Source organism: Caballeronia mineralivorans PML1(12), from assembly GCF_001028175.1.
In the GTDB taxonomy this organism is placed as follows: Bacteria; Pseudomonadota; Gammaproteobacteria; order Burkholderiales; family Burkholderiaceae; genus Caballeronia; species Caballeronia mineralivorans.
Map to the genome: position 1 here is coordinate 1 of NZ_AEJF01000024.1, position 57,153 is coordinate 57,153.

At 61.0% G+C, this 57,153-nt stretch carries 55 protein-coding genes and 1 tRNA gene; 24 read left to right on the forward strand and 32 right to left on the reverse strand.

Translation table 11 applies throughout. The features are described 5' to 3' along the window. The first annotated feature begins 197 nt into the window (after positions 1-197). The gene (gene ffh, locus EOS_RS03705) at positions 198-1,565 is read left to right on the forward strand and encodes a signal recognition particle protein (RefSeq protein WP_047845266.1); all 1,368 of its coding nucleotides are present in this window, start codon (positions 198-200) and stop codon (positions 1,563-1,565) included. Between the two features lie 131 nt (positions 1,566-1,696). Next, on the forward strand, positions 1,697-2,248 hold the full coding sequence (locus EOS_RS03710) for a hypoxanthine-guanine phosphoribosyltransferase (protein WP_047845267.1): 552 nt from the start codon (positions 1,697-1,699) through the stop codon (positions 2,246-2,248). A gap of 214 nt (positions 2,249-2,462) precedes the next feature. On the opposite strand, the gene EOS_RS03715 is transcribed toward EOS_RS03710, so the two are convergent. Together EOS_RS03715 and EOS_RS03720 are read right to left on the reverse strand one after the other, a co-directional pair. After that, positions 2,463-3,074, reverse strand: a complete 612-nt coding sequence (locus EOS_RS03715; RefSeq protein ID WP_047845268.1) for a MarC family protein — start codon at positions 3,072-3,074, stop codon at positions 2,463-2,465. 1 nt (position 3,075) lies between these two features. After that, positions 3,076-4,824 (reverse strand): proline--tRNA ligase, encoded by a 1,749-nt coding sequence (locus EOS_RS03720; protein WP_047845269.1) that lies wholly within the window; start codon positions 4,822-4,824, stop codon positions 3,076-3,078. A 231-nt stretch (positions 4,825-5,055) separates the two neighbouring features. Here EOS_RS03720 and EOS_RS03725 point away from each other — a divergent pair, with 231 nt between their 5' ends. The 3 genes from EOS_RS03725 to EOS_RS03735 all read left to right on the forward strand — a co-directional run bounded on the left by EOS_RS03725 (position 5,056) and on the right by EOS_RS03735 (position 6,837). Further along, a complete protein-coding gene (locus EOS_RS03725) occupies positions 5,056-5,706 on the forward strand; it encodes an RNA pyrophosphohydrolase (protein WP_047845270.1) in 651 nt (216 codons plus the stop codon). A 179-nt stretch (positions 5,707-5,885) separates the two neighbouring features. Continuing rightward, positions 5,886-6,440 carry a CNP1-like family protein gene (locus tag EOS_RS03730; RefSeq protein WP_047845316.1) on the forward strand — a complete coding sequence of 185 codons (555 nt, stop codon included), beginning with the start codon at positions 5,886-5,888 and terminating at the stop codon, positions 6,438-6,440. Positions 6,441-6,630: 190 nt separating this feature from the next. After that, positions 6,631-6,837 (forward strand): hypothetical protein, encoded by a 207-nt coding sequence (locus EOS_RS03735; protein WP_047845271.1) that lies wholly within the window; start codon positions 6,631-6,633, stop codon positions 6,835-6,837. A 52-nt stretch (positions 6,838-6,889) separates the two neighbouring features. Here the strand turns inward: EOS_RS03735 and proB are convergent, their stop codons facing one another. The 4 genes from proB to rplU all read right to left on the reverse strand — a co-directional run bounded on the left by proB (position 6,890) and on the right by rplU (position 10,103). Continuing rightward, positions 6,890-8,008, reverse strand: coding sequence for a glutamate 5-kinase (gene proB / locus EOS_RS03740; protein ID WP_047845317.1), 1,119 nt, complete (start codon positions 8,006-8,008; stop codon positions 6,890-6,892). A gap of 48 nt (positions 8,009-8,056) precedes the next feature. Beyond that, positions 8,057-9,181 carry a GTPase ObgE gene (gene obgE, locus EOS_RS03745; RefSeq protein ID WP_047845272.1) on the reverse strand — a complete coding sequence of 375 codons (1,125 nt, stop codon included), beginning with the start codon at positions 9,179-9,181 and terminating at the stop codon, positions 8,057-8,059. 306 nt (positions 9,182-9,487) lie between these two features. Beyond that, on the reverse strand, positions 9,488-9,748 hold the full coding sequence (rpmA, locus tag EOS_RS03750; RefSeq protein WP_031360734.1) for a 50S ribosomal protein L27: 261 nt from the start codon (positions 9,746-9,748) through the stop codon (positions 9,488-9,490). A 40-nt stretch (positions 9,749-9,788) separates the two neighbouring features. Further along, positions 9,789-10,103, reverse strand: coding sequence for a 50S ribosomal protein L21 (rplU, locus tag EOS_RS03755; RefSeq protein WP_031360733.1), 315 nt, complete (start codon positions 10,101-10,103; stop codon positions 9,789-9,791). Between the two features lie 280 nt (positions 10,104-10,383). Between rplU and EOS_RS03760 the strand changes: the two genes are divergently transcribed. The 3 genes from EOS_RS03760 to EOS_RS03770 all read left to right on the forward strand — a co-directional run bounded on the left by EOS_RS03760 (position 10,384) and on the right by EOS_RS03770 (position 12,260). Then, complete coding sequence (locus EOS_RS03760) at positions 10,384-11,376, forward strand: polyprenyl synthetase family protein (protein WP_047845273.1); 993 nt, start codon at positions 10,384-10,386, stop codon at positions 11,374-11,376. Positions 11,377-11,408: 32 nt separating this feature from the next. Next, positions 11,409-11,485: transfer RNA gene (locus EOS_RS03765), tRNA-Pro, on the forward strand. Positions 11,486-11,756: 271 nt separating this feature from the next. After that, on the forward strand, positions 11,757-12,260 hold the full coding sequence (locus EOS_RS03770; protein WP_047845274.1) for a M48 metallopeptidase family protein: 504 nt from the start codon (positions 11,757-11,759) through the stop codon (positions 12,258-12,260). A 1-nt stretch (position 12,261) separates the two neighbouring features. Here EOS_RS03770 and EOS_RS03775 read toward each other — a convergent pair whose 3' ends face one another. After that, a complete protein-coding gene (locus EOS_RS03775) occupies positions 12,262-13,806 on the reverse strand; it encodes a DHA2 family efflux MFS transporter permease subunit (protein ID WP_047845275.1) in 1,545 nt (514 codons plus the stop codon). Between the two features lie 153 nt (positions 13,807-13,959). On the opposite strand from EOS_RS03775, the gene EOS_RS03780 reads away from it, so the two are divergent. Next, complete coding sequence (locus EOS_RS03780) at positions 13,960-14,403, forward strand: MarR family winged helix-turn-helix transcriptional regulator (protein ID WP_047845318.1); 444 nt, start codon at positions 13,960-13,962, stop codon at positions 14,401-14,403. A gap of 198 nt (positions 14,404-14,601) precedes the next feature. Here EOS_RS03780 and EOS_RS03785 read toward each other — a convergent pair whose 3' ends face one another. Beyond that, positions 14,602-15,900, reverse strand: coding sequence for a CaiB/BaiF CoA transferase family protein (locus EOS_RS03785; protein ID WP_047845276.1), 1,299 nt, complete (start codon positions 15,898-15,900; stop codon positions 14,602-14,604). 304 nt (positions 15,901-16,204) lie between these two features. Here EOS_RS03785 and EOS_RS03790 point away from each other — a divergent pair, with 304 nt between their 5' ends. The 4 genes from EOS_RS03790 (at position 16,205) to EOS_RS03805 (ending at position 18,673) form a co-directional block, all read left to right on the forward strand. Further along, positions 16,205-16,567, forward strand: coding sequence for a COG4315 family predicted lipoprotein (locus EOS_RS03790; RefSeq protein WP_047845319.1), 363 nt, complete (start codon positions 16,205-16,207; stop codon positions 16,565-16,567). 150 nt (positions 16,568-16,717) lie between these two features. Then, on the forward strand, positions 16,718-17,236 hold the full coding sequence (locus tag EOS_RS03795) for a sigma-70 family RNA polymerase sigma factor (RefSeq protein WP_031360721.1): 519 nt from the start codon (positions 16,718-16,720) through the stop codon (positions 17,234-17,236). Then, on the forward strand, positions 17,233-18,027 hold the full coding sequence (locus EOS_RS03800) for an anti-sigma factor family protein (protein WP_047845277.1): 795 nt from the start codon (positions 17,233-17,235) through the stop codon (positions 18,025-18,027). Before EOS_RS03795 ends, EOS_RS03800 begins: the two co-directional genes overlap by 4 nt. Positions 18,028-18,112: 85 nt before the next feature. Beyond that, complete coding sequence (locus EOS_RS03805; protein ID WP_053063744.1) at positions 18,113-18,673, forward strand: YbhB/YbcL family Raf kinase inhibitor-like protein; 561 nt, start codon at positions 18,113-18,115, stop codon at positions 18,671-18,673. A gap of 16 nt (positions 18,674-18,689) precedes the next feature. Here EOS_RS03805 and EOS_RS03810 read toward each other — a convergent pair whose 3' ends face one another. The 3 genes from EOS_RS03810 to EOS_RS03820 form a co-directional block, all read right to left on the reverse strand. Continuing rightward, positions 18,690-20,141: a glycosyltransferase family 2 protein gene (locus tag EOS_RS03810; RefSeq protein ID WP_047845321.1), complete on the reverse strand. Its 1,452-nt coding sequence runs from the start codon at positions 20,139-20,141 to the stop codon at positions 18,690-18,692. A gap of 74 nt (positions 20,142-20,215) precedes the next feature. After that, complete coding sequence (locus EOS_RS03815; RefSeq protein WP_047845278.1) at positions 20,216-20,818, reverse strand: cytochrome b; 603 nt, start codon at positions 20,816-20,818, stop codon at positions 20,216-20,218. A 176-nt stretch (positions 20,819-20,994) separates the two neighbouring features. After that, on the reverse strand, positions 20,995-21,981 hold the full coding sequence (locus EOS_RS03820; protein WP_047845279.1) for a LysR substrate-binding domain-containing protein: 987 nt from the start codon (positions 21,979-21,981) through the stop codon (positions 20,995-20,997). Between the two features lie 119 nt (positions 21,982-22,100). On the opposite strand from EOS_RS03820, the gene EOS_RS03825 reads away from it, so the two are divergent. From EOS_RS03825 to yacG, 10 genes are all read left to right on the forward strand, one after another. Continuing rightward, positions 22,101-23,453: an MFS transporter gene (locus EOS_RS03825; protein WP_047845280.1), complete on the forward strand. Its 1,353-nt coding sequence runs from the start codon at positions 22,101-22,103 to the stop codon at positions 23,451-23,453. Position 23,454: 1 nt separating this feature from the next. Then, the gene (locus tag EOS_RS03830; protein WP_047845281.1) at positions 23,455-24,483 is read left to right on the forward strand and encodes a hypothetical protein; all 1,029 of its coding nucleotides are present in this window, start codon (positions 23,455-23,457) and stop codon (positions 24,481-24,483) included. Positions 24,484-24,682: 199 nt separating this feature from the next. After that, positions 24,683-26,344: a tannase/feruloyl esterase family alpha/beta hydrolase gene (locus EOS_RS03840; protein WP_047845283.1), complete on the forward strand. Its 1,662-nt coding sequence runs from the start codon at positions 24,683-24,685 to the stop codon at positions 26,342-26,344. A gap of 115 nt (positions 26,345-26,459) precedes the next feature. After that, complete coding sequence (locus tag EOS_RS03845; protein WP_047845284.1) at positions 26,460-27,749, forward strand: HlyC/CorC family transporter; 1,290 nt, start codon at positions 26,460-26,462, stop codon at positions 27,747-27,749. A 212-nt stretch (positions 27,750-27,961) separates the two neighbouring features. Beyond that, entirely contained in the window at positions 27,962-28,219 is a 258-nt protein-coding gene (locus tag EOS_RS03850) for a hypothetical protein (RefSeq protein ID WP_047845285.1), read from the forward strand. Next, positions 28,201-28,410 carry a type II secretion system F family protein gene (locus EOS_RS03855; protein ID WP_407639104.1) on the forward strand — a complete coding sequence of 70 codons (210 nt, stop codon included), beginning with the start codon at positions 28,201-28,203 and terminating at the stop codon, positions 28,408-28,410. The genes EOS_RS03850 and EOS_RS03855 overlap by 19 nt, the downstream gene beginning before the upstream one ends. A gap of 39 nt (positions 28,411-28,449) precedes the next feature. Continuing rightward, positions 28,450-29,358, forward strand: a complete 909-nt coding sequence (locus EOS_RS03860; protein WP_047845287.1) for a prepilin peptidase — start codon at positions 28,450-28,452, stop codon at positions 29,356-29,358. A 15-nt stretch (positions 29,359-29,373) separates the two neighbouring features. Further along, on the forward strand, positions 29,374-29,997 hold the full coding sequence (gene coaE, locus EOS_RS03865; RefSeq protein WP_047845288.1) for a dephospho-CoA kinase: 624 nt from the start codon (positions 29,374-29,376) through the stop codon (positions 29,995-29,997). 156 nt (positions 29,998-30,153) lie between these two features. Next, positions 30,154-30,909, forward strand: coding sequence for a cell division protein ZapD (zapD, locus tag EOS_RS03870; protein WP_047845289.1), 756 nt, complete (start codon positions 30,154-30,156; stop codon positions 30,907-30,909). 57 nt (positions 30,910-30,966) lie between these two features. Next, positions 30,967-31,158, forward strand: coding sequence for a DNA gyrase inhibitor YacG (gene yacG / locus EOS_RS44150; RefSeq protein ID WP_075645280.1), 192 nt, complete (start codon positions 30,967-30,969; stop codon positions 31,156-31,158). Between the two features lie 2 nt (positions 31,159-31,160). Here yacG and EOS_RS03875 read toward each other — a convergent pair whose 3' ends face one another. The 4 genes from EOS_RS03875 to secA form a co-directional block, all read right to left on the reverse strand. Further along, positions 31,161-31,613, reverse strand: a complete 453-nt coding sequence (locus tag EOS_RS03875; RefSeq protein WP_047845290.1) for an NUDIX domain-containing protein — start codon at positions 31,611-31,613, stop codon at positions 31,161-31,163. Beyond that, positions 31,610-32,473 carry an ATP-binding protein gene (locus EOS_RS03880; RefSeq protein ID WP_047845291.1) on the reverse strand — a complete coding sequence of 288 codons (864 nt, stop codon included), beginning with the start codon at positions 32,471-32,473 and terminating at the stop codon, positions 31,610-31,612. The genes EOS_RS03875 and EOS_RS03880 overlap by 4 nt, the downstream gene beginning before the upstream one ends. 14 nt (positions 32,474-32,487) lie before the next feature. Next, the gene (argJ, locus tag EOS_RS03885; protein ID WP_047845322.1) at positions 32,488-33,729 is read right to left on the reverse strand and encodes a bifunctional glutamate N-acetyltransferase/amino-acid acetyltransferase ArgJ; all 1,242 of its coding nucleotides are present in this window, start codon (positions 33,727-33,729) and stop codon (positions 32,488-32,490) included. Between the two features lie 198 nt (positions 33,730-33,927). Beyond that, positions 33,928-36,738: a preprotein translocase subunit SecA gene (secA, locus tag EOS_RS03890; RefSeq protein ID WP_047845292.1), complete on the reverse strand. Its 2,811-nt coding sequence runs from the start codon at positions 36,736-36,738 to the stop codon at positions 33,928-33,930. Positions 36,739-36,999: 261 nt separating this feature from the next. On the opposite strand from secA, the gene EOS_RS03895 reads away from it, so the two are divergent. After that, complete coding sequence (locus EOS_RS03895) at positions 37,000-37,491, forward strand: DciA family protein (RefSeq protein WP_047845293.1); 492 nt, start codon at positions 37,000-37,002, stop codon at positions 37,489-37,491. A gap of 49 nt (positions 37,492-37,540) precedes the next feature. Here the strand turns inward: EOS_RS03895 and lpxC are convergent, their stop codons facing one another. From lpxC to mraZ, 17 genes are all read right to left on the reverse strand, one after another. Continuing rightward, the gene (gene lpxC, locus EOS_RS03900) at positions 37,541-38,458 is read right to left on the reverse strand and encodes a UDP-3-O-acyl-N-acetylglucosamine deacetylase (RefSeq protein ID WP_047845294.1); all 918 of its coding nucleotides are present in this window, start codon (positions 38,456-38,458) and stop codon (positions 37,541-37,543) included. A 366-nt stretch (positions 38,459-38,824) separates the two neighbouring features. Beyond that, positions 38,825-39,328, reverse strand: a complete 504-nt coding sequence (locus EOS_RS03905; protein WP_047845295.1) for a peroxiredoxin — start codon at positions 39,326-39,328, stop codon at positions 38,825-38,827. A 264-nt stretch (positions 39,329-39,592) separates the two neighbouring features. Further along, the gene (gene ftsZ / locus EOS_RS03910; RefSeq protein WP_047845296.1) at positions 39,593-40,786 is read right to left on the reverse strand and encodes a cell division protein FtsZ; all 1,194 of its coding nucleotides are present in this window, start codon (positions 40,784-40,786) and stop codon (positions 39,593-39,595) included. A 97-nt stretch (positions 40,787-40,883) separates the two neighbouring features. Continuing rightward, positions 40,884-42,116, reverse strand: a complete 1,233-nt coding sequence (gene ftsA, locus EOS_RS03915) for a cell division protein FtsA (RefSeq protein ID WP_031360698.1) — start codon at positions 42,114-42,116, stop codon at positions 40,884-40,886. 27 nt (positions 42,117-42,143) lie between these two features. Then, entirely contained in the window at positions 42,144-42,896 is a 753-nt protein-coding gene (locus EOS_RS03920; protein WP_047845297.1) for a cell division protein FtsQ/DivIB, read from the reverse strand. A gap of 22 nt (positions 42,897-42,918) precedes the next feature. Beyond that, the gene (locus EOS_RS03925) at positions 42,919-43,878 is read right to left on the reverse strand and encodes a D-alanine--D-alanine ligase (protein ID WP_047845298.1); all 960 of its coding nucleotides are present in this window, start codon (positions 43,876-43,878) and stop codon (positions 42,919-42,921) included. Further along, positions 43,875-45,287, reverse strand: a complete 1,413-nt coding sequence (murC, locus tag EOS_RS03930; RefSeq protein WP_047845299.1) for a UDP-N-acetylmuramate--L-alanine ligase — start codon at positions 45,285-45,287, stop codon at positions 43,875-43,877. The genes EOS_RS03925 and murC overlap by 4 nt, the downstream gene beginning before the upstream one ends. Positions 45,288-45,289: 2 nt before the next feature. Next, positions 45,290-46,429: an undecaprenyldiphospho-muramoylpentapeptide beta-N-acetylglucosaminyltransferase gene (gene murG / locus EOS_RS03935; RefSeq protein WP_047845300.1), complete on the reverse strand. Its 1,140-nt coding sequence runs from the start codon at positions 46,427-46,429 to the stop codon at positions 45,290-45,292. Next, positions 46,426-47,754 carry a putative lipid II flippase FtsW gene (ftsW, locus tag EOS_RS03940; RefSeq protein WP_047845301.1) on the reverse strand — a complete coding sequence of 443 codons (1,329 nt, stop codon included), beginning with the start codon at positions 47,752-47,754 and terminating at the stop codon, positions 46,426-46,428. The genes murG and ftsW overlap by 4 nt, the downstream gene beginning before the upstream one ends. Further along, positions 47,751-49,262, reverse strand: coding sequence for a UDP-N-acetylmuramoyl-L-alanine--D-glutamate ligase (murD, locus tag EOS_RS03945; RefSeq protein WP_047845302.1), 1,512 nt, complete (start codon positions 49,260-49,262; stop codon positions 47,751-47,753). Before murD ends, ftsW begins: the two co-directional genes overlap by 4 nt. A gap of 30 nt (positions 49,263-49,292) precedes the next feature. After that, positions 49,293-50,462, reverse strand: coding sequence for a phospho-N-acetylmuramoyl-pentapeptide-transferase (mraY, locus tag EOS_RS03950; protein ID WP_047845303.1), 1,170 nt, complete (start codon positions 50,460-50,462; stop codon positions 49,293-49,295). Positions 50,463-50,477: 15 nt separating this feature from the next. Beyond that, a complete protein-coding gene (locus tag EOS_RS03955) occupies positions 50,478-51,887 on the reverse strand; it encodes a UDP-N-acetylmuramoyl-tripeptide--D-alanyl-D-alanine ligase (protein ID WP_047845304.1) in 1,410 nt (469 codons plus the stop codon). Beyond that, on the reverse strand, positions 51,884-53,428 hold the full coding sequence (locus EOS_RS03960; protein ID WP_047845305.1) for a UDP-N-acetylmuramoyl-L-alanyl-D-glutamate--2,6-diaminopimelate ligase: 1,545 nt from the start codon (positions 53,426-53,428) through the stop codon (positions 51,884-51,886). The genes EOS_RS03955 and EOS_RS03960 overlap by 4 nt, the downstream gene beginning before the upstream one ends. After that, the gene (locus EOS_RS03965; RefSeq protein ID WP_047845306.1) at positions 53,425-55,290 is read right to left on the reverse strand and encodes a peptidoglycan D,D-transpeptidase FtsI family protein; all 1,866 of its coding nucleotides are present in this window, start codon (positions 55,288-55,290) and stop codon (positions 53,425-53,427) included. The genes EOS_RS03960 and EOS_RS03965 overlap by 4 nt, the downstream gene beginning before the upstream one ends. After that, positions 55,287-55,631, reverse strand: a complete 345-nt coding sequence (gene ftsL / locus EOS_RS03970; protein ID WP_047845307.1) for a cell division protein FtsL — start codon at positions 55,629-55,631, stop codon at positions 55,287-55,289. Before ftsL ends, EOS_RS03965 begins: the two co-directional genes overlap by 4 nt. After that, positions 55,628-56,593, reverse strand: a complete 966-nt coding sequence (gene rsmH, locus EOS_RS03975) for a 16S rRNA (cytosine(1402)-N(4))-methyltransferase RsmH (protein ID WP_047845308.1) — start codon at positions 56,591-56,593, stop codon at positions 55,628-55,630. The genes ftsL and rsmH overlap by 4 nt, the downstream gene beginning before the upstream one ends. A gap of 15 nt (positions 56,594-56,608) precedes the next feature. Beyond that, on the reverse strand, positions 56,609-57,037 hold the full coding sequence (gene mraZ / locus EOS_RS03980) for a division/cell wall cluster transcriptional repressor MraZ (RefSeq protein ID WP_047845309.1): 429 nt from the start codon (positions 57,035-57,037) through the stop codon (positions 56,609-56,611). Positions 57,038-57,153: the final 116 nt, after the last annotated feature.

Below are 57,153 nucleotides of genomic sequence, written 5' to 3' on the forward strand. Positions count from 1 at the left end.
GGCCGTGTGGCGATGCGCGCGCCAGCCCGCTACGGCAAGTCCGCCGTAGAGAAGCGCAGTGAGGGCATACAGTACAATATCCATGTTCGAAGTTTACACCAGGCCCTGAGGCCACGACGTCTTCCCCTCTTGCCAGTACGACTTGAAGCAAGAGCAGTCGGGACGCCGCAACCCGGCCGCACTCTCCACACGCTCCCATGCTCGACACACTCACTACACGGATGGCGCGCGTCGTCAAGACGCTGCGCGGCGAAGCCCGGCTCACCGAGGCTAACACGCAGGAAATGCTGCGCGAAGTGCGCCTGGCGCTGCTCGAGGCCGACGTCGCGTTGCCGGTCGTGCGCGAATTTATCGCGAAGGTGAAGGAAAAAGCGCTCGGCGAGGAAGTGATTTCCAGCTTGTCGCCGGGTCAGGCGCTCGTCGGGGTCGTGCAACGCGAGCTGACTGCCATTATTGGCGGGGATTACGAGGGTAAGGCCGTCGAGCTGAATCTCGCGGTCACGCCGCCAGCAATCATCCTGATGGCCGGCCTGCAAGGCGCGGGTAAAACCACCACGTCGGGCAAGCTCGCCAAGCTGCTGCGCGAGAAGCACAAGAAAAAAGTACTGACGGTGTCCGTCGACGTATATCGTCCGGCCGCTATTCAACAGTTGAAAACGGTGACCGAACAGGTTGGCGCAGACTTTTTCCCGTCGGAGCCAAATCAGAAGCCGGCGGACATCGCGCGCGCGGCCGTGGACTGGGCGAAACGCCATTACCACGACGTGCTGATCGTCGATACGGCCGGCCGGCTCGGTATTGACGAAGCGATGATGAAGGAAATCGCTGAACTCCACGAAATCCTGAAGCCGGCGGAAACGCTGTTCGTCGTCGACGCCATGCTCGGTCAGGACGCCGTGAACACCGCCAAGGCGTTCAGCGACGCACTGCCGCTGACCGGCGTGGTGCTGACCAAGCTGGACGGCGACTCGCGCGGTGGCGCCGCGCTTTCGGTGCGCCACGTGACCGGCAAGCCGATCAAGTTCGTCGGTGTTGCAGAAAAACTGGACGGACTGGAAGTTTTCCACCCGGACCGGATGGCGAACCGGATTCTCGGCATGGGTGACATTCTCGCTTTGGTCGAGGAAGCGCAGAAAGGCGTGGACGGCGCGGCCGCGCAAAAACTCGCCGATAAAGTCAAGAAAGGCGGTGATTTCGACCTGAACGACTTCCGCGCGCAACTTTCGCAGATGAAGAAGATGGGTGGTTTGTCCTCGCTGATGGACAAGCTGCCGGCGCAATTCCAGCAGGCTGCTGCGGGCGCGGACATGGGCGTCGCGGAAAAACAGATGCGCCGGATGGAAGGCATCATCAATTCCATGACGTTGCAGGAACGCGCTAAACCCGATCTGATCAAGGCGCAGCGTAAGCGGCGAATTGCCGCGGGCGCGGGCGTGCAGGTGCAGGAAGTCAACCGCATGCTGAATCAATACGAGCAAATGCGCGGCATGATGAAAAAGCTCAAGGGCGGCAATCTGCAGAAAATGATGCGCGGCATGAAAGGCATGATGCCGGGCATGCGTTGAGTTTTTTGATCGGGTATTGATCGAGTTTGATTTCCACGGCCCGCGTTTCGCTGAGGAACGCGGGTTTATCATGTGGCGCTTAGCGCCTCGTTTCCCCTATTTTTAGCTCTACACCCTCGCCGCCTGCCCTTATGAATCGCGAAGAAGCACTCCATATTTTCAGCCACTCCGAAGAAATCGTTTCGGCGCAAGACGTGACCGCGTCGATCGAAAGCATGGCGAAAGCCATCGGTGCAAGCGCTGGCGAAGAATTCCCGCTCGTGCTGTCCGTCATGGGCGGCGCGGCCGTATTCACCGGCATGTTGCTGCCGCACCTCGACTTCCCGCTCGAGTTCGACTACATCCACTTGACGCGGTATCGGAACACGACCAAGGGCGGCGACAAGATGGAATGGCGCGTGGCGCCAGCGGAATCGGTGAAGGATCGCGTGGTGCTCGTGCTCGACGATATCCTCGATGAAGGCGAAACCATGGCCGCCATCCGCGACCGCATCATGGCAATGGGCGCGAAGAAGTTTCTCTCGGCAGTGCTATGCGAGAAGATCATCGATAAATCGAAACCCTTGCGGCCGGACTTTTGCGGCTTCGAAGTGCCGGACCGGTATGTGTTCGGCTGCGGCATGGATGCGAAGGGATATTGGCGCAATCTGCCGACTATCCGGGCGCTGACGGAAGGGGCGTGATTCGTCTTGAGTGTTTGGGGCGAGCGTAAAGGACGCGCAATCCGCTGCGATGCCGTTCGGCCAAGTTAAAAAAAGGCCGTTTCAACTTACGTTGAAACGGCCTTTGTACGTACGCTTACTGCTTCTAACGTTCGGCTGAAAGAGCGCTGGCGTTTTTGGGAAGCTGAAATTCGACGGCGTCAGAGTCGGTGCCTTCCCCGCAGGCGTGAACGCGTCAGCCGTTCACGGCCAATTGATGCACGAAGGTCCGTATCCCGGTCAGTATCATTTCCACCGATATCGCGACCAGTACCAAGCCCATCAATCGCTCGAACGCCGTGACCGCGCGCTCGCCCAGCCAATGCTGGATCTTCTCCGCCAGCACCAACACCACCGCGCAGACCATCATGGTCACGGTCAACGCGCCGACCCATTCCCACATCTGCCCCGGCGCCTGCGATGTCAGCAGCATCACCGTCGCAAGCGCCGACGGACCGGCCAGCGCAGGAATGGCCAGCGGCACGATCAGCGGTTCGCCACCGCGTGAATCGCCGCCCATCGGCCCGTCGGGATGAGGAAAGATCATCCGCAACGCGATCAGGAACAACACGATCCCGCCACCCAGCCGCAACGACAAATCCGTCAGGCTCATCGCGCGTAGAAAGCGGTCGCCGACGAGCATGAACACCAGCAAGATCCCAAAGGCGATAGCGACCTCACGCAGGATCACGACCCGCCGGCGCTCCTTCGCCACACCACGCAACGCGTTGATGAAGATCGGGATATTGCCAAGCGGATCGGTGATCAGAATGAGCAGCACCGTCGCCGAGAGGAAGTTGTACTGCACGTTACCGGGTCACCGCGGGGGCCAGTGCGGCGCGCACCTTTTCGATTACGACGTTCGCCGCGTCTTCCACCGGCAGCAACGTGGCTTCGGCGTCGCGTCGTGCCTGATATTCAAGCTTGCCTTCCTTGAGCCCACGATCGCCAATCACCAGCCGATGCGGCACACCGATCAGCTCCCAATCCGCGAACATCACGCCCGGACGCTCGCCGCGATCGTCCAGAACCACATCGATACCCGCCGCTTGCAGCGCCGCGTACAACTTGTCGGCCTGCTCGCGAACGGCGTCGCTGCGGTCGTAACCCATCGGGCACAGCACGACTTCGAACGGTGCAATCGATTCCGGCCAGATGATGCCCTTTGCATCGAAATTCTGTTCGATCGCCGCGCCCAGGATCCGTGTGATGCCGATCCCGTAGCAGCCCATCTGCATGGGTGCAGGCTTGCCGCTTTCATCGAGGAACGACGCGCCCATGGCATCCGAATACTTCGTGCCGAGCTGAAACACGTGGCCCACTTCAATGCCGCGGCAGATTTCCAGCGTGCCCTTGCCGTCCGGCGACGGATCGCCTGCCAGCACGTTGCGGATGTCCGCTACGACCGGTTCCGGCAGATCGCGGCCCCAGTTCACGCCGGTGGTGTGATAGTCGACCTCATTCGAGCCGACCACGAAGTCGCTCATGTTCGCGACTGTGCGGTCCGCGATCACCTTGATCGGCTTCTTCGTGTTGATCGGGCCGAGATAACCCGGCGGCGTGCCGAACGTATCGATAATTTCGGCTTCCGTCGCAAAGCGATAACCCGCCAGACCCGGCTGCTTGTTCGCCTTGATGTCGTTGAGCGAATGGTCGCCGCGCAGCATCAACAGCCAGATGGTCGGCTCGGCGCCTTCATTTTCGGTCGCGAGGATGATCGACTTGATCGTCCGTTGCAGCGGAATGTTCAGCAACTCCGCGACTGCCTCGCACTTCGCCTTGCCCGGCGTCGCGGTCTTCTTCATCTCTTCCGCGGGCGCGGGACGCGTGGCGTTAAGCGGCAAGGCATCTGCCGCTTCCACGTTCGCTGCGTAATCCGAGGTCGGGCAATAGGCGATTGCGTCCTCGCCGGTGTCGGCGATCACATGGAATTCATGCGAACCGCTGCCGCCGATCGAACCGTTATCCGCCGCTACCGCACGGAATTCCAAGCCGATGCGGGTGAACACACGCACGTAGGCATCGAACATTTTCTTGTACGACTCGGCGAGGCCTGCCTGATCGCGGTCGAACGAATACGCGTCCTTCATGATGAATTCGCGCCCGCGCATCACGCCGAAACGCGGCCGGATTTCATCGCGGAACTTCGTCTGGATCTGATAGAAGTTGACCGGCAGTTGCCGATAACTCTTGATCTCGCGCCGCGCGATATCCGTCACCACCTCTTCGTGCGTGGGTCCGATCACGAAATCGCGCTCGTGACGGTCCTTGATGCGCAGCAGTTCGGGACCGTACTGCTCCCAGCGTCCCGATTCCTGCCAGAGTTCGGCCGGCTGCACCGCGGGCATCAACAATTCGAGCGCGCCGGCCCGGTTCATTTCTTCACGCACGATGGCTTCCACCTTGCGGATGGAGCGCAGGCCGATCGGGAGATAACTATAGATACCGCCCGCCACGCGGCGAATCATGCCCGCACGCATCATGAGTTGGTGGCTGACGATTTCCGCGTCGGTGGGAGCTTCCTTCAGGGTGCCAATAAAGAAACGGGATGCTTTCATTCAAAAATTTTCCAAAGCGGGAGCGCGTCGATTGAATGGGTTTTCGACCCAAACCTGCGGAACATGCAGAACGTGCGGAACGAGTGAACGACGGGACAGCGATGCGGTAAGGCGTTGGCCGACCGCCCCGACACCCAAGCGAAACGAACCCCGATTCGGGTTCGTGCCGGTGCGCCAGGCCCGTTATCTGTTTATAATCAAAGCAATTTTAAAGGATTCGAAGGTGGTTGTATGCTGGATCGTGAAGGCTTTCGCCCGAACGTCGGCATCATCCTCTTGAACGCGCACAACGAAGTGTTTTGGGGCAAGCGGCTGCGTGAACATTCCTGGCAGTTTCCGCAAGGGGGCATCAAGTACGGTGAGACCCCTGTGCAAGCGATGTATCGGGAGTTACACGAAGAAACCGGCTTGCTTCCGGAGCACGTCAAGGTCGTGGGTCGAACCCGCGACTGGCTGCGTTATGAGGTGCCGGACAAGTTCATCAAGCGCGAGGTGCGCGGACATTATCGCGGACAGAAACAGATCTGGTTTTTGTTACGCATGGTAGGCCGCGACTGTGACATTTGTTTGCGTGCGACTGATCATCCGGAATTCGATGCCTGGCGGTGGAATGAGTATTGGGTCCCGCTTGACGCGGTGATCGAGTTCAAGCGGGATGTATATCAGCTTGCGCTCACGGAACTTTCTCGCTTTCTGAGGCGCGCGGTCGTGCGGGCAGAGCGCGCGGAACGTATGGCGCATCACGCCAATCGTTATCCACGCGTGATCCAGAGCATGACGATTGAAGACGCGTCCGTTTCTGCTAACGGCAGTGTCGTTCAGGCAGAATGTTCGGTGACCGAAGAGCTGCACATCTACGCACAACGTCCCTCGCGGGATTAGGACGTGTGTCATTCGAAGCGGCGGTGCGGCAACGCGCGCCGCTTTTTTTCGTGCAGCGTCAAAGGCTGGGCTCGTGTGTTTGGCATGCCGGCGTGTTCCTTGGCGGGGACAATCGCGGCGCAGACACGCAGCACGATCGATTTGCAGTCGCTTCTGCATCAACCTCGGGAACTCAAGAATTGAAAGCCATTGCATTGTTCGCGGCATCCGCGGCAGCCCTTGCCGTGCTCGCCGGTTGCGGCAGCTCCAAGCCGTCAAACAAGGACGACAGCGCGTTCGTCTATCTCATGGACCGCACGCCGACCTGGACCGAAAACAAGGTCGACACCTTGCCCCCACTGCCGCAGGAGGCAAATCTGCTGCCGTTCACGGTGTCGGAAAACACGCCGCTGACTTTTTTCGTCGATAAAAACTCGCTCAGCGTGGGCACGGACGGCGTCGTCCGTTACACGGTCGTCGTGAAAAGCCCGGCGGGCGCGCGCAACGTCAATTACGAAGGCATTCGCTGCGACAACTACAACTGGCGCCTGTACGCGAGCATTAATGAGGACCAGAACGGCTGGGACCGCACGGTCGAAAACGATTTTCAACGCATCGAAAACGGGAATTTGAACGCCTATCGCGCAGCGCTGTATCAGGATTATTTCTGCGCAAACAAGCTGCCGATGGGCTCGGCCAAGCAGATTTTGTCGAACATCCAGATGAAGCGGACCGCAGTTTCGAACTATCACTAGATCGCCAGGAAGGTGCAAAAGCCCGCTGCGCGTCTCGGTCAGCGGGCTTTTTTTCGTCTGCGGCCGCGTTGCACTCCACGATCTCGTCACGTAGCAACGGTATGTTGTTCACGACCATTGGCGTATTTTAATCGTTCACATACAATCGACGGGATAGTTTCGGTAAGAAGTACTTACGAGGAGAAATATAGTGACCCTGCTCGACTCAAAGCTGTTGTCCGAATACGCCTGCCAGCGTACAGCGGGCGCAGCTGCGCGCGTGGTGTCGCGTGAGCTCGCGCAACGGGATGCGGCGATCATCGAGCAACCATCGGGAATTCAAGAGAAAGATTTGATAGATAAAAGCGCCGAAATGAGTGCACTCGACCAAAATATCCGCGCTCACGACTCAAAGTAGATAAAAAAGCCGCCAAATTGGCGGCTTTTTTATCTACAACGAACTCGTCTACTTACGCCAGCACCAGATTGTCCCGATGAATCAACTCGGGTTCCAGCATGTATCCGAGTACCATTTCGATCTCCCCGCTCGGCCGGCGCTGAATCAACCGCGCCTCGGAACTGCTGTAATTCGTGATGCCGCGCGCCACTTCCTGCCCACCCGGACTCATGCACGCGATCACTTCGCCACGCGCAAACGCGCCGTGAACATCGATCACGCCGATCGGCAGCAAGCTCTTACCGCCTGCGGTGAGCTTCTCGACCGCACCGTTGTCGATTACCACGTGGCCACGCACCTGCAAATGATCCGCCATCCATTGCTTGCGGGCCGCGATACGCGCCGTGCGCGCGATCAGTTGCGTACCGATCATCTCGCCCGACGCAAGCCGCGTCAGAACATCCGACTCCCGCCCGCTCGCAATCACCGTATTCGCGCCGCTATGCGCGGCGCGTTTTGCCGCGAGAATCTTGGTCAGCATGCCGCCGCGCCCCAGACTCGAACCCGCGCCGCCCGCCATGGCTTCGAGTTCCGGCGTGCCCGCATCGGCCTGTTCGACCAGCGTGGCAGAGGGATCGTGGCGTGGATCGGCGGTGAACAGGCCGCGCTGATCGGTGAGGATGATCAGCGCATCGCCTTCTATGAGATTCGCTACCAGCGCGCCCAGCGTGTCGTTGTCGCCGAACTTGATTTCGTCGGTGATGACGGTGTCGTTTTCGTTGATGATCGGCACGCAGCCCAAGCGCAGCAAAGTGAGCAGCGTTGAGCGTGCGTTCAGATAGCGTTCGCGGTCGGCGAGATCGGCGTGCGTGAGCAGAATCTGCGCGGTGCGCATGCCGTGCTTGCCGAAACTGCTTTCGTAGACTTGCGCCAGACCCATTTGGCCAACCGCAGCGGCGGCCTGCAATTCATCGATTTCGCGCGGCCGCTTCGTCCAGCCCAGCCGATGAATACCCTCGGCAATTGCGCCAGAACTCACCAGCACGACCTCCTTGCCCTGCCCGCGCAACGCTGCAATCTGCGCGGCCCAGCGCGCAATGGCCGCGTGGTCGAGCCCGCGGCCATCGTTTGTCACCAGGCTCGATCCCACTTTCACTACGAGTCGCTTCGAAGCGGCTATGACGGAACGCATCTGACGCATTTCTCCTCGGATTTGCCTCGATAACCACGGGCCAAACTCTTACGCTTCGTCTTCGTCGATCTCCGGCGCGGGCTGCGGCGCCACGGCAGTGGGTTCATCGCGAAAACGCACATCGGCGGCGAGATCTTCCGCTTCTGCCGCTCGCGACGCATCCGAGTTCTTCGAGATGTAATCGAAGATGGCGTACGTCAGGCTTTCGCAGCCCTGACCGGTCAGCGCTGAGATTTCGAACACCGGGCCGTCCCACTCGTAACGCTTGATGAAGTCCGCCACGCGCGCTTTACGCTCTTCGTCCGGCACCATGTCGAGCTTGTTCAGCACGAGCCAGCGCGGTTTGTCGTACAGCGCTTCGTCGTACTTGCGCAACTCGTTGACGATTGCGCGCGCTTCCACGACCGGATCGACGGCGTCGTCGAACGGGGCCAGATCGACGAGATGCAGCAGCACGCCGGTGCGCTGCAAGTGCCGCAGGAACCGGTGGCCAAGACCTGCGCCTTCCGCCGCGCCTTCGATCAAGCCCGGAATATCCGCGATCACGAAACTCTTCTCCGGTCCGACGCGCACCACGCCGAGATTCGGCGCGAGCGTGGTGAACGGATAATCGGCAATCTTCGGCCGCGCATTTGACACCGCCGTGATGAACGTGGACTTGCCCGCGTTCGGCATGCCGAGCAGGCCGACATCGGCGAGCACCTTCAGCTCCAGGCGCAGCATGCGCCGGTCGCCCGGCTTGCCTTCCGTCTTCTGGCGCGGCGCGCGATTCGTGCTCGACTTGAAGTGCAGGTTGCCGAGCCCGCCCGCACCGCCGTGCGCGATCAGCACGCTCTGGTTGTGCTCGGTCAGATCGGCGATCAATTCGCCCGTTTCCGTGTCCGCGATGATCGTGCCGACCGGCATGCGCAAGATGATGTCGTCGCCGCCCTTGCCGTAGCAGTCCGCACCGCGCCCGTTTTCGCCGTTGCGCGCCTGGTGTTTCTTCGCGTACCGGTAGTCGATCAGCGTGTTGATATTGCGGTCCGCGACCGCATACACGCTGCCGCCCCGGCCGCCGTCGCCGCCGTCCGGTCCGCCGAACGGGACGAACTTCTCGCGCCGCATCGACGCGCTGCCATCCCCTCCGTCGCCGGCGATGACTTCAATTCTCGCTTCGTCAATGAACTTCATGAGTTGCTCCGTCCCGTGTTTCACTTTGCATGGGACTGGCGTAAGCGCATGGGACCAGAGTAAGCGCATGGGACCAGAGTAAGCGCTAAAGCGCAAACTCTGGTCGACAGCGCAAACTCTGGTCGACAGCGCCAACTCCAGTCGACACACTATTCTGCCGCGACCAGCCGATGCCAGCCACTAGGCCATTCGATATATGCCACTGCCTGGCCGAGCCAATAAAGCTCAAATAAGCCCGCCAATAAAAAAAGCCCCGCGAACTTCGCGGGGCCTTTTCCGGTCCTGAAGCCCGTGCCTTGATGAACCTTAGGCAGCCGGGACGACGTTGACCAGATGCTTCTTTGCTGCGCCCTTCGTCGAAAACGTGACGTGGCCGTCGGTCAGCGCGAACAAGGTGTGATCCTTGCCCATGCCGACGTTGTCGCCCGGGTGCATGCGTGTGCCGCGCTGGCGAACAATGATGCCGCCTGCGTTGATTGCCTGGCCGCCGTAAACCTTCACGCCAAGGCGCTTTGATTCAGAGTCGCGACCATTGCGGGATGACCCGCCTGCTTTTTTGTGTGCCATTTAATAGCTCCTTGACCGTTTAGCTTATCAACGACAACGCTTAAGCAGCGTTGATAGCGTCGATACGCAGTTCGGTATAGTTCTGGCGATGGCCAGCGTGCTTTTGGTAGTGCTTCCGGCGACGCATCTTGAAGATCGTGACCTTCTTATGACGACCCTGGGACACGACGGTAGCTATGACGGAAGCCCCACTGACCAGCGGTGCACCGAACTGAATCGATTCACCTTCGCCTACTGCGAGAACCTGGTCGAGCGTGATTTCAGCGTCAATGTCTGCCGGTATCTGTTCTACTTTCAATTTTTCGCCGACAGCAACCTTATACTGCTTGCCACCGGTTTTTATGACCGCGTACATTGAGAACCTCACTCTGAATTCATTTTTCCGCACACCGTGCGCGAAAACGCGTGATTATACAGAGAGTTAGGCTCTCCGTCAAAACCCTTGTTCATCGCGAAAAAGCGCTGCCGCTGCACCGGAATGAGGCGAGGCCCACGCGCCATTATCCTGATTTTGCAGCCGCCTGCCGTTCGCCGGCCTTGGCTGCAGCAATGAGCACGGTGGGTCCGAGGCGTCTTTAGAGGCGGCTATCGGCCGATTCGCCTTATAATTCGCGGCACTACCCTAATTGCCGATCATGTCGTCCACTGCCACTTCCTCCCCAAACGCCGCCAACGTGCTCGAGCCCATCGCCGAGGACATGCAGCAGGTCAATCGCGTCATCCGGCAGCGCCTGGCATCCGAAGTGATGCTGATCAACCAGATTTCCGAATACATCATCGGGGCGGGCGGGAAGCGGCTTCGTCCCGCGCTGCTGCTTTTGGTGGCGGGCGCTCTCGGCGACAAAACCGGGCACCGCCACGAATTGGCCGCGGTGGTCGAGTTCATTCACACGGCCACATTGCTGCACGATGACGTCGTCGACGAATCCGATCTGCGGCGCGGCCGCAAAACCGCGAACGCGCTGTTCGGCAACGCGGCGAGCGTGCTCGTCGGCGACTTCTTGTACTCGCGCTCCTTCGAAATGATGGTCGGCGTGGGCAAGATGCGCGTGATGGAGATTCTGTCGGTGGCGACCAACGTGATCTCCGAAGGCGAAGTGCTGCAGTTGCTCAACATGCACGACCCGGACGTGGACGAAGCGCGCTACATGCAGGTGATCCGCTACAAGACGGCCAAACTCTTCGAAGCGGCGGCGCAACTCGGCGCAGTGCTGTCGGGGTCGGATGCCCGCACGGAAGCGGCGGCAGCGGAGTTCGGACGGCGCATCGGTACAGCGTTCCAGATCATGGACGACTGGCTCGATTACACGGGCACGGCGGAATCAATGGGTAAAAATGCCGGCGACGATCTGCGCGAAGGCAAACCCACGCTTCCCCTCATCTATTTGATGGAGCACGGTTCGGCCGAACAGGCAACGCTCGCACGCGAGGCAATCGAGCAAGGCGGCACCGATAAATTCGACACCATCTTCGAGGCAATCACGACGTCGGGTGCGCTCGATCACACACTGAAATGCGCACGGCAGGAAGCGCAGGCGGCAGCGAATGCAATTTCTTCGTTTCCGGATTCCATTTTTAAAGAGAGCCTGCTAGAATTATGTTCTTACTCGACGGCGAGACAGTCCTGAAAAGGAAACGAACCGATTCGACGTGAACCATTCGGGGTGTAGCTTAGCCTGGTAGAGCGCTACGTTCGGGACGTAGAGGCCGGAGGTTCGAATCCTCTCACCCCGACCAAGATTTAATGAAAAACCGCCCAGCTCGCTGGGCGGTTTTTTGTTTTGCGGCTGCGGTTTTCATGCGGCGAGTGGCTCGCCGTCGCTATCTGCGCTTGAATGCTCCTGAACATTTCCCGGCCGCTTCTGTCTGTATCTGTACCCCGTCCTTCAGCTAACGCTGATCACGTGTATCTTGTGGAACTCCCGAAAGCGCTGACGACTCGGCGTGGCAGGCCTGCGCGGCCGCTAAAATGCCGGCCAGCCCACGACATCCCGCATCACACCCCGCCATGTTCCCTCTGAAATATCTGAGCGCGTATCCGCAAGCGCTTCAGGACAAGGTCCGCCAACTTATCGCCGATGACCAGCTCGGCGTGTATCTCGCCGACCGGTATCCGCGCCGCCATGCCGTGCAATCGGACCGCGCGCTGTATCAATACACCGCAGATCTGAAGCAGGAGTTCCTGCGTGTGGCGCCCGCCATCGATAAGGTGATGTACGACGCCAAGCTCGACGTGCTGCGTCATGCACTCGGCCTGCACACGGCGATCTCGCGAGTCCAGGGCGGCAAGCTCAAGGCGAAGAAGGAGATTCGCGTGGCGTCCTTGTTCAAGGAAGCGCCACCGGAATTCTTGCGCATGATCGTCGTGCACGAGCTCGCGCATTTGAAGGAAAGCGAGCACAACAAGGCGTTTTACCGGCTATGTGAATTCATGCAGCCGGGGTATCACCAGATCGAATTCGATCTGCGCGTGTATCTGACGCAGCGCGAGCTGACACGAAATACTTTGTAGGTCAGTCCGCTGCGGCATGAGCCAGCGTTTCGCTCGAAACACTTCGCATCGGCCGGATCAGCAATAACAGCGGCATGACCAGCAAGGTCGCGACAAACATCAGCTTGAAGTCGTTCAGGTACGCGATCATCTGGGCCTGCTGATTGATCGACTGATCCATCAGCGCGAGACTTATCTGCGATCCGCTCTCGAGCATGGGCTGCATCACCGGATTGAACACATTCACATTCGCCGCGAGATCGGCGTGCGCGACCTGCGTGCCGCGCGTCATCATCGTCTGCACGATCGAGATGCCGATACTGCTGCCAATATTTCGCATCAGGCTGAAGGTCGCGGTGCCATCGGCGCGTAGTACCGGCGTCAGCGTGGAAAACGTCAGCGCGCTCAGCGGCACGAATACGAAACCCAGACCGAAGCCCTGGATCACGCCGGGCCACACGATGTCGGAGACCGACAGCACCAGCGTGTATTGCATCATCTGCCAGAGCGCGAATGCCGAAATCAAAAAACCGGCGAGCAATAGAAGACGCGCGTCGGTGCGCCGCAACAGCCGGCCGGCGATCAGCATGGCGACCATCGTGCCCGCGCCGCTCGGCGCCGTGACAAGGCCGGTCGTGGCGACCGGATAGTTCATCAGGTTCTGCAGCATGGGCGGCAGCAAGGCGCGGGTCGCGTACATCACCGCGCCGATCACGAAGATAAAAAACACGCCGGTCGCGAAATTGCGGTCCTTCAACAGTTCGTACTTGAAGAACGAGCGCTTTCCGGCGGTTGCCGTGTGCGCCAGAAAAAAGATGAAACTCAGCACCGCCAGAATCGCTTCGGTGCGGATTTCGAGCGAGCCGAACCAGTCGAGCTGCTCGCCGCGATCGAGCATCGCCTGAAGTGCGCCGATCGCAAGGCCCAGCGTGGCGAAACCAAACAGGTCGAATTTCACGCCGAGCTTCGCGGCTCGCGCCGGCAGGAACGTCAGCACCCCAAAGAGCGCAAACGCGCCGATCGGCACGTTGATGAAAAACACCCAGCGCCAGTTGTAACTGTCGGTGAGCCAGCCGCCGAGCGTCGGCCCGAGAATCGGCCCGACCATCACGCCCATGCCCCATACGGCCATTGCCTGGCCCTGCTTCTCGCGCGGATTGATGTCGAGCAGGATGGATTGCGAGAGCGGCACGAGCGAGGCCCCGAAAATCCCCTGCAGCAATCGCGACGCGACAATCTGCGCGAGACTCTCCGATAACCCGCATAACGCCGACGCAATCGTGAAGCCGCCAATAGAGATGACCAGCAGACGCTTCGTGCTCAGCCGGTCCGACAACCAACCCGTGAGCGGCGTGGCAATCGCCGCGGCAACAATGTACGACGTGAGCACCCACGTGATCTCGTCCTGCGACGCCGACAGCGTGCCCTGCATATGCGGCAGCGCGACATTGGCGATGGTGCTGTCAAGCGTCTGGATCAGCGTGGCGAGCATGATCGAGAGCGTCAGCATGGGCCGGTTCAGCGGTGTGGCCGCCGCCGCGCTTGCCGGCATCGATTCAGAGGACATTCAGGCGCCGGTTCGTTTGTCAGGTTACCCATCAAATAATAAGCATGCTTATTATAAACAGGCTGATCATTTGGGCAAGGATTCAAAAAAACCGGGGAAACCCGCGTTTGCCCAGGTGCATGTTGGCTCGTGCTTCTTTCGTATAATCCCGGCATGGAAACGCACCTCGACAAGCGCTTTGGTTTTCTGATCTCGGACGTGGGGCGCTTGTGCAGCAAGCGCTTCGACGAACTCGCGAAATCGTCTCTCGATCTCACGCGAGCGCAGTGCCGCGCGCTCGCTTATCTGTCCCATTTCGGCGATGTGAACCAGGCCCGGCTAGCCGATCTGCTGGAAGTCGCGCCTATATCAGCGGGCCGCTTGCTCGACCGGATGGAGGAAGGCGGATGGATCGAGCGCTTTTCAAATCCGGGCGATCGTCGCGAGCGGACTGTACGCATGACGGCAAAAGCGGAAGGCGCACTCGGCAAGGCGCGTCGAGTGGGTGATTCAGTGGCCGCTGAAGCCCTGGCAGGGCTTGATGCCGACGAACGCGCTCAGTTGATCTCGCTGCTACGGCGCGTGCGCGTGAATCTGAGCACGATCGTGGATGAGTAAAGGCTTGGCAGCTTTGTAGGCTACGTACACGCGCTTTTACGACTATGCGCAAACCCGCTGATCGAGAAAGTGGTGCCCTTGCTCGACTGGCAGCTTTGAGCACCTGCACACTTTTGACCCGCCGCAGTGGAACTCAGAAGCGACTGCTCCGCTCTCATCAAGTATCGACTCGCCGGACCGATGCACCTCACGTCGCAATCAAGCGCCCCCTCCGATCACCCCCGCTCGCATCAACTCCGCAATCTGCGCGTCGCCCATGCCGAGCACGTCGCGCAGCATGGCGCTCGTGTGTTCTCCGAGCATCGGTGGCGCTTGATCGTACGCAACCGGCGTAGCCGATAAGCGCAGCGGACTCGCGACCGTCGGGGCGACGCCCGCGACCGGATGCGATATCTCCCGCGCCGCGCCGCGAAATTGCGCCTGTTCGGAGCCGAAAGCCTGCGCGATATCGTTGATCGGCCCGCACGGCACGCCGCACGCTTCAAGCGCATCGACCCACGCGTCGCGAGGACGGGTCATAAACACCGCGGCCAGTTGCGGCAACAATTCCGCCCGGTTCACGCTGCGCCCGCTGTTGGTGGCGAAACGTGGATCGAGCGCGAGTTCCGGTACGTTCATCGCGGTGCATAGCGCGCGGAACTGGCTGTCGTTGCCGCACGCGACGATCACATGGCCGTCGCTCGCCGCGAAGGTCTGGTAAGGCACGATGTTCGGATGCGTGTTGCCCATCCGCCGAGGCGCCACGCCCGTGGTGAGATAGTTCATCGACTGGTTGGCGAGCATCGCGAGCTGGCAATCGAGCAACGCGATGTCGAGATGCTGCCCGAGCCCGCTCCTCTCACGCTCCATCAGCGCGGCGAGCACGCCGGTGGTTGCATACATGCCGGCCATCAGGTCCGTCACCGCCACGCCGACTTTTTCCGGACCGCCGCCCGCTACGCTGTCGGGCTCGCCGGTGATGCTCATCAACCCGCCCATGCCCTGGATCAGGAAGTCGTAACCGGAGCGCTGCGATAGCGGCCCGGTTTGGCCAAAACCCGTCACCGAGCAATACACGAGGCGCGGATTGAGCGCCGAAAGGCTGTCGTAGTCCAGCCCATATTTCTTGAGCCCGCCGACCTTGAAGTTTTCGACGACCACGTCGCACGACTTCGCGAACTCGCGGATCAGCGCGGCGCCTTCGGGCGAGCTCATATCGATGGCAACCGATTGCTTGTTGCGGTTCGCGCACAGAAAATACGCGCTCTCCGATGTATCCCGTCCGTCGGCATCGCGCAGGAATGGAGGGCCCCATGTGCGGGTATCGTCGCCCGTGCCCGGACGCTCGATCTTGATCACTTGCGCGCCGAGATCCGCGAGGTTCTGCGTACACCACGGCCCCGCCAGCACCCTCGATAAATCCAGCACACGAATGCCATCCAGCGGACGTTTTCTCGTTGTGATCGTGTTTGCGCCCGTGTTCGCTGGCGTAGATTGGTTCTTGCTGTCCTGCACCATTTCACCTCGTTCGTTTCAAGCCGGGTCTGGATTTATCGGCTGGCTCATGCCCGGGAAATGCGGATCGGGCTCGCCACGGCCGGGCGAGCGCCCGGCGGAGAGTCGCATCGTTTGACGCATCGATTGTAGCCAAGTCGTCGGATTCGGCGTTCGTTGTCGGGCGTGCGGCTACGCCACCTCACGCAAGCAATTGATCGGATCAAACCCCCAAACCTCATCAAAAAATCGTCACGCACCGGAATATTCCGCGCGCATCATTCGTTTATCCCTTACCTCCACAGAAGGAATGGACAAAAAAATGAAAATGCGAATCCCGATGCTCGCTGCCGCTCTCGTCGCGACCTTCAGCCTGACTGCCCATGCCACGCCGCCGATGGCCGCGGGCGGCATGTACGCCGACGCGAAAGGCATGACGCTCTACACCTTCGACAAAGATCCCGCCTCGGGCCCAAGCGCCTGCAGCGGCGGTTGCGCGCAAGCGTGGCCGGCGGCGATGGCCGATGCGTCGGACAAGCCCCAGGGTGACTGGACCCTCGTGTCGACGGCCGATGGCGCCAACCAATGGGCATACAAAGGCAAGCGCGTGTACACATTCTCGAAAGACAAAAAACCCGGCGATGCCATGGGCGACAACTTCAAGGACATGTGGCATACGGTGAAGCAATAACGTTATCAGAGCGGGGAGACCAGCATGAAGCGATCGATGACCGCTGTGCCGCGCCAGCGAACAACCTGCGCCACAGCGGTACATCGGCGAATAGTCGTCACGGCGGTTGGCCTGGAGCGCCGAAAGTGAACCCGTCATGAGCATAGGCCGTTGAGCTTCGATACCGATCTTGTTGGGGTTCTCCCGCAGTTGCGGCGTTATGCGCGCGCGCTGACGGGAGACCGTGCCTGGGCCGATGACCTCGTGCAGGACGTGACCGAGCGTGCGCTGGGTCGTTCGAAAGGTTTTCGCGTGGGCAGTAATCTGCGCGCGTGGCTGTTCACGATCATGCGCAATCTCTATATCGATCAGTTGCGCGGCCGGCGTGATATTGCAGTCGACGATGAAACCGCGCCGTGGCGCCAAATGGCCGCGCCGGTCGGCGAAGTGGACGGGCTTGTGCTGCGCGACGTGCAGCGCGCGTTATATTGCCTGCCGGTCGAGCAACGCGAAGTCATGCTGCTCGTCTGCGTGGAGGACATGAGTTATCAGGAGGCATCCGTGGTGCTGAACGTGCCGGCCGGAACGGTGATGTCGCGACTTTCGCGGGCACGGGAACACATGCGCGTATTGCTTGGTGAGGAACCGGGCCGCAAATCGGCATCGTTGAAAATCGTGAGTGGCACATGACGAATCCCGAACGTCCCGAACAGGCGGAATCGAGCACGCCAGCCGATGAGCTGCGCGCGCTGTCGGCGTTCATCGACGATGAAGCGCCGGACGCCGAACGCGCCGAAACGGCTGCGCGCATTGCACACGATCCCGCCAGCGCGGCGACGGTCGCTGCGTACCGCGCGCAGGACAATGCGCTGCGGGCGCTGTTTGCCGCCTCCGAGGATAAAGAACCGCAAGTCGTGGTGGTGCGTCCGCGCCGGCGTTATCTGATGGCGGCGAGCTGGCTGGCGGTGGGTATCGCATGCGGATTTTTGATGCACATGCTGTTGCCGGTTCTCGATCGCGAGCACCAGGCGCCGACGTTTGCGCAACGCGCGGATATCGCCTATGCCGTGTATGCACCCGAGCAGCGGCATGCGGTGGAAGTCGCAGCGTCGCAGGAAGATCATCTCGTGACGTGGTTGTCCAAGCGGCTCAACCGGACCCTGACCATTCCTTCGCTGCACGAATACGGGTTCGAACTGGTCGGTGGCCGCTTGCTGCCCGGCGAGGACGGTCCGGCGGCGCAATTCATGTATCAGAACGCCAGCGGCGAACGGCTCACACTCTATATGACGAGTGGTTCGGGCAAGCATCAGGACGAGTACGCAATACGGATGCTACGCGACGGTTCGCGACGGACTTTCTACTGGACGACGGACCACGCGGGTTATGCGCTCTCAGGGCAGATCGGCGAGGCGAAGCTGCGGGCGATCAGCTTCGATACCTGCGCCGCGCTGGGCGGCGATCCAAAGAAATGGCAGTGAGGGATTTGCCGGGATCGCGGCACTCGAATGCGAACAATTCAACCGATATCAAGCGAAGTTTTCGAGGCGCGAGGCCAGAAGAACAATGAAGAGTAATCAAAGCAGCACGAAGCCGCTTTTGCGCGTTGCCGCGATATGCGCGGGATGTTTCCTGGCGGCCACCGCCATCGCCGATGAACGCTTCACGCTGACTTCGCCCAGCCTCGCCGATAACGCCACCCTCGATTCCCGCCATGCCGCCAGCGCGCAGGATTGCGGCGGCAAGAACGTCTCGTTGCCGCTGTCGTGGAGCAACGCACCGCCGGACACCAAAAGCTTTGCGGTAACCATTTTCGATCCCGACGGCGCGCGTGGGCTCGGCATCGTGCATTGGGTTCTCTATGGCATTCCTGCCACGACGACCGCGCTCGGAGAAGGCGAGCCGCCAGCGGGGAGTATCGGGGGAATCAACCGGACGGGGAAGGACGGTTATTACGGACCTTGCCCGCCACACGGCGATGCACCGCATCACTATGTCGTGCAAGCCTACGCGCTGGACCTCGCCGCCGATGCCCTGCCCGCCGCCCTCAACCGCGACGCGTTGATTGCCGCGATGAAGGGTCACGTGCTGGCATCGTCGAGCATGGTGGTGCGGTATGCGCGTTGATCACTACGAGCCCTGATTAAGCCTCGTCCGCCGCCGCGAGCCCCGCCCTCGTCTGCACGCGCCACGCACGCGAACCGCCCAGAAAATCCACCCACCCCAGCGCCGCGCCCGTGTGGCGCAGCAACTGGAACGTGAACGGCTCGACAATCGCGGTCACGACCGCCATCCACAGGCTCGATCCGGCCGTATCGCCCGTCCAGCGCCGATACAGATGCACGGTCCACAAATGAAACGCGAAATCGATAAGAATCTTCGCGCCAATCACGCTGAAGATCGGCAGCACGATCGCGCCGCGCCGCTCCACCATGAACCCCAGCAGCAGCGCGAACGCCGTCAACCCGTAGATGGGTTGCACGGTATCGAAGGCCTTCACGGGCAACATCAGCAGACCGAGCGTGCCGTAACGCCGGTTGCCGGTCATGTCTCGATTCCAATACTGCGTCTGCAAAAAGCCCGCAAACCAGCGCCGCCGTTGCCGCATGAAACCGCTGAAGGAACTCGGCGCGTCCGTGATCGCGTGCGCGTTGCCCACGACCCGCACGTCCCAGTCAAGACTGTGGTCGACCGCATGACGGCGCAGCCGGTGGATCAGCTCGTAATCTTCCACCAAACATTGCGGATCGAAACCGCCGACGGCCAGCAGCGCATCGCGGCGAAACGAGGCAAACGCGCCCGAGATCAGCAGCAAGCTATCGGCGCGCATCCACGCGAAACGCGCGATGAAATTGCGGATGTACTCATACGTCTGGAACCACTGGAAGAAGCGCCCGCTCATCGTTTTGCTGCACACAGGAACCAGGATGCCCGCCGCCGCAACCAGATTCGGCCGCGAGGCGAACGCGCTGCGCATCGCCAGAATGGCGTCGTCGGCAAGACGCGTGTCGGCATCGACGGTCATGACGATCGGCGTACTGATCGCCCCGATGGCCGCGTTCAGCGCGCGGGCCTTGCCGCCATGCGCCACACGTAGCCAGAAGAGAGTCGGATGGAGCGTGGACGCCGCGCTCAGCTCGCCTTCTGCGGGCGAAACGAGACCGAAACGCTGCGTGAGAAGCTCGGCGGTGGCGTCCGAAGAACCATCGTCGGCGATCACGATTTGCGCCGCGCCATGCGTTTGCCCGAGTAATTTCGCGAGCGTGTTGGGCAGCACGGCTGCTTCGTTATGCGACGCCACGATCACGCCGAGCGCCGGCAAACCCTGTTCGCGCTGCTTGCGGTCGAGCGGCTTGGGCGGCCTCACGAGCGTCCACGATTTCGCCGCGACGAACATCAGCAGCAAGGTGTCGTAGACAACGTAGGCGATGCCCGTCGACCATGCCACCACGCCGTGCAGGAAAAACGCGCGGGCGAACAACGCGAGCCACAGCACGACCACGCCGCCGTGGATCAGCACGCTCGCGAGCGTGACCGGGCGGGGCGCGATGCGCGGCGAAGCCTGCGCGAGCGCTGCTTCCAGCGATGTCTTCAAAATCGGTTCCGGTTGAGTCGACGAAGGTGCGGTTTTTTTCATCAGCCTGGGTGCTGCGTGCAGATCCAGATCCATTACGGCACCATTCTCGAGATCACCGACTTCCTGTCGATCCATTGATGCTTGAGCGCACCGCCCACATGCATGGCGAGGAGCGCGTACAGCGCGTAACCCAGCCACTCATGCAGCGCACCGAAACGATCATGCAGCGACTCTTTCAGCACGGGATCGAGGTGCATCACAAAACCCAGGCGCGGCCACGGAACCAGACCGAACAGATGCATCGGATGCGTCGCGGCGTCTTTCCACGCCGAATCGTGCAGCCAGCCAGACAGCGGCAAACCGATCATCAGCAGATACAGCAGAAAATGCGCGATGTGGGCGGCGGCGTGCTCCCACTTGGGAAACGCCTTCGGCAACGGCGGCGGCCGATGCGAAACACGCCACAGGATGCGCAGCAGCACCAGCCCGAGAACAGTAATGCCAATGGATTTATGCGTATCGACGACCGTACGCACCCAGCTATCCGGGAACGATTCCGCCGATAACCCCAGCGCGGCGTTACAGATAATCAGCAGCGCGATGAGCCAGTGCAGGACCATCGCGGTACGCGTGTAGCGCAGCGGCGCCTCGGTTTGAGGCGGTTCTGACACCGCGTTGGCGGCTTGCGTGGACATTAAAACTCCGTGCGGAAAATGGGATCGGTTGGATGGTTCTGCCATTGCCGCGCCTCATTGTTGGCGCGTGATGCGGCAGACGACACGATCCAAACGCGCCGTAGCGCCGATTTATTCCATCGATTCTGCGGGAAAACGCGAACTCGCGTTTTTAGAGGGTTTGTCAGCGCTAGCGTTCAATGGGCGTCGAGGGTTTCAACGCCCTTCTCGCCTGGCGACACGAAAGCCAGTACTGCCTGTGCGAACCGCAGCGCAGCCGGGTTCGCCGCGTCGCGGCGGGTGACAAGATGAAGCGGCGCGGAAAACGCCTCGTCGCCGGCAACAGCGCAATACACCACGGCTTCCTGCTGGTATCGCTGCATCGAGGCAGGCACAAGCGTAATGCCCGCGCCTGCGGCCACCAGATTGATGGCGCTCAGCATGCGCGGCACTTCGCTCACCACATCCGGCTTGAATCCCGCTGCCTCGCACGCGCGGATGAAGTCGGCGTACATGCCCGGCGCGCCCGGGCGCCGCACGAAAATAAACGATTCGCCGGCGAGCGCCTTCAGCGGTACGCGCGGCTGTTTTGCAGCACGCGTGCCTTGGGTGGCTTGCGTGGCTTTCGTTTTTGTGCCTTTGGAGCGGCGCAGCAGCGCGTGCCCGACCGGTAGCACGAGCACCATACGCTCCTCATGCAGCAGGTCGAAACGCAACTCCGCAGGCGTCTCGATCGGCTTGCGCAAGATGCCGGCATCGACACGTCCATGCATCATCCGTTCGATGATATCGGCGGCATTGATCTCGTTCAGGTCGATCGCGATATCCGGATGCGTCGCGCGAAACTGCCGGATCGCAGCGGTCGCGAGCGGATGAAACGCCGCCGAACTCGTCAGCGCGATCCGCACGGAGCCAAGCTGGCCGTTCGCCACGCGCCGCGCGTTGACCACGCCTTGATCGAGCGCGTCGAGCACAGCGCGGGCATCGACGACAAACGCCGCGCCGGCGGACGTCAGTTCTACCCCGCGAGGCAACCGTGTGAACAGCGCGAACCCCAGTTCGCGTTCAAGCTCCTGGATCTGCTGTGACAACGGCGGCTGCTGGATATGCAGCCGAGCGGCCGCGCGCGTGAACTGGCGCTCTTCGGCGACGGTGAGGAAATACCGCAAGTGACGCAGTTCCATCGACGAGCCTCGCATATGTGATGAATATGGCAATGCCATCCGATATGTATTTTACATTTGCCATCCCGTTTCGTACCCTACGATTCAAATACGCATCAATGCACAGGATCAGGAGACGCATGGAAACCACCTTCCGCCCAAGCGCGGCCGGCCATCCGCCAGCGCCGGGCGCATCGCTCAGCAAAGCGCAGATTCGTCGCGCGGTGCTCGCCTCGGTGATCGGCAATGGGCTGGAATGGTTCGACTTCCTCATCTACGGCTACTTCGCGAAGATCATCGCGCACGTGTTTTTTCCGGTTGGCAACACGGCGCTTTCGACGGCGTTGACACTCGGCACTTTTGCGGTCGGATTTATCGTGCGGCCGCTCGGCGGGATTGCGATCGGAGCGTATGCGGATCGCGTCGGACGCCGTAAAACGCTCTCCATGCTCATTCTGTTGATGGCGGGCAGCACCTTGCTCATGGGCCTCACACCCGGCTATTCGACTATCGGGATTGCGGCACCGTTACTGGTTTTGCTAGCGCGCGTCATGCAGGGCTTGTCCGTCGGCGGCGAGTTCGCCACCGCCGCCGCGATGCTCACGGAATACGCGCCGCGTGGCAAAAAGATGTTCTTCGGCAGCTTCCAGATGACATCGCAGGCGGTGGCGCTCGTGTTGTCGTCGGCCTGCGGTTATTTCCTGACATCGAATCTGGATCGGGCATCGCTTGAATCCTGGGGCTGGCGCGTGCCGTTCTTGCTCGGCGCACTGGTGGGGCCCGTGGGTTTCTACATCCGCCACAAGGTCGCGGAATCTCCCGAATTCGTGGAGTTGCGCAAACGGCTCGGGCACGCGCCGCGCCAAACCATCCGTGGCTTTTTCCGGCAACGCGGCGACGCGTCGTTGTGCGCGATGGGCGTGATCATCGTGGGCACGGCGACGAATTATCTGTGGCATACGTTCATGCCGCTGTATGTCGAGCGCCAGTTGCATTTGCCCCTCAAGAACGCGTTGTTCGGCACGGCGGTCTCGGGGCTGATTGCCATTGTCGGGTATCCGCTCGCGGGGAAACTCGCGGACCGGATCGGTGCGTACCGGCTGTTCTTCCCGGTGACGATCGTCTGGATCGTGGTCGCGTATCCGCTGTTCGCGTGGGTGCTCGCTTCTCCCACTCCGGGCCGTGTTTTCGCCGCACAAATGGTGGCAACCGTGGTGCTGAGCCTGATGTCCGGACCGCATCCCGGCATGCTCACGCAGTTGTTTCCCACCGCGACGCGTTCCACCGGCGTCGCGCTCTCGTACAACATCGCGGTGACGCTGTTCGGCGGGCTCGCGCCGCTGACCGTTTCCACGCTCATTACCTTAACCGGATCGAACATCGTGCCGGCGTATTACCTGATCTTCGCGGGCTTTGTATCGCTCGCGCTGGTCGGGCTGACGCGTTCCGGACGACGTCTGCGTCGCGATCCTGACGCCCTGCCACTCGATTGAGATGACTTCCGTGCCCCGCTTCTCCTCCTCCGATAAATCCCGCAACGAGCGCCCGGTGAGTGCCGTCGGCAACGAGCGGCTGCGCGTAGTTACGCCGCGCGGCGCGGGGACGGTACCGTTTTATCGTTCGGTAGAGGAACGCGATGCCACGGGCATTTCCCGAATCGTGATCCTGCTGCACGGCCGTTTGCGCGATGCCGACGCCTATCTGCTCTCGGCGCGACGCGCGCTGGCAGCGGCATCGACCGATCCTGCCCATACCTTGCTGCTCGTGCCGCAATTCCTTGCCACCGCGGATATTCCCGCGCACGACTTGCCCGCCGACACGCTGCACTGGGAATGGACCTCATGGATGGGCGGCGACGACGCATGCGGTCCCGCTGCGCTCAGTTCGTTCGATGTACTCGATGCATTCATCGCGCAATTCGCTGACCGGTCGCGTTATCCGGCGCTGCGCGAAGTGGTGATCGCGGGGCATTCGGGTGGCGCGCAGGTCGCGCACCGGTACGCGATCGTGGGCGCGGGTTGCAGCGTGCCCGGCGTGCAGTGCCGGTACGTGGTCGCGAATCCATCGTCGTATGTGTACTTCGACTCGATGCGGCCCTACGCGCACGGTCTTCTGCGTCCCGCCGATACCACCGCGTGCCCCGGCGTCAACGACTGGAAATACGGCGTGCGCCGCGCGCCACGCTATGCAGCGTCGGCGTCGTTCGATGCGCTTGAAACACGCTACGCGGCCAGCAACGTTATCTATCTGCTCGGCCAGCAAGATTGCGATCCGCTTCACAACGCGCTCGACCTTTCGTGCGCGGCAGCGGCGCAAGGGCCGCATCGACTCGCGCGTGGGCGTTCTTATTTTGCGTATCTCAAAGCACGCCACCCTCGGCTTGAACATCGCTGCTGGGAAGTGGCGGGCGTAGGCCACAACGGTACAGCGATGCTCGGTTCGCACGAAGGCGTGCGGGCGTTGTTCGGCGCGGAACGGCTCGCGAATGGTGTCGATTCATCGACAGCCGACGCAACGGATTAGACACAGCGCGAAACACCACGAAATTCAACCACGAAATTCAAGATCGTTGCCAGGGCGACGGGCTTGCTGTCGCCTGGATGGTTTGGCGGTTCCTCGCGGTTCAGTGGTTTCTCGGCAAGCGCTCGTAGCGTTGTTTGACTCGCTTGGGTTCGTTTGCCCGACGGAAGCCGCAGTTCATAAAACATACGGAGACAGCATCATGAAAACCCACATCGCCGCTTGCGGCGTTTCCCTTGTCGTCGCGACGCTGGCCGGTTGCGGCGGCTCGTCGTCGAATAACGACAGCGCGCCTCCCACGCCGCCGATTTCCTCCGCCGCAGCGTGCACCGCGCTCGGTGGTACTAAAATCGCGGCGACATCGATCGGTGCGCCCAGCAACGGCGCGACTGTGGCAAGCGCGACGCTGGTCGCGGCGTCGAGTACAGCCGGCGAGTATTGCCAGGTGAACGGCACCATCGCGCCCGTTGATGTCACCGCGCCGAACATCAACTTCGAAGTCAACTTACCGACGGTGTGGAACAAAAAGGCCCTGCAATATGGCGGCGGCGGCTTCGACGGCACGCTCATCACCGGCCTTGCCGCGCTCGACATGGCGCCCGCCGGTTCATCGACACCGCTCGCCCGCGGCTACGTCACTTTCGGCGACGATTCCGGTCACCAGAGCAAAAGCATCACCGACGGCTCGTTCGCGGCGAACGACGAAGCGCTCGCCAACTACGGCGGCTTGACGCTGAAAAAAACGCACGACGTCGCGATGCTGTTGCTCAAGGCTCGTTACGGGACCGCACCTGCGAAGACGTATTTCTTCGGCAGCTCGACCGGCGGGCGCGACGGTCTCACCGTGATCCAGCGCTCGCCCGCCGACTACGACGGCATTGTTGTGAACCGGCCCGCGCTGAACTACACGGGCTTGCGTCTTTCGAACGTCGTGCTTGGCCGCGCGCTGTACCTGAACGGCGGCTCGGGCTGGCTCGATGTGAACAAGACCGTGCTACTGGAGAACGCCGTGATGAAAGCCTGCGATACGCTCGATGGCGTTGCCGACGGCATCATCTCGAACGTCGCGGCCTGCAAGCTGCAAGCGCCCGCGGTGCTCGCCGCCCTGCGCTGCCCGGCCGGCAAGGACACGGGAGATACGTGTCTCTCCGACGCACAGATCGCGACCGTGAATACCATTGCTTCGCCGATGCTGCTGCCCTATCCGCTCGCCAACGGCCTCACGCGTTACGCCGGGTACAACATCCTCGCCGGCTCCGTGTTCGCAGGTCCGTACACCACGCGCACTTTCGGCAATTCGCCGACACCGTCCAACCCCGCCGGCAAGAGCGACGCGAACCAGTGGGTCACGGGCGACCAGTGGGTGAAGTACTTCATCACGCGTATCCCTACCTTCAATTCACTCACCTTCGATCCGCTGAATCCGGCCGCTTACCAGGCACAGGTGCAGCGAGTCTCCGCTGAAAGCGATGCAACCAACCCCGACCTCTCGGCGTTTATCGCGAAGGGTGGCAAGGCGATCATCACGCACGGTCTCGCCGATGAAATCGTCAGCACGGATTCGTCGGTGGACTACTACAACGCGCTGGTGCAGAAGTTCGGCCAGGCTTCCGTCGACAGTTTCGTGCGCTTCTACCTGATGCCGGGCGTTGGCCACGGCACCGGGCCATTCCTGCCGCAAGTCGATTCGCTTGGCGCCCTGGAACAGTGGGTGGAAAACAGCACCGCGCCGGAAACGCTCACCGTCACGGACTCGACTGTTGCAACCGCCGGGCGTACGCGGCCGCTGTGCCGTTACCCGAGCTGGCCAAAATACACGGGCGGTGACGTCAATTCAGCAGCGAGTTTCAGTTGTAGCCAGTAATCGCCAGGGGAGGACGGGATAGGTCGAACCACCGTGCGGAAGGCATGTCGAGCAAGAGAAGCAATCGTTTTGTGCTCTGCTATAGTCTTTCTCATCCTCCCTTTCCAGATCGCGCGTGGACCACATTCCCTTATGGGCGCAAATCTGCGCCATTTTCCTGCTCTTGTTTCTTTCTGCATTCTTCTCGATTTCCGAAACGTCGATGATGGCGCTCAATCGCCATCGCCTGAAGCACCTCGCCAACCAGGGTTCGCTGCGCGCCCGTGTCACGCAGAGCCTGCTCGCCAAGACCGATCAGCTGCTAAGCGTGATCCTGATTGGCAACAATCTGATCAACACGATCATTCCGGTCCTGACAACGTCCATCGCGCTGCACACCTTCGGCCATAACAATCTGGTGTTGTCGGTAACGACCGGGATTGTGGCGTTCCTGATCATTGTGTTTGCGGAGATTGCGCCGAAGATTGTCGGCGCGACGTACCCGGAGAAAGTCGCGCTGCCGGCCAGCCTGGTTTTGTCGCCATTGATGCGCGTGGCCTGGCCACTCGTCTGGTTCGTCAACCTGTTCGCGAACGGCGTCCTGAAGGTGCTGCACATCAATACGAAAGGCGGCCGCGACCAGCGGCTTTCCACTGAAGAACTGCGCACCATCGTGCTGGAATCGGGCAATTTCATGCCGACCAAGCACCGCAGCATTCTGCTGAACCTGTTCGATCTGGAGAACATCACCGTCGACGACGTAATGATCCCGCGCCGCCGGATTGAAGCGCTGGATTTCGACGCCCCTTTCGACACGATCCTGCATCAGCTCGAGACCTGTTATCACAACAAGCTGGTGGTGTATCAAGGCGATATCGATCGCGTGCTGGGCGTTCTGCACGTGAGAAAAACGCTGTCGGCCCTGCATAACCAGGAGTTCGAGCGCGAGACCTTGCGTGAGCTTTTGGCCGAGCCGTACTTCGTCCCGGCCGGCACACCCGTGTTTCAGCAATTGCAGTTCTTTCAAGAAAGCCGGCATCGAATCGCGATTGTCGTGAACGAATACGGCGAGTTGCAGGGGCTGGTGACGCCGGAAGACATCATCGAAGAATTGATCGGCGAGTTCACCACGACCATTCCACGCGGCGCGGGTTCGCGCGGCGGCTGGGATAAGAACGGCGAGTGCATTGTGGCGGGCAGCATGCCGCTGCGAGAGCTGAACCGATGGCTCAAACTCACGCTTCCCACTGATGGCCCCAAGACCCTCAACGGCCTGATCCTCGAGACGCTGGAAGAGATCCCGGACGGCGACGTGAGCGTGCGCATTGCAGGCGTGCACTTCGAAGTAATGCGCAGCGACGATCAGGCGATACGCACCGTGAAAATATTCCGGCCGCAAGGCGTAGTGCTGAGGAAGCAGGGCTAGAAACGAAGTTGAGTTCATGGGCCGGTCGAGTTTGGCGTGGGGCGTCGGGTTGCCACCAGCTTGCGCTGTTTTCGCCTGCGCGCATCACCCATCGGGCCGCGTTAGCCATTCGGCCAGCTTTTTCGGGGGTGCAAGCGTTAGCCATTCGGCCGAGTTGGAATGAGGCGCGTGCAAGGACAAGATCGGGACATCCCGTCCACCGAGCGACGCCCATGTCCTCTTTGTCCTCTTCTCTGCCGGTTACGTTTTCGCGGCCGCCGCCACTGTTATCCGCTCGCCCAGCCGAAGCAACGGCAGATGCGAACAGTGCCCCGGCTGTCGCGCTGCTCACTGATACCGTGCGTGAGATGCTCAACGCGAAATCGCGCAACGTCTGTGTCGTCGAAGATCCCGCCGAGATCTCGCTTGCAGGCATCAACCAGGCGCGCTCGGCTACTTTCCACTGCATGTGGTGCAGCCTATCGCCGTAGCCGAGGAATCCGCTTCGCTCGGCGTGATGCTGCTCGATCTCGCTACACTGGGCGACCGTCAGGTGGACGAACAGACCCGTGCGTTTGCCAGCCTGTGCGAGCCGGTCGTGATCGTGGTGCTCGGCGCGTTGGTGAGCGGTCTCGTCGTCGCGATGTATCTTCCGATCGTTCAGCTCGGGAATGTGGTGTAGGTGGTGTAGGATCGCAGCCGAATTCAACCCAGGACAGCCATGCAGCCTTTGTATCAGGCGGAGTTTTCAGGCCGCTATCTCGACGCCCTCGGTTCCGCGTTCAGCGCTTTGCCGCTCGCGGCGCAGTATGGTTTCGCGATCGTCTTCGGGCTGGTGATCGGCAGCTTTCTGACGGTGGTCGTGCATCGTCTGCCGATCATGCTCGAACGCGCATGGCAGGCGGAGAACACGGTCGCCCCGCAAGACCACGCCGATCAAGCCACGCCGCCCGCGCGCTACAACCTCGCGGTGCCGCGCAGTGCGTGCCCGCATTGCGGCCACGTGTTGCGTCCATGGGAAAATATTCCGGTCGTGAGTTATGTTCTGCTACGCGGGCGCTGCGCGAAATGCAACGCGCATGTCAGCGCACGTTATCCGTTGACGGAACTGGCTACCGCACTGCTCGCCGCCCTGTCGCTGTTCGCGTTCGGAGCCTCGCTGACGGCGCTCGCAGCTTTCGGCTTATGCGCCACGCTCCTGGCCACGAGCCTGATCGACTTCGATACCCGCTATTTACCCGACACCTTGACCTTGCCGCTGCTGTGGGCTGGCCTGATCGTCAATCTCGGCGACACTGCATTCGTCCCGCTGCACGAAGCGGTGATCGGCGCGATCGCGGGATATCTGTTTCTCTGGTGCGTGTATTGGCTTTTCAGGCTCGTGCGCGGCGTGGAAGGCATGGGTTATGGTGATTTCAAACTGCTCGCCGCGCTCGGCGCGTGGCTTGGCTGGCAAGCACTGCCGCAGGTCGTGCTGCTGTCGGCGATAGCGGGCGCGATCGTTGGACTGGCGGCAACGGTCATCGGCAAGATGCGGTTTGAAGAACCGCTGCCGTTCGGGCCGTTTCTCGCGGCAGGCGGCGTAATTACGCTATTTTTTGGTACGCCGCTTTACGCGGTGTTCGGTTAAAAAAGGGGCAAAGAGATGTTCAGCATCGGCTTGACCGGCGGGATCGGCAGCGGCAAGACCACGGTGGCGGACATGTTCGCGGCGCTGGGCGTGCCGGTCATCGACACTGACCTGATCGCACACCAGATCACCGCGCCGGGCGGTGTCGCGATGCCTCTGATTGAAAGCACGTTCGGCCCGCAATACGTCGCCCCTGACGGCTCGCTGGACCGCGCGAAAATGCGCACGCGCGTTTTCTCCGATAACGCTGCCAAGGCTCAACTCGAATCGATCACGCATCCGCTGATCCGTGCCGAAAGTGAGCGGCAGCGTCATGAAGCACAAGGTGCTTATCACATCGTCGTGGTGCCGTTGCTGATTGAAGCAGGCGAACGCGCCAGCAAAGTGGAGCGTATTCTCGTGGTCGATTGTCCAGTGGAAACGCAAATCGAACGCGTGATGCAGCGCAACGGCTTCACCCGTGATCAGGTGCTCGCGATCATCGCGCGTCAGGCCACGCGTGAGGCACGGCTGGCGGCAGCCGACGATGTAGTGCTCAACGACTGTGCCGCCACGCTCGACACGCTGCAGCGCGAGGTAAACGCCCTGCACATGCGCTACGTGACGATGGCCTCGCAAGGGAGCAAACCGCGTACCTAGCAAGTGCGTGCAACGCGTTCGAACTCGTCACGAACGGCGCTGAAAATGCGCCTCGGATGCTATTAAACGTGTGGATTTGCCTGGGGTTTGATGCGGCATTAGAATGTCCTCACTTTCTGCCATCGAACCCATCGACCAACGCCGAGGCGAGCGCGCTTGATCCTTTACGAGTACCCCTTCAACGAGCGAATCCGAACGCTGCTGCGCCTCGAAGACCTTTTCGAGCGCTTCACCTTCTTTCTGACTCAAGAAGACCCGCGCGAACATCACGCTGCACTGACTACGTTGTTCGAGATCGCCGAAGTCGCGGGCCGCACGGATCTGAAAGCGGATCTGATGAAGGAGCTGGAGCGGCAACGCCAGACGCTCGCGCCGTTCCGGGGCAATCCCGGTATCGAGCAGGATGCGCTGGAGTCGGTGCTGGGCGAGATCGAGCAGACGCTGGCCGGGCTTGGACAGATGCAGGGCAAGACAGGCCAGCATCTCGCCGATAACGAATGGCTCGCGAGCATTCGCAGCCGTACGATCATCCCGGGTGGAACCTGCCGCTTTGATCTACCGTCGTACTTCGCATGGCAACAAAATCCAGCCGAGGAGCGTCGCGGAGACATCGCGAAATGGGTCACGCCCATGCTGCCGCTACGCGACGCCGCCACTATCGTGTTGCGTCTCGCACGCGAATCGGGACAGGCATCCAAGGTGATGGCAATGCAAGGCAGCTATCAGCAGATGCTTTCAGGTCGAATTTATCAATTGATGCAGGTGCGGGTACCGTCGGACACGCGCCTGATTCCTGAAGCGAGCGCGAACAAGTACATGCTGTGGGTCCGCTTCACGGTGCAGGACGGCGATCTGAGGCCACGCGCCGTGGACGCTGACATCCCGTTCCACCTGACGCTGTGCAGTCTTTAAGTTGGGCTTAAAAACCCCATTTACTGAAGAGAACCTCTCTGGAATCCGCTCTGCCGAATGACTACCATCGTTAAATGCCCGACCTGCGAGAAGGACGTCCGCTGGGTTCCCGAAAGCCGCTTTCGTCCGTTTTGTTCAGACCGTTGCAAGCAGATTGATCTCGGCGCTTGGGCAGCCGAAAAATATAAGATCGGCGGTAGTCCGTTGGACACACCGCCCGATGAAGATTCCCATAGCGACCTGAACTAGAACTAGCCCTGCGGCCTCAAACCGCTTGCCGCCTGCAGCCACTCCAGCACCGGAATGGCTGCGGGCAGCAAGGGCGCGACATCGGCGGGAAGATGCTGCCAGGCCAAGGCCTGACCTTCGCGGCCGACCGGATCGCCGTTCCACGCCGTCACCTTGCAAAAGAAGAGCCGCACGTAAGCATGCGGGTAATCGTGCTCGAGCGTCCGCCAGCGCTCGCAGGCGGTCACATCAATGCCCAACTCCTCGTGCAATTCCCGCGCAAGTGCTGCTTCAACGCCTTCCCCCGCTTCTAGCTTGCCGCCCGGGAATTCCCAGTAACCTTCATACGGTTTGCCTTGCGGGCGCTGCGCCAGCAGATAACGGCCGTCTGGCTGCACAAGCACGCCAACGGCCACTTCGGTCACCTTGCGTCCGTCGGGTGCGGTGTTTAACGAACTCGCGGGCGACGTCGTCATGCTTTGCGGCCCGACCAGTCACGGGCGAATTGCCACGCCACCCGTCCCGAGCGCGAGCCGCGCTCCAGCGCCCACACGAGCGCATCGCCCCGAGCACCGGCAATCTCTTCTGCCTCACAGCCGAAATGCTTCAGCCAGTGTCCGACGATCGTCAGGTAATCGTCCTGTTTGAACGGGTAAAAGCTCACCCACAAGCCGAATCGCTCGGACAGCGAGATCTTTTCTTCAACCACTTCGCCGGGATGAATTTCGCCGTCTGACGTGTGTTTGTAGGTCTCGTTGTCGCTCATGTATTCGGGCAACAAATGGCGCCGGTTCGACGTTGCGTAGATCAGCACGTTGTCCGATTGCGCGCAGATCGAGCCGTCCAGCGCCACTTTCAGCGCCTTGTAGCCCGACTCGCCTTCTTCGAACGAGAGGTCATCGCAGAAAACGATGAACCGTTCCGGGCGCGAGGAGATCAGATCGACGATATCGCCGAGATCGTGCAGATCGTCCTTGTCGACTTCGATCAGGCGCAGCCCTTCTGCGGCGTAAGCGTTCAGGCACGCCTTGATCAGCGAGGACTTGCCCGTGCCGCGTGCGCCCGTGAGCAGCACGTTGTTCGCCGGTGACTTGCGCACGAACTGCCGCGTGTTCTGCTCGATCAGCCCCTTCTGGCGCTCGATGTTGCAGAGATCGTCGAGCGTGAGCGGCGACAAATTCGGCACGGGTTGCAGAAAACCGCGTCCCTGGCGCTTGCGCCAGCGAAACGCCATCGCACTGTTCCAGTCGATTTCGGGCGGAGCCGGCGGCAACATCCCTTCTACGCGCGCCAGGACGGCTTCGGCGCGCGTCAAAAATTGTTCGAGTTTATCCATGGGAAATGAGTGGTTCAGGACCGGTAATCGGCGTTGATGCTGACGTAATCGTGCGAGAGGTCGCACGTCCAGATGGTGGCATCAGCCTGGCCACGGCCGAGCAAGACGCGGATCGTGATCTCACTTTTCTTCATCACGCGCTGGCCGTCTTCCTCGCGATACTCAGGATTGCGGCCACCGTTTTTCGCGACCAGGACGTCGTCGAGATACAAGTCGATCTTGTTCACATCGAGATCGGCCACGCCTGCATAACCGATGGCGGCAAGAATCCGGCCCAGGTTGGGATCGGAAGCGTAGAACGCGGTTTTGACCAACGGCGAATGGCCGATCGCGTACGCAATCAGGCGGCATTCGGCTTCGCTCGTGCCGCCTTCCACCGTGACCGTCATGAACTTGGTTGCGCCTTCACCGTCGCGCACGATCAGTTGCGCCAACTCTTGCGCCACCGATGTCACGGCATCGCGCAAAGCGAAATAGGCGGGAGAATCGGTCGAAGCGATCAAAGGCAGCGTCGACTTGCCCGAAGCAATCACGATAAACGAATCATTCGTCGAGGTATCGCCGTCGATGGTGATGCAGTTGAACGAGCGATCCGCCACATGCTTGATCAGCGTATCGAGCACCGGTTGCGTGAGCGCGGCGTCGCAGGCGAGAAAACCGAGCATGGTCGCCATGTTCGGCCGGATCATGCCGGCACCCTTGCTGACACCCGATAGCGTGATCGTGTGGCCATCGATCTGAACCCGACGCGATGCGGCTTTCGGCAGCGTATCGGTGGTCATGATGGTTTGTGCGGCTTCGAACCAGTGAGCTGGTTTTTGATTCGCCAGCGCCGTGGGCAACCCGGCTTTCAAACGGTCGACGGGCAGCGGTTCGAGAATCACGCCCGTGGAAAACGGCAGGATCTGCGTGGCATCGAGCTCGAGAAGCCCCGCCAGCGCCACACAGGTTTCGCGCGTATGCGCCATGCCCGGCTCGCCGGTTCCCGCATTGGCGTTGCCCGTATTCACCACCAGCGCACGAATGCCCTTGGCGCCGGCGCGCACCGCGTCCAGATGCTCACGACACACCGTGACGGGCGCCGCGCAGAAGCGGTTCTGCGTGAACACACCTGCGACCGTCGCGCCTTCTTCGATCTGTATGACGAGCACATCCTTGCGATTCGGTTTTCGAATGTTCGCCTCCGCCCAGCCTAGCGTGACGCCGGCGACGGGATGCAGGTTGGCGGGATCGATCGAGGGGAAATTGACGGCCATGTTCGCGACTCGCTGAAAGTGGCGAGTGCCGGTGCGCGAGACGCGAGCCGGCACGAAGATGAATAAAACGGCGCCTGACTTGTTGAAAAGACCGACGCCCGGGAAAAACGAAACCAACCTGCCAAAGACAAACGACGCATCGCTGCGTCGCCTGTCTCCACTGCTGCTTGTTACTCGCTACGGCTCTTCAAGCGCCGATTATGCGAGCTTGCCGTGACAGTTTTTGTACTTCTTGCCGCTGCCGCACGGGCACGGGTCGTTGCGACCGACCTTCGGCACGTCGTCGGCGGCCGCGCGGGTCGCGACCGTCGTGTCGTCGCCGTAGGCCATTGCCTGATTAACCATTTGCGTGGTGGCATCGGTGGCCACTGCGGCTGCCGCCGCCCCGCCGCCGTCGAAGTCCGCGTGCTGGAACGATACGTTCTCCAGATGGCTGCCCTTCTCTTCGTACTGCTCGGCGGCTTCTTCAAGCTGTTCCGGCGACTGGATCTGCACGTTCATCACAACACGCGTGACTTCCTGCTTCACGGAATCCAGCATGGCGGCGAACAGTTCGAACGCTTCGCGCTTGTATTCCTGCTTCGGATTTTTCTGCGCATAACCGCGCAAATGGATGCCCTGACGCAGGTGATCCAGTGCGGCGAGATGCTCGCGCCAGCGGCTGTCGAGCGTCTGCAGCATGATCGAACGCTCGAACGCGCTGAATGATTCACGTCCGACCAGCGCGACCTTGGCCTCGTAGGCTTCATCGGCAGCGGAAACCACAGCTTCGAGAATTTCATCGGCATCGATGGAATTGGACTCGTTGATCATCTCCTGCACCGCGAGATCGAGCGACCAGTCGTTGCGCAGCGCCTCTTCGAGTTCCGGCGCGCTCCACTGCTCTTCAATACTTCCCGCCGGGATATACGTGCGCGTCACCTCGGTGATCACGCTCTGGCGCATCGCGGTGATCGTCTCGGCCACGTCGGTCGCTTCGAGCAATTCGTTGCGCTGCTGGTAGATCACCTTGCGCTGATCATTCGATACGTCGTCGTATTCGAGCAATTGCTTGCGGATATCGAAGTTGCGCGCTTCCACCTTGCGCTGCGCCGATTCGATCGACCGCGTCACGATGCCCGCTTCGATCGCCTCGCCTTCCGGCATCTTCAGGCGATCCATAATGGAACGCACGCGATCGCCGGCGAAAATACGCAGGAGTGGATCATCCAGCGACAGATAGAACCGCGAGGACCCCGGATCGCCCTGACGACCGGCACGGCCGCGCAATTGATTGTCGATACGACGCGATTCATGCCGTTCCGTACCGATAATATGCAGCCCACCCGCCACCTTCACGCGGTCGTGAAGCGCTTGCCATTCGTCTTCGAGATGCTTGATACGGCGTTGTTTCTCGTCTTCGGAAAGCAATTCGTCCGCTTCGATAAACGACGACTGCTTCTCCACATTGCCGCCCAGCACGATGTCCGTGCCGCGACCGGCCATGTTCGTGGCGATGGTCACAGCGCTTGGCCGTCCCGCCTCCGCAACAATCGCCGCTTCACGTGCATGCTGTTTCGCGTTCAGGACCTCATGCTTGAGCCCCGCTTGCGTGAGCAGCCCCGAAAGCAATTCCGACGCTTCGATGGACGTGGTACCGACCAGCACCGGCTGTTCGCGTTCGACGCATTCGCGGATGTCGCGCGTGACGGCGTCGTAGCGCTCCTTCGCCGTCTTGTAGATCTGATCCTGCTTGTCGATGCGCTTCGGCGGACGGTTCGTCGGGATCACAACCGTTTCCAGGCCGTAGATCTCGTTGAATTCGTACGCTTCGGTGTCCGCCGTACCAGTCATGCCGGACAGCTTCGAATACATGCGAAAGAAGTTCTGGAACGTGATGGATGCGAGCGTCTGGTTCTCGTTCTGAATCTTGACGTGTTCCTTCGCTTCCACGGCCTGATGCAAGCCGTCCGACCAGCGCCGGCCGGTCATCATGCGGCCGGTGAACTCGTCGACGATCACAACTTCATTGCCTTGGACCACGTAATGCTGGTCGCGGAAAAACAGCGTATGCGCGCGCAATGCGGCGTACACGTGGTGCATCAGCGTGATGTTCTGCGGCGCATAAAGACTTTCGCCTTCGGCGATCAAGCCCCATTCGGCCAGCAGGCGCTCGGCCTTCTCGTGACCTTGTTCGGTGAGGAAGACCTGCCGCGCTTTTTCATCGAGCGTGTAGTCGCCCACTTTCTCCACGCCCGTGCCGTCCGCTTTCTCTTCGCCGATCTGCTGCTCGAGCAGCGGCGGCAGCGCATTCATGCGCACGTAGAGTTCGGTGTGATCTTCGGCCTGGCCGGAAATAATGAGCGGCGTACGCGCTTCGTCGATGAGAATCGAGTCCACTTCGTCGACCACCGCGAAATTCAGCGGCCGCTGCACGCGTGCGTTGGTCTCGTAGACCATGTTGTCGCGCAGGTAGTCGAAGCCGAACTCGTTGTTCGTGCCGTACGTGATGTCCGCGGCATAGGCTTCTTGCTTCTGCGCGTGTTCCATCTGGGAGAGGTTGATGCCCCACGACAGCCCGAGGAAGTTGTAGAGCTTGCCCATCCATTCGGCGTCGCGTTGCGCGAGGTAATCGTTCACCGTGACCACGTGGACGCCACGCCCGGACAACGCGTTGAGATACGCGGCGAGCGTAGCGACAAGCGTCTTGCCCTCGCCCGTGCGCATTTCCGCAATCTTGCCGTAATGCAGCACCATGCCGCCGATCAGCTGGACGTCGAAGTGACGCATTTTCAGCACGCGTTTGCTAGCCTCGCGGCACACTGCGAACGCTTCGGGCAGCAACCGGTCGAGCGATTCGCCGCTTGCGACGCGCTGACGGAACTCGTCGGTCTTCGCGCGCAGCTGCTTGTCCGTGTACTGCTCGATCGTCGGCTCGAAAGCATTGATCGCCGCAACGGTCTTTTGGTATTGCTTGACTAGGCGCTGGTTGCGACTGCCAAAAAACTTTTGGAGGAAACCGGTGGTCATCGGATCAGTGTCTGCGTCGCGGTATCGGCTTAGAGCACGCTGGATGCGTCCCAGTTCGGGGAACCTCGGCGGCTTAAGTCCATGGGTGAAATCGAATCGGGGATTTTAGCACGCGCCCCCGCTGGAGCTTGCGCGCACATCGTTTGTGGTACAGCGGCCGGACGACAAGCCAAACACCCTTCAAAGCGAAAGGCGCCGTGCCATGTCGGGGGGCTAGAGCGTTACAATCGACGCGTCGCCGCCAGCCCCACAGATTGAAAAATGAGCCGATTTCCGCCGAATTCAAGGCCTCCGCCACGCTTCGATCCGCGCAAGCCACAGGCGCTCTCGGACGTGCTCGGGCGCACGAGCGAGTTTCTCGCACTGCGCGCGGGCGTGGAGCAAGTGACGGCGCTACAACGCGACCTGATCGCGCTGCTGCCCGATTATCTTGGATCGAACGTGGAACCGGGTTTCATTAAAGACGGCGTGTTGGCACTTTTTGCCGGACATAACGCGCTCGCCGCCCGCCTTCGGCACATCGAACCGCGTCTTCTAGCCGATCTGCAGCAGCGCGGCTGGGCAGTTAATGCGCTGAAGATTCGCGTGCGGCCTCAAGCAATGAAAGATGTCGTGCCGCCGAAACAAGCGCGTATGTCGGCTGCCGGAGCGGATGCCCTGCAAACGCTCGCCGAGACGCTCGAACCGTCGCCACTTCAGGAAGCGCTCGCGAAAATGGCTGCGCGTCATCACGCGAAAACACAAAAAAAATGAGCGGCGCTCGAAAGCGGCCGCTCATCTTCATTCTGACTTGCTAAATACTTTATGCGAACGCCGTTTGGGTGTCGAAAGCGAAACCGCGCGGCGCAGCTTGTTTATCCTCGAACGTCACGATTTCATACGCGTCTTCGTGCGCCAGTAATTCACGCAGCAACATATTATTCATTGCGTGGCCGCCTTTATAAGCGGCATACGACGCCAGCAACGGATGACCGACCACGTACAGGTCGCCGATCGCGTCCAGCATCTTGTGCTTCACAAACTCGTCTTCATAACGCAAACCGTCGTTATTCAGGATCCGGTATTCGTCCAGCACGATGGCGTTATCCATGCTGCCGCCACGCGCCAATCCGAGTTCACGCATCATTTCCACTTCGTGCGCAAAACCGAACGTCCGTGCCCGGGCAATATCCCGAACATAGGATGTATTCGCAAAATCCACTTCAAGCGCCTGACCGGTTTTATCGACAGCCGGATGGCGGAAATCAATGGTGAACTTCAGTTTGAAGCCGAAATACGGATCGAGACGTGCGAATTTATCGCCGTCGCGGATTTCAACCGGCTTCGTCACCTTGATGAATTTCTTGGCCGCGTTCTGCTCTTCAATACCCGCCGATTGAATCAGAAACACGAAAGAAGCAGCGCTGCCGTCCATAATCGGGATTTCTTCAGCCGTGACATCAACATACAGATTGTCGATACCCAGCCCCGCGCACGCCGACATCAAATGCTCGATGGTCGACACGCGCGCGCCGTCCTTCTGCAACACCGAAGCCAAGCGCGTGTCGCCGATAGCCAAAGCCGACGCGGGGATGTCCACCGGCTCGGGCAGGTCGATACGCGCAAAGACAATCCCGGTGTTGGCCGGTGCGGGCCGAAGCGTCAATTCCACCTTACGGCCGGAATGCAGGCCGATCCCGACGGTTTTGACGATGGTTTTAATGGTTCGCTGCTTCAACATGATTTTTTTCGCTTCGATTGTGACTCTCGATTGAGAGAATCAATCGTGAATTTGTATTCAATAGCGCGGAGTATACTCTAATCACCTCGCGTCGTCCCAGACGGAACATTGCAACTTGTTTCCCGAAGTTACCGTGTAAGTTCGGCACGCAAAACGCACGTCTACGCGCGCGCAAGGAGGGTCGGGCCGATGACCGGAATGGAGGCATTCCCGGACATCGGCGCCGTATTACGGCTTTGTTGCGGCTTTGTTGCGGCGTGTTTCAAGCGGCGGCACAAACGTCATCTTTTGTAGCACGAATGCAACACAATGGCCGTGCTGTCGACCTGAAACCGGCCCAACATCAGTTCAACATCGCTTGAACCATCAGCCCAACGTCGCCAGTACGCTCTCAGCGCTGCTGACTTCAAACTTGCCGGGTGCTTCGAGGTTCAGCGCCTTGACCACGCCGTCCTCGACCACCATCGCGTAACGCTGGGAGCGAATTCCCATGCCACGCTCCGACAAATCCTGCTCCAGGCCGAGTGCTCGGGTAAAACGTGCGCTGCCGTCGGCGATCATCTTCACCTTGCCCGAGGTTTGAAGATCGCGTCCCCACGCGTTCATGACGAACGCGTCGTTGACGGAGACACACCAGATTTCATCGATACCCGCAGCCGCGAACTTCTCCGCGTTCTCGACAAAACCCGGCACGTGCCTGGCGGAACAGGTGGGCGTGAACGCGCCGGGCAATCCGAAGATCACCACGCGCTTGCCCGCCGTCCGCTCGCGCGCCGAGAAACCGTTCGGTCCCACGGCGCAACCCTCCGACGCCACCTCGATAAATTCGAAGAGACGTTCGTCGGGCAGCGTTTCACCAGTCTTGATCATGGATCGGCCTTTCACTGAGTCAGTGCTGGTCACGCCAGCGATCTACAACTTTGATTCTTCACACGTACACGCAACGCCGTTGTTCCGTCACCGATTTACGTTTCGATCTCATCCCAATATAGACGACGATGAACGCAATCGAGGCGCTCAGTCAGCCACAGTCCAGCATCTGGAAGACGCGGCCTGATAACGAAACAGAACAACCATCGCCTGAGATTTTTACCAACGGGCGCTTAAATCAAGCAGCCGCCCCGGCAAAATTCATCAGTCTGCTTGCTTGCGCAAGAACGCCGGAATGTCGTACGTGTCCACGCCCTTTTCCTGCAGCGCCTGCACGTGCGAAGCCGCCGTTTCCCGCGACGAACGCCACACAGCCGGCGTATCCAGCGCGCCGTAGTCCGTGCCGTTCGATTGCTGCGGCGCGTAGCTATGCTGTGCGTGTGCAACCGGCGCATTGTCCGTGCCCGTGCGCAGCAGGGTCATCGGTGCAGCTTGTTGCTTCTTAGCCGCACGGCCGAGGCCCGTTGCTACCACCGTCACGCGCAATGCATCGCCCATGGCGTCGTCATAGACCGCGCCGAAGATCACGGTCGCGTCTTCTGCTGCGTACGACTTGATCGTGTTCATTACTTCGCGCGTTTCCGACAGACGCAGCGAACGGCTCGACGTGATGTTCACCAGCACACCGCGCGCGCCCGACAGATCCACGCCTTCCAGCAGCGGACTTGCGACCGCCTGCTCAGCAGCGAGGCGCGCGCGATCGACGCCGGCCACGGTCGCCGTGCCCATCATCGCCTTGCCTTGCTCGCCCATCACCGTCTTCACGTCTTCGAAGTCGACGTTGACCAGCCCGTCGACGTTGATGATTTCCGCAATGCCGGCAACAGCGTTGTTCAATACGTCGTCAGCGCACTGGAAGCACTTATCCATCTCAGCGTCATCGCCCATCACCTCGAACAGCTTGTCGTTCAGAACGACGATCAGCGAGTCGACGTGATCCTCCAGTTGCTGCGATCCCGCTTCAGCCACGCGCATGCGGCGGCCGCCTTCAAACTCGAACGGCTTGCTGACCACGCCCACCGTCAAGATACCCATTTCCTTCGCGATCTGAGCCACGACCGGCGCTGCGCCCGTACCCGTGCCGCCACCCATGCCTGCAGTGATGAACACCATGTGCGCGCCGCGCAGTGCATCGGCGATACGCTCACGCGCATCTTCCGCTGCGGCCTTGCCCATGTCCGGCTTGGCGCCTGCTCCCAGCCCCGTGTTGCCCAACTGGATCACCGAGGTGGCACGCGAACGCGCGAGCGCCTGCGCATCCGTGTTCATCACGATGAAGTCCACGCCCTGAACCCCGCGGTTGATCATGTGCTGCACCGCGTTACCGCCAGCACCACCAACACCAACGACCTTGATGATCGTTCCGTTGGTTTCCGTTTCCAGCATTTCGAAATCCATATTGCCTCCGTCAAGAATGAAAATCGGCGTTATTCGGCAAGAGATCGGGCAACCTCTTGTCGCGCGCCAGCCGCCGGCACCAGCGCGAATTCTGTGTTCAGAAATTTCCCAGGAACCAATCTTTCATGCGTCCCAAAACCTGTCCCATCGAACCGGACTGCACAGCAACCTTGCGCCCGCGCATGCGTTGCGAACGGCCTTCGACGAGCAAACCCATCGCTGTGGAATAACGCGGATTGCGAACCACATCTGCCAGACCGCCCGCGTATTCGGGCACGCCGATACGCACCGGCTTCAGGAAGATGTCTTCGCCGAGTTCGACCATGCCGGGCATCATCGATGCGCCGCCGGTGAGCACCACGCCGCTGCTCAGCAATTCTTCGTAGCCCGACTCGCGCACGACCTGCTGCACGAGCGAGAACAACTCTTCAACGCGCGGTTCGACCACAGCCGCCAGCGCTTGGCGCGACAGCGTGCGCGGACCGCGCTCGCCGAGTCCCGGCACTTCGATCATTTCGTCCGGATCAGCCAGCGCCTGCTTCGCGATCCCGTAGCTCACCTTGATATCTTCAGCATCGGGCGTCGGCGTGCGCAGCGCCATCGCGACGTCGCTCGTGATCTGATCGCCGGCGATAGGAATCACCGCCGTATGACGGATCGCGCCTTCGCTGAAGATCGCGATATCGGTCGTCCCGCCACCGATATCGACGAGCACCACGCCGAGTTCCTTCTCGTCCTCCGTCAGCACCGCCAGCGACGAAGCCAGCGGCTGCAAGATCAGGTCGTTCACTTCGAGTCCGCAACGGCGCACGCACTTCACGATGTTCTGCGCCGCACTCACCGCGCCCGTCACGATATGCACCTTCACTTCCAGCCGGATGCCGCTCATGCCGATCGGCTCGCGCACATCTTCCTGGCCGTCGATGATGAATTCCTGCGTCAGGATGTGCAGCACCTGCTGATCGGTCGGAATGTTGATTGCCTTGGCCGTTTCGATCACGCGCGCCACATCGGTCTGCGTGACTTCCTTGTCCTTGATGGCAACCATGCCGCTCGAATTGAAGCTTCGAATGTGGCTGCCGGCGATGCCGGTGAACACATTCGTGATCTTGCAATCGGCCATCAGTTCGGCTTCTTCGAGCGCGCGCTGGATTGACTGGACGGTCGCCTCGATGTTGACGACAACGCCCTTCTTCAATCCCTTCGAGTCGCTCTGGCCGAGCCCGATCACCTCGTAGTGGCCCTCGCCTTTCAACTCGGCGACGATAGCCACCACCTTCGACGTCCCGATGTCGAGGGCGACCAGCAAGTCTTTGTAGTCTTTGCTCATAGCGTGCTCATTGCCTGTGATGTCTGCTTACTTCTTCACTTTGTCGGTGTCGCTGATGAAGCGCATGCCTGCGGCCTTGATTGCAAAGCCGTTCGGATAGCGCAAATCCGCGTATTCGATGTCATTCCCCCACCGCCCCGTCACCGACGACCACGCCGCCACGAACCGTCGGCTGCGATCGAACAACGTGTCCTGATTGCGCTCGCGCCCCAATTCGATCTGCGTACCGTTCGAAAGCTTCACTGTCCACGCATATCGCGGCGACAAGATGACTTCTTCCGGATGCGCATCCAGCGGCGCGAACCACTTCGTGAAATCCCGGTACCGTTGCACCACTTCTTTCGCCGATCCATCCGGCCCTTCGAACGCGGGCAGGTCGTCGTCGAGTTCACCCTGGTTCGCCGTGAACAGGTCGCCGTCCACGCTCACCAGTTGATCCGTGCCCCACGTGCCGAGCGGCTTGAACTCCTCCAGCGTCACCGCCAGCGCATTCGGCCACACGCGCCGCACGCTCGCGTGACGCACCCACGGCATCTGTTCGAACGCAGTGCGTGCCGCGTCGAGATCGACGGTGAAGTAGTTGCCCTTCAAATGGCCTACGACGCTCGCGCGCACGGTCGGCGAATTGATGTGCGACGTGTCACCGTCAATCTGGATCTCGCGCAAACGGAACTCCGGCCGCTGGATCGCCCAGTAACCGGCGGCCCCAAGCAGCACGAACACGAGCAATACGTGCAGTGCGTTGGCCGTGAGGTTCATCTGGCGAGCGTTGTTCCACATGTTCGGTTTCGTCTACGTCGGTTCAGTCTTGCAATGTCAACGACAACACCTTCACCACGAGATCCTTGTAGCTGATCCCGACTGCACGCGCCGCTTTTGGCGGCAGCGAGTGGTCCGTCATGCCCGGCGCGGTGTTCACTTCCAAAAAGTACGGATTGCCGTCGCCGTCCATCATGAAATCGGCGCGGCCCCAATCGGTGCAGCCGAGCACATCGAACGCGCGGCGCGAGAGCTGCTTCATGCGCGCTTCGTCGGCGGGCGTGAGGCCGCAGGGAATCGGGTACTGCGTGTCGTCGGCGATGTACTTCGCGTTGTAGTCGTAGAACTCGCCGGCCGGCACGATCTTGATGATCGGCAAGTCCAGGTCGCCCGCGATACAGCACGTGTATTCACCGCCACCTTCAATGCTCTTCTCGACCAGCACGATCTTGTCGAACTTCGCCGCTTCGATCAGCGCAGGCACCAGCATGTCGGCGCTCTTCACCTTGATCACCGCAACGCTCGATCCTTCGCTCGCCGGCTTCACGAACAGCGGCAAACCGAGCGTCGCAACAATCTTCTGCGTCGCAGCTTCGTAGTCATCGCCGCGCATCACGACTTCGAACGGCGGCGTCGGCACGCCGGTCTGTTGCCATACGAGCTTCGTGCGGAATTTATCGAGGCCAAGAGCCGAACCGAGCACACCGCTGCCGGTGTACTTGATGCCGTAGAAATCGAGCGCACCCTGCAACTGGCCGTTCTCGCCATACCCGCCATGCAACGCGATAAACACGCGCGCAAAACCTTCCGACTTCAACTCGGCCAGCGGCCGTTCTGCCGGATCGAACGGATGCGCGTCGATGCCTGCATCGCGTAGTCCCTGCAGCACGAGGCGCCCCGAATTCAGCGATACCTCGCGCTCGGCAGTTTCCCCGCCCAGCAGCACCGCCACTTTGCCAAATAGCTTGGGGTCGATTGCGTTACTCGTCGGGTTACTCGTCATTTCGAAGCCTTTGCATCCTGAACTTGCGTCGTCAGCCGAGCGCATACGCCGCCGATAGAACCGGCGCCCATCGTTATCACTACATCGCCGTTGCGTGCCAGCGTGGCAATCGCGTCCGGCATCTCATCAACCATTTCCACAAACACCGGTTCCACTTTTCCCGCCACACGAAGTGCGCGAGCTAAAGCGCGGCCATCGGCGGCGACGATCGGCGCTTCGCCTGCCGCGTAGACTTCGGTGAGCACGAGGGCGTCGACGGTGGACAGCACGCGCACGAAGTCTTCGAAGCAATCGCGCGTGCGGGTGTATCGATGCGGCTGGAACGCGAGCACGAGACGCCGGCCCGGAAATGCACCGCGCGCCGCCGCGACCGTCGCGGCCATTTCCACCGGGTGATGACCGTAGTCATCGATCAACGTGTACGCACCGCCTTCGGCCGCTTTCACCTTCACTTCACCGTAGCGCTGAAAACGCCGGCCTACGCCCGTGAATTCTTGCAGTGCCCTTTGGATATCGGCATCGGCAACTTCAAGTTCAGTCGCAATTGCAATCGCGGCCAAAGCGTTCTGCACGTTGTGCGTGCCCGGCAAATTCAACACGATGTCCAAAGGCGTCGCGTCTTCACGCAGCGTCGTGAAATGCATCTTGCCGTCGCGTGCTTCCACGTTCACCGCGCGCACTTGCGCTTCGGCGCCGAGGCCGTACCGGATGATCGGCTTCGACACGAACGGCAGGATTTCACGCACGTTCGGATCGTCCACGCACAGCACCGCGATGCCATAGAACGGCAGCCGATGCGTGAATTCGATGAACGCCTGCTTCAGCCGCGCAAAGTCGTGGCCGTAGGTGTCCATGTGATCGGCATCGATGTTCGTGATGACTTCGATCACTGGAAACAGGTTCAGGAACGACGCATCGGATTCGTCGGCTTCAGCCACGATGAAATCGCCCGTGCCGAGTCGCGCATTCGCGCCTGCGCTGATCAATCGGCCTCCGATCACGAAGGTCGGGTCGAGCCCGCCTGCAGCCAGGACGCTTGCCACCAGCGACGTGGTCGTGGTCTTGCCATGCGTGCCGGCAATCGCGATACCTTGCTTCAAGCGCATCAGTTCCGCGAGCATCACGGCACGCGGCACGATCGGAATCCGGCGATGACGCGCGGCGAGCACTTCGGGGTTATCGGAGCGCACGGCGGTGGACACGACCACGGCGTTCGCGCCGTCGATATTTTCTTCACGATGCCCGATCGCCACGCGTGCACCCAGCGTGATGAGTCGATCGGTCACGCCGTTGCTGGACAGATCCGAGCCGCTGACCTGATAGCCGAGGTTGAGCAACACCTCCGCGATGCCGCTCATCCCCGCGCCGCCGATGCCGACAAAGTGAATGTGTTTAACGATATGTTTCATGGCTAGATTTCCCTCGGCACTTGTATCAGCGCGCTCAAGCCGGCTACATCGGCGCAGACCCGGCCGACGCGTTCAGTTGCGTCGGGTTTCGCCAGGGCGCGAGCTTTCTCCGCCATAGCGGCAAGCGTCTCGCGGGTCTGATCGCGCAACCAGCCGGCAAGCTTTTCCGCCGACAAATCGCGCTGCTGTATCAAGTGGGCCGCGCCTTTATTAGCAAGGAACGCGGCGTTGGTGGTCTGGTGGTCATCGACAGCAAACGGGAACGGCACGAACAACGCGGCCACGCCAACGGCCGCTATCTCCGATACGGTCATCGCACCCGAGCGGCAGATCACGAGATCGGCGGCGGCGTAGGCGTTCGCCATATCGTCGATGAAAGGCACCAGTTGAACGTCGTCATCAACCGACAAACCCGCCGCCGCGTAATTCGCCTTCAACGCATCAATATGCTTCGCGCCCGCCTGATGCACGACGCGCGGACGCAGCGCCGGATCGAGCAACGCGAGCGCTTTCGGTACGGTTTCATTCAAAGCGGCTGCGCCCAGACTACCCCCGACGACCAGAACATTAAGACGCGCTTCAGGGCCCACATTACGCGCGGCGTAGCGTTCTTTGGGTGGCAGAGCCTCCGCAAGTTCCGCACGAATCGGATTTCCGGTCCATTCAGCATTCGGCAACGCATTCGGGAATGCGACAAGCACGCGTTTGGCCACATGCGCGAGTACCTTGTTCGCCAGTCCTGCTATCGAATTCTGTTCGTGCAGCACGAGCGGTGTACCGCTCAGCTTCGACATCAATCCCGCCGGAAACGTGATGTATCCGCCCATGCCGAGCACCACGTCCGGCTTCACGCTGCGCAGCGCGCGTAGGCTTTGCGAACATGCACGCAGCAGGTTCACGGGCAGCATCAGCTTGGTCTTGAGACCCTTGCCGCGCACGCCGCCGAAGCGCACATATTCCATCGCGATGCCGTGCTTCGGCACGAGCGTCGCTTCCATGCCCGACGCATTGCCGAGCCACACCACACGCCAGCCGCGCGCCTGCATCCAGTGAGCGACCGCGAGCCCCGGGAACACGTGTCCCCCGGTGCCGCCGGCCATCACCATCAGCGTGCCTGCGCGAGATGACGTCGAAACCGTCATACCTTGCCTCCGCGCATGAGCACCCGGTTTTCATAGTCCACGCGCATCAGCACAGCGAGTGCGACGCAGTTCAGCAAGATGCCCGAACCGCCATAGCTCACCAGCGGCAACGTCAGGCCTTTGGTCGGCAGCAGGCCGAGGTTCACGCCCATATTGATGAAGGTCTGCGCGCCGAACCAGAGGCCAATGCCCTTCGCCATTAAACCGGCAAACGTGCGATCGAGCGCAAGCGCCTGACGGCCGATTTCGAACGCGCGCCGCACGATCCAGTAGAACAGCAGGATCACGACGATCACACCGACAAACCCGAGCTCTTCGCCGATCACCGCGAGGATGAAGTCGGTATGCGCTTCGGGCAGATAGTTGAGCTTCTCGACACTGCCGCCCAGGCCCACGCCGAACCATTCGCCGCGGCCGAACGCGATCAGCGAATGAGTCAACTGATACGCCTTGCCTTGTGCATAACGGTCGTCCCACGGATCGAGGTAAGCGAAGATCCGTTCACGACGCCAGGGCGACGCCCACACGAGCAACGCGAACGTACCCACGGCGGTAGCGACCAGGCCGCCGAACAACTTGGCGTTCACGCCGCCGAGGAACAGCACGCCCATCGCGATGCACGCGATCACCATGAACGCGCCCATGTCCGGCTCGAGCAGCAGCAACGCGCCGACGAACCCGACGGCGACGGCCATCGGTAAAAAGCCCCGGCCGATGCTATGCATGAACTCTTGTTTGCGCACCGTGTAGTTGGCCGCGTAGATGGTCACGGCGAGTTTCATGATTTCCGACGGCTGCATGTTCGTGATGCCGAGCGGGATCCAGCGGCGCGCGCCGTTCACGCCCTTGCCGATGTGCGGAATCAGCACGATCACCAACAGGAACAGCGAGAACAGGAAGAACTTCGGCGCGTATTTATCCCACGTGGAAACCGGAATCTTGAACGCGATGATCGAGGCCACGACGGCCGTTGCTATCGATACGAGATGGCGCACCAGGAAGAAGTAGTCGTGGTATTGCGCATACTTCGGCGAATCCGGCATCGCGATCGAGGCCGAATACACCATCACGATACCGAGCCCGAGCAACGCGATGGTGACCCACAGCAGCGAGTAGTCGTAGTCGAGCATGCGCGAACGGGCCGGCGTCACGCCGTTGACCGCGCTCGAAATGCCGCTCGCCCGTTCTGCCACGCGCGCACCGATGCCGCCTAAACCGCCCACACCCGCTGTGCGCGATGTGCGGCCGCCGAGCGAGGCGCTGTCGTTGGCAACGGCGTTGCGTTGTCCGGTTAGCTTGGAGCCAAAACGTTCGGACCAGCTCATAGCATCACTCCCCGTTCTGCCGCAATGTCTGCCACCGCTTGCCGGAATACATCCGCGCGATGTGCGTAGTTCTTGAACATGTCGAAGCTCGCGCAGGCCGGCGAAAGCAACACGGCGTCGCCGGGTTGCGCCAGTTGCGCGGCGGCGCGCGTCGCGGCTTCGAGCGTCGCGTGGTCGTGCAGCGGCACGTCTGTTTCGGCCAGCGATTCACGGATGCGCGGCGCATCGCGGCCGATCAGCATCACCGCCCGGCACCAGCGCGCGACGGGCGCGGCGAGCGGTGAAAAATCCTGGCCCTTGCCGTCGCCGCCAGCGATCAGCACCGTCTTCTGCGCCAAGCCATCCAACGCCGCGACCGTTGCGCCGACGTTCGTGCCTTTGCTGTCATCGACGAAATCGATGCCTTCTATTTGCGCGATCACTTCCACGCGATGCGGCTCGCCCTTGTACTCGCGCAAGCCATGCAGCAGCGACGCCAGCGGCAAACCGATCGCACGCGCCAGGGCCAAAGCAGCCAGCGCATTCGCCGCGTTATGCAGGCCGCGAACGCGCAGTGCATCCACGGGCATCAGGCGTTTCGGATACACGTTCGGTTCGGCGGCAACGCCGCTTTTGCGGCGACGTGTGGGCGCGGGTTCATCGCTGAGATCGCGGTCGTTGCCTTGCGCCAGCCACGCGATGCCGTTTTCACGCAGCAAGCCGTAATCGCCCAAGCGCGCCGGTTCGTCCAGGCCAAACGTCACCACCAACGCGGCATTTCCCGATGCCAGCGCCATGGTCCGCGCGTCGTCACGATTCAGCACACGCACAGTCTGCTCGCCGAAGATGCGGCCCTTCGCGGCAGCGTACGCGTCGAGGCCGCCATGCCAGTCCAGATGATCCTGCGTAATGTTGAGCACTGCAGCAGCGTCGGGCGCGAACGAGTGCGCCGTCTCAAGCTGGAAGCTCGACAACTCCAGCACCCAGACATCGGGCAGCGCGGTGTTGTCGATTGCTTCACTTAACTTGTCCAGCATCGCCGGGCTGATGTTTCCCGCCATCGCCACGGTCTTGCCGGCACGTTGGCACAACAACCCGGTGAGCGCGGTCGTCGTGGTCTTGCCGTTGGTGCCCGTGATTGCGATCACCTTCGGCGCATAGCCGTTCGCGCCAAGCGACTTCAACGCTTGCGCGAACCATTCCAGCTCGCCCCACACAGGGACGCCGCGTTCCCGCGCGGCGTCGAGGAGCGGCCTCACATCGTCAGCCAGAGGCGACAGTCCCGGGCTGATTGCAACAATCTCCACACCGCCATCGAGCAGCGCCGGCGTGAATTCACCGCCGACAAACTCCGCATCGATGCCATGCGCAGCGAGTTCCGACAGGTTCGGCGGCGTGGCGCGGGTATCGGCCACGCGCAGACGGCACCCGTGACGCGCGCACCAACGCGTCATCGCGAGGCCGGATTCACCGAGCCCCAGCACAAGCACCATCGGACTTTGCCGATCGAAGAACTTCTCGCCAAACATCGCTTTACCTTTTTCCCGACCAACTAAAAATCAACGCAGCTTCAGCGTCGACAAACCGAACAGACACAACATCAGCGTGATGATCCAGAAGCGCACGACCACCTGCGTTTCCTTCCATCCCGACAACTCGAAATGGTGATGCAGCGGCGCCATCTTGAAGATGCGCCGCCCTTCGCCGAAGCGTTTTTTCGTGTACTTGAAATAGCTGACCTGCATCATCACGGAGAGCGTTTCCGCGACGAACACGCCGCCCATGATGAACAGCACGACTTCCTGCCGCACGATCACCGCGATGGTCCCGAGCGCACCGCCGAGCGCGAGCGCGCCCACATCGCCCATGAAGACTTGCGCGGGGTGCGTGTTGTACCAGAGAAACGCGAGGCCCGCGCCCCCCATTGCAGAACAAAAGATCAATAACTCACCCGCACCGGGAATATGCGGGAACAACAGGTATTTCGAGTACACCGAGCTACCCATCACATAGGCAAATGCGCCGAGCGATGCGCCCACCAGCACGACCGGCATGATGACGAGACCGTCGAGGCCATCGGTGAGATTCACCGCGTTGCTCGAACCGACGATCACCAGATACGTCATCGCGATGAAACCCCACGTACCAAGCGGATAACTGATCGATTTGAGGAACGGCAGCATCAGGTCGGCACGCGCGGGCAAGCCCATCGACAAGCCACTTCGCACCCATGCCATGAACAGGTCGAACACGCGCGCGTTGTTCGCCTCGGACACGCTGAACGCGAGATACACGGCGGCGAACAAACCGATCACCGATTGCCAGAAGTACTTTTCCCGCGACGACATTCCGCGCGGGTCCTTGTGCACGACCTTCCGGTAGTCATCGACCCAACCAATCACGCCGTAACCGAACGTGACAAGCATCACAATCCAGACGAAGCGATTGGTCAGATCAGCCCAGAGCAAGGTGGAAAACGCGATGCCCAACAGGATCAGCACGCCGCCCATGGTCGGCGTGCCGGACTTCACCAAATGCGTTTGCGGGCCGTTCGTACGCACGGCCTGACCGACTTTCAGCGAAGTCAGTTTGCGAATCACCCACGGACCGCTGACGAGACCGACGAACAACGCCGTGATCGTCGCGCCGACTGCGCGGAACGTGAGGTAGGTAAACACGCGCAGAAAACTGGCGTCATTCTGAAGCCATTGCGCGAGTGCGAGTAGCATGCTGGTCCTTCTTCTTCAGTGCGCAGCAGGCGTAGCGCCCGCTGCGGGTTGGTGTGGACTCGTCACGGCGTCCACCACGCGCTCCATCTGCATGAAGCGCGAGCCTTTCACGAGAAACGTGGCGTCGGGTCCGAAGCCGGCGCCGGTGAGTGCTGCAATGAGTGAGGTGATATCGGTGAAATGCTGGCCTGCTCCGAATGCTTTGCTGGAATCAATGCTGGCGTCGCCGAGTGCGTAGAGCGCGTCGATGCCCCGTTGCGCCGCATACGCCCCCACCTCTCGATGAAACGCCGCGCCCTGGTCACCGACTTCGCCCATGTCGCCCATCACAAGCACGCGCGGCGACGGTTGCGATGCCAGCACGTCAATCGCCGCGCGCATGGAATCGGGATTCGAGTTGTACGTATCGTCGATAACCGTCGCGCCTTCGAGCGGCTTCAACACCGCGCGCTTCACTTGCAGGCGGCCTTTCACCGGCTCGAAGGCTTCGAGTCCGCGCTTGATGGCATCGAGTGAAACATTGGCCGCGAGCGCCGCTGCGGTTGCCGCCAACGCGTTGCGCACGTTGTGTTCACCCAGCACCTGCAACGCGACTTCCAGCGATCCTTCCGGTGTATTGATCTTCACGCGCGTGCCATCAAGCGTGCCGGTCACTGCCGCTGCGACTTCCGAAGCGTCTGTGTGCAGCGCGAAATCCAGAATCGGATTGCCCGTTGCGGCGACGCGCCAGATGCTGGCGTATTTGTCGTCGGCGGGGAAAACGGCCGTGCCATTCGCGGCGAGCGAATGAATCACCGACGCATGTTCCAGCGCGACCGCTTCCACCGTCGCCATGAATTCCTGATGCTCGCGCTGCGCGTTGTTGACGACAGCAACCGTCGGCGCGGCAATCTTGCCGAGCGTTTCGGTTTCGCCCGGATGATTCATGCCGAGCTCGATCACCGCGAGCTTGTGCGTTTCGTTCAGACGAAACAGCGTCAACGGCAAGCCGATGTCGTTATTGAAGTTGCCCGCCGTCGCCAGCCGCGCGCTTTCACCGACAGCCGCCGCGAAAATCGACGCGATCATTTCCTTGACCGTCGTTTTGCCATTGCTGCCGGTCACGGCCACCAAGGGCAACGTGAAGCGTTTGCGCCAGCCATGCGCCAACGCGCCCAACGCAACGCGCGTGTCCTTGACCTTGATCGCGGGCACGTGAAAATCGTCCGGCGTGCGCGTTACCAGCGCCGCCGCGATGCCGCGCTGCGCCACTTGCGGCAGGAAATTGTGGGCATCGAAACGATCGCCCTTGATCGCGATAAACAGATCGCCCGGACCCGCCGTACGGCTATCCGTCGATACGCGATCAAACGCGACGTTTTCATCGCCGATAACGATCGCGCCTGGAATCTCCAACGCAGCTTCGCGCAGTGTGAAGAGCGTCATTCGCCACCTCCGCGTGCTTGCGTGGCGCGAGCGGCAAGCGCCAGACGCGCGTGATCCTGATCGGAGAATGCGCGTTTTTTACCCATGATTTCCTGTGTGGCTTCGTGGCCCTTGCCGGCCAGCACGACCACGTCCTCGCGCGCCGCCGTGCGGATCGCCTGGAGGATCGCGCTCGCGCGGTCTTCTATGCGACGCGCTTTCGACGCATCCTGGAAGCCTGCGGCAACCTGATCGATGATTGCGAGCGGATCTTCACTGCGCGGGTTGTCGCTGGTAATCACAATGTGATCCGCGTTCTTCTCCGCGATAGCACCCATTAGCGGACGCTTGGTCGCATCGCGATCGCCGCCACAACCGAACATGCAGATCAGTTGACCGCCGCGCGCTTCGGCGATCGGCCGAAGTGCTTCCAGCGTTTTCTCGAGCGCGTCAGGCGTATGCGCGTAATCAATCACCACCAGTGGCTCGTCATTCTGCAAACGGCCACCGAGGCGTTGCATCCGGCCGTTCACGGGTTCGAGTTTCGCGATCTGTGCGAGCGCGGCATCGAGCGGAATCTGCGCCGCCAGCAACGCGCCCAGCACGCCGAGCAGATTGCTCACGTTGAATGCGCCGAGCGTGGCGACCTCCACGTCGGCGTCGCCCCAATCGGAACTCAAATGGAACGCCGTTCCCGTCGCGGTCGCGCGCACGCGGCTGGCAAGCAGCAACGCGTCTGCTTTCACGTTCGCGGACTGCGACGCGCTTTCCATGCCATACGCAATCGTTCGCGTTCGACCGTGACACGATGCAATCAGCCGCTGACCGGCTGCATCGTCACGATTGATGACTGCCGCCTTCAACGCCGGCCACGCGAACAGCTTCGCCTTCGCCGCTTCATAGGCGGCGAACGTGCCGTGATAGTCGAGATGATCCTGCGTGAGGTTAGTGAAAATGGCGATGTCGAACTTCGTGCCATTCACGCGCCCCTGATGCAGCGCATGCGACGACACCTCCATCGCAACGCCCTTCGCGCCGTCGGCCTTGAATTGGGCAAACGTGCGTTGCAGTTGGGGCGCATCCGGCGTCGTAAAACCGGAATGCACGAGCTTGCCCGGCATGCCGCTGCCCAGCGTGCCGATCACCGCGCACGGCGTACCCAACGCCGAGAGCGCCGTGGCGAGCCATTGGCTGCACGACGTCTTGCCGTTCGTTCCGGTCACGCCCACGACCAGTATGGAGTCGGTCGGTTCGCCGTACCACGCCGATGCAATTGGCCCAGCCAGTTCGTTAAGCGCTTTGACCGCAAACGCACTCGACGCATCCGGCTTGCCCGCAAAATTTTCCGGCTGATACAGCACGGCAGCGGCGCCTCTTTCGAACGCGGCATCGATGAACGCACGGCTATCCGCCCCATCCACGGCGTAGGCAAAAAACACGTCACCGGGTTTTAGCGAGCGCGAGTCGGCGTGCAATTGCGCGCTGGCATCAACGTGCGCACGCAACCACGCGAGCGCTTTCGCGATTTGCGCCTGCTGCTTGACCAAGCCCAAGCCGCTCATCGAACGACTCCCGGGTGATTTTTCAAATTCGTCGATACCTTCAGCTTCTTCGGCGGATTCGTGTTCGTATTCGTCGCGTCCGGCTTCTTGATGTCGGTGGCGGGCGTGCCGGAAGCGGGGTCGTCGGACACCACCATCTGCTTCACCGCCATGTCGGGCGGAACGTTCAGCGAACGCAACGTGTCACCGGCGATCGCCGAGAACACCGGACCCGACACCTGGCCGCCAAAGTGGCTGCCGGCTGTCGGTTCGTCGACGGAAACGGCCACCACGATGCGCGGATTCGGCATCGGCCCCATGCCGACGAACGACGCGCGATACTTCGATTTATCGTAGCCGCGGCCAGCGTGCTTGTACGCCGTACCCGACTTGCCGCCCACGCGATACCCCGGCACGGCCGCATCCGGCGACGTGCCGCCCTTCGCCGTCACCGTTTCGAGCATGGCGCGCACTTCACGCGCGGTGGTCGGTGCAAACACTTGCGGACCGGTCACAGGCGCATCGCCCGGCGTGCGGAAAATGGACACCGGCAACACTTGCCCGTCGTGCGCGATAGCGGTGTATGCACGCGCCAACTGGAACAGCGACGCCGACAGGCCATAGCCATACGACATGGTCGCCTGTTCGATACGGCGCCAGCTTTTCCACGGCCGCAACCGGCCGGACACCGCGCCCGGGAACCCGACCTTCGGCGCTTGCCCAAGCCCGATGCTCGTATACATGTTCCACATCTCTTCGGGACGCAACTGCATCGCGATCTTGGTTGCTCCGATGTTGCTCGACTTCTGGATCACGCCGCCCACGGTGAGCGTGCCGAAACCGGAGTCGTCGGTGATGCGCGCGCCGTCGAGGACAAACTGGCCGTTACCCGTTTCCACCAGCGTATTCGGCGTCACACGATGCAAATCGAGCGCCAGCGATACTGTGAACGGTTTCATGATCGAGCCCGGCTCGAACGTGTCCGTCATGATCCGGTTGCGCAACTGCTCGCCGGTCATACGCGAGCGGTCGTTCGGGTTGTAGGTCGGATAGTTGACAAGCGCGAGCACTTCCCCGGTCTGCACGTCGATCACGATCGCCGCGCCCGCCTTGGCTTTGAACTTCTCCACGGCCGCTTTCAGGTTCGTGTACGCGATGTACTGGATCTTGCTGTCGATCGACAACTCCACGTCGTCACCGTTATGCGGCACGACTTGCTCGTCCACGTCCTCGACGATGTGCCCCATCCGGTCCTTGATCACACGGCGCATGCCCGGCGTTCCGGCAAGAATGCCCTGATCGCCGAGTTCCACGCCTTCCTGCCCCTTGTCTTCAATATTAGTAAAACCGATCAGATGCGCAGTGATCTCGCCTTCCGGATAGAAGCGCTTGTATTCACCGCGCGAATAAATGCCGGGGATATCCAGAGCCGTGACTTTCTGCGCGACTTCCATGGGCACTTGGCGCTTCACATAGACAAAGGTCTTGTCCATCGAGAGCTTCGCGCGCAATTCCTTCGGCGACATATCGAGCAGCGCGGCGAGCTGGCCGAGCTTGTCGGCGCCGAGATCGTCCGGAACGGCTTCTGGAATAGCCCAGATCGCCTTGACGGGCAGACTGGTCGCAAGCACCAAGCCGTTGCGGTCCTTGATCTGGCCACGCGTGGCCGGCAATTCGAGCGTGCGCTGATAGCGGCTTTCGCCCTGCTTCTTGAAGAACGCGTTGCCCGGGCCCTGGATCCAGAACGCACGTCCGGCAAGCGCAACGAACGCCATGAACAGCATGAACACGACGAGCTTCGAGCGCCACATGGGGAGGCGCACCGAGAGAATGGGGTTGGGCGTGAAGGCGACGCCTTTGTTTTTCTTTGGCGACGGTTTCATCGTTTCACCCCGCGTGCGGGAGGAGCCGACGCCGGAACGGGCGCAGGCAGCGGTGCGTCCGTGGCCTTCGACGTCGCCGGGTCATAGTTCAGATATTGCGTACGGCCCGTCGTGACGGGCTGCATCTTCAGGGACGTAGTAGCCAACTGCTCGATACGCGAGGTTTTCGACAACGCGCTCTGCTGATATTGAAGCTGCGAAAAATCCTGCTGCAACTGACGCTCTTGCGACTGCGCCCGCTGCACATCGATAAAAATCTGCCGTTGCTTGTTCGAGGCGCTCACCGCGGACAGCGCGCAGCCGAGTACGACGATCAGCAGGAAGATGTTGAGACGGTTCATGGCGGCGTCTGCCCGGTGACACGCTCGGCAATCCGCATCACTGCGGAACGCGCGCGCGGGTTCGCCGCGACTTCAGCGTCAGACGCAAACACACGGCCAAGCAGCTTGAGCGGCGGGCTGGGCAGATCGGCGGCACGAATCGGCAGGCGGCGGTCGATCGCAGGCCCGCTTGCGTGGGCCTGCATGAAACGCTTGACGATCCGGTCCTCGAGCGAATGAAAGCTGATCACGACCAGCCGCCCCCCTTGCTCCAACAACGCCAATGCTGCGTCCAGAACTACTTGCAGCTCCGCAAGCTCTTGATTGATGTGAATCCGTATAGCCTGAAAGGTGCGAGTTGCCGGGTCCTTGCCCTTCTCACGGGTTTTGACGACGTGACCCACGATTTGGGCAAGCTCGCCCGTGCTGACGAGAGGCCCAAGACGGTCGGACTCTGCCCGGCGAGCAACAAGCGCCTTTGCAATCTGAAAAGCAAACCGTTCTTCCCCATAATCTTTAATCACCTCCGTCAGTTCCTGCACCGTTGCCCGCGCCAGCCATTCCGCAGCAGATTCGCCACGGCTCGGGTCCATCCGCATGTCGAGTGGGCCATCGGCCCGGAAGCTGAAGCCGCGATCCGGGTCGTCCACTTGCGGTGACGACACCCCCAGATCCAGCAGCACGCCCGACACTTTCCCAACTCCTCGCTCGGCAGCGGCATCGGCTAACGAGGCGAAACTCTCATGCACGATCGAAAATCTCGAATCCTGAATCTGTGCAGCCGTGGCGATAGCCAACGGGTCTTTGTCGAAGGCAATCAGGCGGCCGGCTTCCCCCAACTTCGTCAGGATCAGACGGCTATGGCCGCCGCGCCCGAACGTCCCATCTATATAAGTACCGTCCACGCGCGTAACCAGCGCATCGACCGCTTCGTCCAGCAGCACCGTGCGATGCTGCAACTCGTTTTTCATCGCAGGGGCCATGTCTTTAGCGCCGCGTCAAAACGTGAAATTCTTCAGCGCGTCGGGCATGCCCTGCGCCATTGCCGCTTTTTCCTTCTCCGCGTAAGTCGCCGCGTCCCACAATTCGAGGTAATTACCCATGCCGAGCAGCGTCACTTCCTTTTCCAGCGATCCAGCCGAACGCAGTTCCGGCGATACCAGCACGCGTCCCGCGCTGTCGATGTCAATATCCATGGCGTTGCCGAGATAAATCCGGCGCCACCACAGGGCATCCATAGGGAGTGCAGCGATTTTCGAGCGGAAGATTTCCCACTCCGGGCGAGGAAAGAGCAACAGGCATCCATCCGGGCTCTTCGTGAGCGTCACCCGGCCTTCTGCCTGTCCTTGCAGCGCTTCCCGATAGCGAGACGGGACCGACATCCGTCCTTTCGCATCGAGCGACAGCGCCGAAGCCCCCTGGAACACTCGCCCTCTCCTCTTCACGACGCGCACATGCGTCACGACTTTGTTGGAATATGCCTGAAAGTGGTCTCTGAATCACACAAAAATACACTTTCTCACACCATTTCCCACTGTAGAGG

Bases quoted from the DNA above. Each gene is read 5' to 3' on its own strand.
- ffh (WP_047845266.1), top strand. From the start codon at position 198: ATGCTCGACACACTCACTACACGGATGGCGCGCGTCGTCAAGACGCTG.
- EOS_RS03710 (WP_047845267.1), top strand. From the start codon at position 1,697: ATGAATCGCGAAGAAGCACTCCATATTTTCAGCCACTCCGAAGAAATC.
- EOS_RS03720 (WP_047845269.1), bottom strand. From the start codon at position 4,824: ATGAAAGCATCCCGTTTCTTTATTGGCACCCTGAAGGAAGCTCCCACC.
- EOS_RS03725 (WP_047845270.1), top strand. From the start codon at position 5,056: ATGCTGGATCGTGAAGGCTTTCGCCCGAACGTCGGCATCATCCTCTTG.
- proB (WP_047845317.1), bottom strand. From the start codon at position 8,008: ATGCGTTCCGTCATAGCCGCTTCGAAGCGACTCGTAGTGAAAGTGGGA.
- obgE (WP_047845272.1), bottom strand. From the start codon at position 9,181: ATGAAGTTCATTGACGAAGCGAGAATTGAAGTCATCGCCGGCGACGGA.
- rpmA (WP_031360734.1), bottom strand. From the start codon at position 9,748: ATGGCACACAAAAAAGCAGGCGGGTCATCCCGCAATGGTCGCGACTCT.
- rplU (WP_031360733.1), bottom strand. From the start codon at position 10,103: ATGTACGCGGTCATAAAAACCGGTGGCAAGCAGTATAAGGTTGCTGTC.
- EOS_RS03760 (WP_047845273.1), top strand. From the start codon at position 10,384: ATGTCGTCCACTGCCACTTCCTCCCCAAACGCCGCCAACGTGCTCGAG.
- EOS_RS03770 (WP_047845274.1), top strand. From the start codon at position 11,757: ATGTTCCCTCTGAAATATCTGAGCGCGTATCCGCAAGCGCTTCAGGAC.
- EOS_RS03775 (WP_047845275.1), bottom strand. From the start codon at position 13,806: ATGTCCTCTGAATCGATGCCGGCAAGCGCGGCGGCGGCCACACCGCTG.
- EOS_RS03780 (WP_047845318.1), top strand. From the start codon at position 13,960: ATGGAAACGCACCTCGACAAGCGCTTTGGTTTTCTGATCTCGGACGTG.
- EOS_RS03785 (WP_047845276.1), bottom strand. From the start codon at position 15,900: ATGGTGCAGGACAGCAAGAACCAATCTACGCCAGCGAACACGGGCGCA.
- EOS_RS03790 (WP_047845319.1), top strand. From the start codon at position 16,205: ATGCGAATCCCGATGCTCGCTGCCGCTCTCGTCGCGACCTTCAGCCTG.
- EOS_RS03800 (WP_047845277.1), top strand. From the start codon at position 17,233: ATGACGAATCCCGAACGTCCCGAACAGGCGGAATCGAGCACGCCAGCC.
- EOS_RS03805 (WP_053063744.1), top strand. From the start codon at position 18,113: ATGAAGAGTAATCAAAGCAGCACGAAGCCGCTTTTGCGCGTTGCCGCG.
- EOS_RS03815 (WP_047845278.1), bottom strand. From the start codon at position 20,818: ATGTCCACGCAAGCCGCCAACGCGGTGTCAGAACCGCCTCAAACCGAG.
- EOS_RS03820 (WP_047845279.1), bottom strand. From the start codon at position 21,981: ATGGAACTGCGTCACTTGCGGTATTTCCTCACCGTCGCCGAAGAGCGC.
- EOS_RS03825 (WP_047845280.1), top strand. From the start codon at position 22,101: ATGGAAACCACCTTCCGCCCAAGCGCGGCCGGCCATCCGCCAGCGCCG.
- EOS_RS03830 (WP_047845281.1), top strand. From the start codon at position 23,455: ATGACTTCCGTGCCCCGCTTCTCCTCCTCCGATAAATCCCGCAACGAG.
- EOS_RS03840 (WP_047845283.1), top strand. From the start codon at position 24,683: ATGAAAACCCACATCGCCGCTTGCGGCGTTTCCCTTGTCGTCGCGACG.
- EOS_RS03850 (WP_047845285.1), top strand. From the start codon at position 27,962: ATGTCCTCTTTGTCCTCTTCTCTGCCGGTTACGTTTTCGCGGCCGCCG.
- EOS_RS03860 (WP_047845287.1), top strand. From the start codon at position 28,450: ATGCAGCCTTTGTATCAGGCGGAGTTTTCAGGCCGCTATCTCGACGCC.
- coaE (WP_047845288.1), top strand. From the start codon at position 29,374: ATGTTCAGCATCGGCTTGACCGGCGGGATCGGCAGCGGCAAGACCACG.
- yacG (WP_075645280.1), top strand. From the start codon at position 30,967: ATGACTACCATCGTTAAATGCCCGACCTGCGAGAAGGACGTCCGCTGG.
- EOS_RS03875 (WP_047845290.1), bottom strand. From the start codon at position 31,613: ATGACGACGTCGCCCGCGAGTTCGTTAAACACCGCACCCGACGGACGC.
- EOS_RS03880 (WP_047845291.1), bottom strand. From the start codon at position 32,473: ATGGATAAACTCGAACAATTTTTGACGCGCGCCGAAGCCGTCCTGGCG.
- argJ (WP_047845322.1), bottom strand. From the start codon at position 33,729: ATGGCCGTCAATTTCCCCTCGATCGATCCCGCCAACCTGCATCCCGTC.
- secA (WP_047845292.1), bottom strand. From the start codon at position 36,738: ATGACCACCGGTTTCCTCCAAAAGTTTTTTGGCAGTCGCAACCAGCGC.
- EOS_RS03895 (WP_047845293.1), top strand. From the start codon at position 37,000: ATGAGCCGATTTCCGCCGAATTCAAGGCCTCCGCCACGCTTCGATCCG.
- lpxC (WP_047845294.1), bottom strand. From the start codon at position 38,458: ATGTTGAAGCAGCGAACCATTAAAACCATCGTCAAAACCGTCGGGATC.
- EOS_RS03905 (WP_047845295.1), bottom strand. From the start codon at position 39,328: ATGATCAAGACTGGTGAAACGCTGCCCGACGAACGTCTCTTCGAATTT.
- ftsZ (WP_047845296.1), bottom strand. From the start codon at position 40,786: ATGGATTTCGAAATGCTGGAAACGGAAACCAACGGAACGATCATCAAG.
- ftsA (WP_031360698.1), bottom strand. From the start codon at position 42,116: ATGAGCAAAGACTACAAAGACTTGCTGGTCGCCCTCGACATCGGGACG.
- EOS_RS03920 (WP_047845297.1), bottom strand. From the start codon at position 42,896: ATGTGGAACAACGCTCGCCAGATGAACCTCACGGCCAACGCACTGCAC.
- EOS_RS03925 (WP_047845298.1), bottom strand. From the start codon at position 43,878: ATGACGAGTAACCCGACGAGTAACGCAATCGACCCCAAGCTATTTGGC.
- murC (WP_047845299.1), bottom strand. From the start codon at position 45,287: ATGAAACATATCGTTAAACACATTCACTTTGTCGGCATCGGCGGCGCG.
- murG (WP_047845300.1), bottom strand. From the start codon at position 46,429: ATGACGGTTTCGACGTCATCTCGCGCAGGCACGCTGATGGTGATGGCC.
- ftsW (WP_047845301.1), bottom strand. From the start codon at position 47,754: ATGAGCTGGTCCGAACGTTTTGGCTCCAAGCTAACCGGACAACGCAAC.
- murD (WP_047845302.1), bottom strand. From the start codon at position 49,262: ATGTTTGGCGAGAAGTTCTTCGATCGGCAAAGTCCGATGGTGCTTGTG.
- mraY (WP_047845303.1), bottom strand. From the start codon at position 50,462: ATGCTACTCGCACTCGCGCAATGGCTTCAGAATGACGCCAGTTTTCTG.
- EOS_RS03955 (WP_047845304.1), bottom strand. From the start codon at position 51,887: ATGACGCTCTTCACACTGCGCGAAGCTGCGTTGGAGATTCCAGGCGCG.
- EOS_RS03960 (WP_047845305.1), bottom strand. From the start codon at position 53,428: ATGAGCGGCTTGGGCTTGGTCAAGCAGCAGGCGCAAATCGCGAAAGCG.
- EOS_RS03965 (WP_047845306.1), bottom strand. From the start codon at position 55,290: ATGAAACCGTCGCCAAAGAAAAACAAAGGCGTCGCCTTCACGCCCAAC.
- ftsL (WP_047845307.1), bottom strand. From the start codon at position 55,631: ATGAACCGTCTCAACATCTTCCTGCTGATCGTCGTACTCGGCTGCGCG.
- rsmH (WP_047845308.1), bottom strand. From the start codon at position 56,593: ATGGCCCCTGCGATGAAAAACGAGTTGCAGCATCGCACGGTGCTGCTG.